This is a genomic window from Vagococcus proximus (assembly GCF_029143285.1).
In the GTDB taxonomy this organism is placed as follows: Bacteria; Bacillota; Bacilli; order Lactobacillales; family Vagococcaceae; genus Vagococcus_D; species Vagococcus_D proximus.
Window position 1 is genome coordinate 1 of record NZ_JAPDSH010000007.1, and the last position, 57,671, is coordinate 57,671.

The 57,671-nt window shown below is 35.1% G+C and carries 51 protein-coding genes and 1 other RNA gene; 41 read left to right on the forward strand and 11 right to left on the reverse strand.

Annotation, left to right across the window (positions count from 1 at the left end):
• The first annotated feature begins 66 nt into the window (after nt 1-66).
• The 4 genes from OL233_RS08945 (at nt 67) to pcp (ending at nt 3,942) form a co-directional block, all read left to right on the forward strand.
• Nucleotides 67-1,545, forward strand: coding sequence for a DEAD/DEAH box helicase (locus tag OL233_RS08945; protein ID WP_275471978.1), 1,479 nt, complete (start codon nt 67-69; stop codon nt 1,543-1,545).
• 115 nt (nt 1,546-1,660) lie between these two features.
• Nucleotides 1,661-2,347 (forward strand): DUF969 domain-containing protein, encoded by a 687-nt coding sequence (locus OL233_RS08950; RefSeq protein WP_275471979.1) that lies wholly within the window; start codon nt 1,661-1,663, stop codon nt 2,345-2,347.
• A complete protein-coding gene (locus OL233_RS08955) occupies nt 2,347-3,270 on the forward strand; it encodes a DUF979 domain-containing protein (protein ID WP_275471980.1) in 924 nt (307 codons plus the stop codon). Before OL233_RS08950 ends, OL233_RS08955 begins: the two co-directional genes overlap by 1 nt.
• Before the next feature lie 24 nt (nt 3,271-3,294).
• Entirely contained in the window at nt 3,295-3,942 is a 648-nt protein-coding gene (gene pcp / locus OL233_RS08960) for a pyroglutamyl-peptidase I (RefSeq protein WP_275471981.1), read from the forward strand.
• Nucleotides 3,943-3,970: 28 nt separating this feature from the next.
• Here pcp and OL233_RS08965 read toward each other — a convergent pair whose 3' ends face one another.
• Complete coding sequence (locus OL233_RS08965; RefSeq protein WP_275471982.1) at nt 3,971-4,315, reverse strand: helix-turn-helix domain-containing protein; 345 nt, start codon at nt 4,313-4,315, stop codon at nt 3,971-3,973.
• Between the two features lie 467 nt (nt 4,316-4,782).
• Here OL233_RS08965 and OL233_RS08970 point away from each other — a divergent pair, with 467 nt between their 5' ends.
• Nucleotides 4,783-6,120: a M20 family metallopeptidase gene (locus OL233_RS08970; protein WP_275471983.1), complete on the forward strand. Its 1,338-nt coding sequence runs from the start codon at nt 4,783-4,785 to the stop codon at nt 6,118-6,120.
• A 147-nt stretch (nt 6,121-6,267) separates the two neighbouring features.
• Complete coding sequence (locus tag OL233_RS08975; RefSeq protein ID WP_275471984.1) at nt 6,268-8,550, forward strand: glycoside hydrolase family 2 protein; 2,283 nt, start codon at nt 6,268-6,270, stop codon at nt 8,548-8,550.
• Nucleotides 8,551-8,589: 39 nt separating this feature from the next.
• On the opposite strand, the gene OL233_RS08980 is transcribed toward OL233_RS08975, so the two are convergent.
• The 4 genes from OL233_RS08980 to OL233_RS08995 all read right to left on the reverse strand — a co-directional run bounded on the left by OL233_RS08980 (nt 8,590) and on the right by OL233_RS08995 (nt 11,811).
• Complete coding sequence (locus OL233_RS08980) at nt 8,590-10,221, reverse strand: DUF3114 domain-containing protein (RefSeq protein ID WP_275471985.1); 1,632 nt, start codon at nt 10,219-10,221, stop codon at nt 8,590-8,592.
• Between the two features lie 18 nt (nt 10,222-10,239).
• Nucleotides 10,240-10,467 (reverse strand): hypothetical protein, encoded by a 228-nt coding sequence (locus OL233_RS08985; RefSeq protein WP_275471986.1) that lies wholly within the window; start codon nt 10,465-10,467, stop codon nt 10,240-10,242.
• A 97-nt stretch (nt 10,468-10,564) separates the two neighbouring features.
• Nucleotides 10,565-10,928, reverse strand: a transfer-messenger RNA (tmRNA) gene (gene ssrA, locus OL233_RS08990).
• A gap of 103 nt (nt 10,929-11,031) precedes the next feature.
• Complete coding sequence (locus tag OL233_RS08995) at nt 11,032-11,811, reverse strand: Cof-type HAD-IIB family hydrolase (protein ID WP_275471987.1); 780 nt, start codon at nt 11,809-11,811, stop codon at nt 11,032-11,034.
• Between the two features lie 194 nt (nt 11,812-12,005).
• Here OL233_RS08995 and OL233_RS09000 point away from each other — a divergent pair, with 194 nt between their 5' ends.
• The 14 genes from OL233_RS09000 to rlmD all read left to right on the forward strand — a co-directional run bounded on the left by OL233_RS09000 (nt 12,006) and on the right by rlmD (nt 29,094).
• Nucleotides 12,006-12,725: a winged helix-turn-helix domain-containing protein gene (locus tag OL233_RS09000; protein WP_275471988.1), complete on the forward strand. Its 720-nt coding sequence runs from the start codon at nt 12,006-12,008 to the stop codon at nt 12,723-12,725.
• On the forward strand, nt 12,725-14,173 hold the full coding sequence (locus tag OL233_RS09005; RefSeq protein WP_275471989.1) for an ATP-binding protein: 1,449 nt from the start codon (nt 12,725-12,727) through the stop codon (nt 14,171-14,173). The genes OL233_RS09000 and OL233_RS09005 overlap by 1 nt, the downstream gene beginning before the upstream one ends.
• A gap of 123 nt (nt 14,174-14,296) precedes the next feature.
• Complete coding sequence (locus tag OL233_RS09010) at nt 14,297-14,578, forward strand: UPF0223 family protein (RefSeq protein WP_275471990.1); 282 nt, start codon at nt 14,297-14,299, stop codon at nt 14,576-14,578.
• Between the two features lie 2 nt (nt 14,579-14,580).
• The gene (locus tag OL233_RS09015; RefSeq protein ID WP_275471991.1) at nt 14,581-15,354 is read left to right on the forward strand and encodes an inositol monophosphatase family protein; all 774 of its coding nucleotides are present in this window, start codon (nt 14,581-14,583) and stop codon (nt 15,352-15,354) included.
• A gap of 144 nt (nt 15,355-15,498) precedes the next feature.
• Nucleotides 15,499-17,334 carry a translational GTPase TypA gene (gene typA / locus OL233_RS09020; RefSeq protein WP_275471992.1) on the forward strand — a complete coding sequence of 612 codons (1,836 nt, stop codon included), beginning with the start codon at nt 15,499-15,501 and terminating at the stop codon, nt 17,332-17,334.
• 228 nt (nt 17,335-17,562) lie between these two features.
• Complete coding sequence (locus OL233_RS09025; protein ID WP_275471993.1) at nt 17,563-17,763, forward strand: cold-shock protein; 201 nt, start codon at nt 17,563-17,565, stop codon at nt 17,761-17,763.
• Between the two features lie 192 nt (nt 17,764-17,955).
• Nucleotides 17,956-20,226, forward strand: a complete 2,271-nt coding sequence (pcrA, locus tag OL233_RS09030) for a DNA helicase PcrA (protein ID WP_275471994.1) — start codon at nt 17,956-17,958, stop codon at nt 20,224-20,226.
• A gap of 20 nt (nt 20,227-20,246) precedes the next feature.
• A complete protein-coding gene (gene ligA, locus OL233_RS09035; RefSeq protein WP_275471995.1) occupies nt 20,247-22,271 on the forward strand; it encodes an NAD-dependent DNA ligase LigA in 2,025 nt (674 codons plus the stop codon).
• Entirely contained in the window at nt 22,264-23,355 is a 1,092-nt protein-coding gene (locus OL233_RS09040; protein WP_275471996.1) for a CamS family sex pheromone protein, read from the forward strand. The genes ligA and OL233_RS09040 overlap by 8 nt, the downstream gene beginning before the upstream one ends.
• A 30-nt stretch (nt 23,356-23,385) precedes the next feature.
• Nucleotides 23,386-23,691, forward strand: a complete 306-nt coding sequence (gatC, locus tag OL233_RS09045; RefSeq protein WP_275471997.1) for an Asp-tRNA(Asn)/Glu-tRNA(Gln) amidotransferase subunit GatC — start codon at nt 23,386-23,388, stop codon at nt 23,689-23,691.
• Nucleotides 23,691-25,157 (forward strand): Asp-tRNA(Asn)/Glu-tRNA(Gln) amidotransferase subunit GatA, encoded by a 1,467-nt coding sequence (gene gatA / locus OL233_RS09050; protein ID WP_275471998.1) that lies wholly within the window; start codon nt 23,691-23,693, stop codon nt 25,155-25,157. Before gatC ends, gatA begins: the two co-directional genes overlap by 1 nt.
• Nucleotides 25,157-26,587 (forward strand): Asp-tRNA(Asn)/Glu-tRNA(Gln) amidotransferase subunit GatB, encoded by a 1,431-nt coding sequence (gatB, locus tag OL233_RS09055; protein ID WP_275471999.1) that lies wholly within the window; start codon nt 25,157-25,159, stop codon nt 26,585-26,587. The genes gatA and gatB overlap by 1 nt, the downstream gene beginning before the upstream one ends.
• Nucleotides 26,588-26,615: 28 nt before the next feature.
• Nucleotides 26,616-27,635 (forward strand): diacylglycerol kinase, encoded by a 1,020-nt coding sequence (locus OL233_RS09060; RefSeq protein WP_275472000.1) that lies wholly within the window; start codon nt 26,616-26,618, stop codon nt 27,633-27,635.
• 94 nt (nt 27,636-27,729) lie between these two features.
• Complete coding sequence (gene rlmD / locus OL233_RS09065) at nt 27,730-29,094, forward strand: 23S rRNA (uracil(1939)-C(5))-methyltransferase RlmD (protein WP_275472001.1); 1,365 nt, start codon at nt 27,730-27,732, stop codon at nt 29,092-29,094.
• Between the two features lie 83 nt (nt 29,095-29,177).
• Here the strand turns inward: rlmD and OL233_RS09070 are convergent, their stop codons facing one another.
• The gene (locus OL233_RS09070) at nt 29,178-31,334 is read right to left on the reverse strand and encodes an LTA synthase family protein (protein WP_275472002.1); all 2,157 of its coding nucleotides are present in this window, start codon (nt 31,332-31,334) and stop codon (nt 29,178-29,180) included.
• A 278-nt stretch (nt 31,335-31,612) separates the two neighbouring features.
• Here OL233_RS09070 and OL233_RS09075 point away from each other — a divergent pair, with 278 nt between their 5' ends.
• The 5 genes from OL233_RS09075 (at nt 31,613) to OL233_RS09095 (ending at nt 35,518) form a co-directional block, all read left to right on the forward strand.
• A complete protein-coding gene (locus OL233_RS09075; RefSeq protein WP_275472003.1) occupies nt 31,613-32,794 on the forward strand; it encodes a class I SAM-dependent rRNA methyltransferase in 1,182 nt (393 codons plus the stop codon).
• Between the two features lie 24 nt (nt 32,795-32,818).
• Nucleotides 32,819-33,574 carry a type I 3-dehydroquinate dehydratase gene (gene aroD, locus OL233_RS09080; RefSeq protein WP_275472004.1) on the forward strand — a complete coding sequence of 252 codons (756 nt, stop codon included), beginning with the start codon at nt 32,819-32,821 and terminating at the stop codon, nt 33,572-33,574.
• A 15-nt stretch (nt 33,575-33,589) separates the two neighbouring features.
• Nucleotides 33,590-34,078: a Cys-tRNA(Pro) deacylase gene (ybaK, locus tag OL233_RS09085; protein WP_275472005.1), complete on the forward strand. Its 489-nt coding sequence runs from the start codon at nt 33,590-33,592 to the stop codon at nt 34,076-34,078.
• Between the two features lie 145 nt (nt 34,079-34,223).
• Complete coding sequence (locus OL233_RS09090; RefSeq protein WP_275472006.1) at nt 34,224-35,042, forward strand: MurR/RpiR family transcriptional regulator; 819 nt, start codon at nt 34,224-34,226, stop codon at nt 35,040-35,042.
• Nucleotides 35,043-35,071: 29 nt separating this feature from the next.
• Nucleotides 35,072-35,518 (forward strand): NanQ anomerase/TabA/YiaL family protein, encoded by a 447-nt coding sequence (locus OL233_RS09095; protein ID WP_275472007.1) that lies wholly within the window; start codon nt 35,072-35,074, stop codon nt 35,516-35,518.
• A 26-nt stretch (nt 35,519-35,544) separates the two neighbouring features.
• Here the strand turns inward: OL233_RS09095 and OL233_RS09100 are convergent, their stop codons facing one another.
• Nucleotides 35,545-36,087 (reverse strand): hypothetical protein, encoded by a 543-nt coding sequence (locus OL233_RS09100; protein WP_275472008.1) that lies wholly within the window; start codon nt 36,085-36,087, stop codon nt 35,545-35,547.
• Nucleotides 36,088-36,181: 94 nt separating this feature from the next.
• Nucleotides 36,182-37,450 carry a BaiN/RdsA family NAD(P)/FAD-dependent oxidoreductase gene (locus OL233_RS09105; protein ID WP_275472009.1) on the reverse strand — a complete coding sequence of 423 codons (1,269 nt, stop codon included), beginning with the start codon at nt 37,448-37,450 and terminating at the stop codon, nt 36,182-36,184.
• 253 nt (nt 37,451-37,703) lie between these two features.
• Here OL233_RS09105 and OL233_RS09110 point away from each other — a divergent pair, with 253 nt between their 5' ends.
• From OL233_RS09110 to OL233_RS09125, 4 genes are all read left to right on the forward strand, one after another.
• Nucleotides 37,704-39,050 (forward strand): glucose-6-phosphate isomerase, encoded by a 1,347-nt coding sequence (locus tag OL233_RS09110; protein ID WP_275472010.1) that lies wholly within the window; start codon nt 37,704-37,706, stop codon nt 39,048-39,050.
• Nucleotides 39,051-39,163: 113 nt separating this feature from the next.
• Complete coding sequence (locus OL233_RS09115) at nt 39,164-39,616, forward strand: hypothetical protein (RefSeq protein ID WP_275472011.1); 453 nt, start codon at nt 39,164-39,166, stop codon at nt 39,614-39,616.
• A 13-nt stretch (nt 39,617-39,629) separates the two neighbouring features.
• Nucleotides 39,630-39,857: a hypothetical protein gene (locus OL233_RS09120; RefSeq protein ID WP_275472012.1), complete on the forward strand. Its 228-nt coding sequence runs from the start codon at nt 39,630-39,632 to the stop codon at nt 39,855-39,857.
• On the forward strand, nt 39,844-40,788 hold the full coding sequence (locus OL233_RS09125; protein ID WP_275472013.1) for an SPFH domain-containing protein: 945 nt from the start codon (nt 39,844-39,846) through the stop codon (nt 40,786-40,788). Before OL233_RS09120 ends, OL233_RS09125 begins: the two co-directional genes overlap by 14 nt.
• 39 nt (nt 40,789-40,827) lie before the next feature.
• On the opposite strand, the gene OL233_RS09130 is transcribed toward OL233_RS09125, so the two are convergent.
• Complete coding sequence (locus OL233_RS09130) at nt 40,828-41,010, reverse strand: hypothetical protein (RefSeq protein ID WP_275472014.1); 183 nt, start codon at nt 41,008-41,010, stop codon at nt 40,828-40,830.
• 220 nt (nt 41,011-41,230) lie between these two features.
• On the opposite strand from OL233_RS09130, the gene OL233_RS09135 reads away from it, so the two are divergent.
• The 9 genes from OL233_RS09135 to gdhA all read left to right on the forward strand — a co-directional run bounded on the left by OL233_RS09135 (nt 41,231) and on the right by gdhA (nt 51,201).
• On the forward strand, nt 41,231-41,905 hold the full coding sequence (locus OL233_RS09135) for an NAD(P)H-dependent oxidoreductase (RefSeq protein ID WP_275472015.1): 675 nt from the start codon (nt 41,231-41,233) through the stop codon (nt 41,903-41,905).
• Between the two features lie 15 nt (nt 41,906-41,920).
• A complete protein-coding gene (locus OL233_RS09140) occupies nt 41,921-42,097 on the forward strand; it encodes a hypothetical protein (RefSeq protein WP_275472016.1) in 177 nt (58 codons plus the stop codon).
• A 189-nt stretch (nt 42,098-42,286) separates the two neighbouring features.
• Nucleotides 42,287-43,741: a BglG family transcription antiterminator gene (locus OL233_RS09145; protein WP_275472017.1), complete on the forward strand. Its 1,455-nt coding sequence runs from the start codon at nt 42,287-42,289 to the stop codon at nt 43,739-43,741.
• A 21-nt stretch (nt 43,742-43,762) separates the two neighbouring features.
• Entirely contained in the window at nt 43,763-45,178 is a 1,416-nt protein-coding gene (locus OL233_RS09150; protein ID WP_275472018.1) for a hypothetical protein, read from the forward strand.
• 19 nt (nt 45,179-45,197) lie between these two features.
• Entirely contained in the window at nt 45,198-46,589 is a 1,392-nt protein-coding gene (locus tag OL233_RS09155; RefSeq protein WP_275472019.1) for an aldehyde dehydrogenase family protein, read from the forward strand.
• A 15-nt stretch (nt 46,590-46,604) separates the two neighbouring features.
• Nucleotides 46,605-47,525: a phosphate acyltransferase gene (locus OL233_RS09160; RefSeq protein WP_275472020.1), complete on the forward strand. Its 921-nt coding sequence runs from the start codon at nt 46,605-46,607 to the stop codon at nt 47,523-47,525.
• Nucleotide 47,526: 1 nt separating this feature from the next.
• Entirely contained in the window at nt 47,527-48,603 is a 1,077-nt protein-coding gene (buk, locus tag OL233_RS09165; protein WP_275472021.1) for a butyrate kinase, read from the forward strand.
• 21 nt (nt 48,604-48,624) lie between these two features.
• Entirely contained in the window at nt 48,625-49,857 is a 1,233-nt protein-coding gene (locus OL233_RS09170) for an aspartate aminotransferase family protein (RefSeq protein ID WP_275472022.1), read from the forward strand.
• A gap of 3 nt (nt 49,858-49,860) precedes the next feature.
• Nucleotides 49,861-51,201, forward strand: a complete 1,341-nt coding sequence (gene gdhA / locus OL233_RS09175) for an NADP-specific glutamate dehydrogenase (RefSeq protein ID WP_275472023.1) — start codon at nt 49,861-49,863, stop codon at nt 51,199-51,201.
• A gap of 64 nt (nt 51,202-51,265) precedes the next feature.
• Here gdhA and OL233_RS09180 read toward each other — a convergent pair whose 3' ends face one another.
• Both OL233_RS09180 and OL233_RS09185 read right to left on the reverse strand, forming a co-directional pair.
• Nucleotides 51,266-51,862, reverse strand: a complete 597-nt coding sequence (locus tag OL233_RS09180) for a nitroreductase family protein (protein WP_275472024.1) — start codon at nt 51,860-51,862, stop codon at nt 51,266-51,268.
• A gap of 152 nt (nt 51,863-52,014) precedes the next feature.
• On the reverse strand, nt 52,015-52,602 hold the full coding sequence (locus OL233_RS09185; RefSeq protein WP_275472025.1) for a YdcF family protein: 588 nt from the start codon (nt 52,600-52,602) through the stop codon (nt 52,015-52,017).
• 170 nt (nt 52,603-52,772) lie between these two features.
• On the opposite strand from OL233_RS09185, the gene thmT reads away from it, so the two are divergent.
• From thmT to OL233_RS09200, 3 genes are all read left to right on the forward strand, one after another.
• Complete coding sequence (thmT, locus tag OL233_RS09190; protein ID WP_275472026.1) at nt 52,773-52,952, forward strand: 2-hydroxymuconate tautomerase; 180 nt, start codon at nt 52,773-52,775, stop codon at nt 52,950-52,952.
• A 353-nt stretch (nt 52,953-53,305) separates the two neighbouring features.
• Complete coding sequence (gene thrS / locus OL233_RS09195; RefSeq protein WP_275472027.1) at nt 53,306-55,255, forward strand: threonine--tRNA ligase; 1,950 nt, start codon at nt 53,306-53,308, stop codon at nt 55,253-55,255.
• Nucleotides 55,256-55,495: 240 nt separating this feature from the next.
• Nucleotides 55,496-57,670, forward strand: a complete 2,175-nt coding sequence (locus OL233_RS09200) for a penicillin-binding transpeptidase domain-containing protein (protein WP_275472028.1) — start codon at nt 55,496-55,498, stop codon at nt 57,668-57,670.
• Nucleotide 57,671: the final 1 nt, after the last annotated feature.

Here is a 57,671-nt window from a genome sequence, read left to right on the forward strand (position 1 = left end):
CGGTAAAGACACATTTCGATGTGTCTTTTTTGTTACTATTAAATTAAAAAGAAACAGGAGAAAATTATGAGTGAAAATGGATTTAACGAATTAAATATAAGTAGTGAATTAATAAAAGCTTTAGATTATTTAGATTATACAAAGCCAACCCAGGTCCAACAAGAGGTCTTTCCTTTCTTAAAGGCTAAGAAGAATATTGTAGTAAAATCTCAAACAGGTAGTGGTAAAACAGCTTCTTTTGCAATTCCAATGTGTGAGCAAGTAGAATGGGAAGAAAGGTTGCCACAAGTATTAATTTTGACACCGACTCGTGAATTAGCAATGCAAATTCAAACAGAGGTATTTAATATCTCACGTTTTAAACGCCTAAAGGTGGCTTCTATTTTTGGCAGAAGTCCGTTCCAAAAACAAGAGAAATTATTAAAGCAGCGTACGCATATCGTTGTAGCAACACCAGGTCGTTTACTTGATCATGTTAATCGCGGGACGATTGATTTAAGTAAGATTGAAACAGTCATTATTGATGAAGCGGATGAGATGTTAGCAATGGGATTCATTGAACAAGTTGATAAAGTATTGGCTTCAGTTTCTGAAGATATTAATATAGGTTTATTTTCTGCGACAATGCCAGCTGCTATTCAAAAGTTAGCAGATAAGTATTTACCAGATGCCTCATATATTGAAGTACAGAGTGATGATAAAGTACAGAATAGAATTGACCAATATTATTATAATGTGATGGAAGATGATAAGGTTCAACTTCTTTTAGATGTTTTAGTTGTGGATAATCCAAATACGAGTATTATTTTCTGTAACACTCGTGATGTCGTAGAAGAATTGTCGGAAGGTCTAAGTGCTCTGGGTGCTAAGCCAGTAATGTTACATGGTGGGATGGAGCAGCGTGATAGAAGTAAGGTCATAACAGAATTCAAACAAGGATATCATCGTTTTTTAGTGGCTACAGATGTAGCAGCTAGAGGGTTGGATATTTCGGATGTATCATTAGTTGTAAACTTTGATTTTCCAAACACTGTTGAAACTTATACACATCGTATTGGGAGAACAGCACGTCTGGATAAGGAAGGTAAAGCTATTACCTTTGTTAACCAATATGATGGTAAAAATTTCGATGAAATTGCTGAGTTTAATGAAGGAGCATGGAAGCAAATGGTTGCTCCTAAAGAAAGTTTAGTAGCAGATAAAATGTCTTCATTTACTGCAAAACAAGAGCGTCAACCTAAGTTGAAAAAAGTGAAAGAACTTGTGTTTAAAGAAGAGATTATGAAGTTGCATATTAATGCGGGGAAGAAGACTAAAATGCGCGCAGGGGATGTTGTCGGAGCTATTGCTAATATTGATGGTGTTTCGGCAGATGATATTGGTGTAATTGATTTACTAGATGTCTCTACGTTTGTTGAAATATTAAATGGAAAAGGTTCTCTAGTAATGAAGGCTTTAGATGAAAAAGGAATTAAGGGGCGTAAACGTCGTATCTCTAAGGCGAATGAGTCTGAATATGAACGTGAAATAAAAAAACATATGTAATAAAAAAACTTATAACCTATAGCTAAAACTTGGGTTATAAGTTTTTTTTACTTTAAATAGAGTTTAACCAGGGTATTATGTTAAAATTAAAAAATCAAGAAAAAGGAGTGATAGTGTGATTAAGTTAATAGGTATTGCTATTATTTTAATAGGTTTTCTATTGAAATTTGATACAATTGCTGTCGTATTAATTGCGGGTTTATCAACAGCTTTAGTATCAGGCATATCATTGGTAGAGTTTTTGGAGTTATTGGGGAAAGCGTTTGTGGATAATCGTCTTGTCACGATGTTTTTATTAACACTCCCTATGATTGGATTATCAGAAAGATTTGGATTAAGACAGCGTGCTGTTTATTTGATTAGTAAAATTGAAGGACTGACACCAGGTAAATTTTTAACGTTATATACATTTATTAGAGAAGTTGCCTGTGCGTTATCAATCAGAATACAAGGGCACACACAATTTATTCGTCCATTAGTCCAACCAATGGCTGAGGCTGCTGCAGAGACCAAGTATGGCCCTTTAGATGCCAAGGATAAGGATACAATCAAAGCATTATCTGCTGCGACAGATAACTACGGGAATTTCTTTGCCCAGAATACGTTTGTAGCCTCTTCAGGAGTGTTATTAATTGTAGGTACGATGGAGTCGTTAGGATATAAAATGACAGGTGTAGATATCGCGTTGAGAGCTATTCCAGTAGCCTTATTTGCTCTTATTTTTGTAGCGATTATTCATACTTTTTTTGATCGTTATTTACAGAAAAAATATGGTACATTGAAAGATAGAGGTAATAAATAATGGAACAATTCGTAAAATATTTTCTAGAGTTCTTTTATGTTGTAATTGGAATGCTATTAGCCTTAACAGCTTATAAAACATTCACCTCTAAAAATCATCCTGCCAGGTTTGGAACAAGTCTATTTTGGCTTGATTTAGGCATTTTATTTGCGTGTGGTAAGATATTCCCAGATTGGCTGAATGGCTTGTTAGTTGTATTATTAGGTATTCTTACAGGGTTAAAACAAGTTAAAATTGGTGAATTAATGGCGGTAGATGAAGAAAAATCACAAGCATCATCAGAAAAAATTGGTAGTAAAATATTTATTCCGTGTATTTCTTTAGCAGTTATTGCCGTTTTAATTACACAATTTACCCCACTTGGAGGACAAGTGGGAATTGGATTAGGAGCTGTAGGTTCTTTAATTATTGTTATTTTATTAACGAAAGCAGATGCTAAAACAATTGTTGGAGATAGTGATCGTATGATGCAACAAGTTGGGCCTACGGGGATATTGCCTCAACTTTTAGCAGCTTTGGGAATAATCTTCTCGCAAGCTGGAGTTGGTGATGTCATCGCAACAGGTATTTCTACAGTTATCCCTGAAGGTAATAAATTAGCAGGAGCAATTGCTTATGTGATGGGAATGGTTATTTTCACTATGGTTATGGGTAATGCGTTTGCAGCGTTTACGGTTATTACTGCAGGTATTGGTATTCCTTTTGTTATTTTACAAGGTGGTGATCCAATCGTTGCGAGTACGTTAGCTATGACAGCTGGTTTTTGTGGGACCCTATTGACACCAATGGCTGCTAATTTTAATACATTACCAGTGGCGATTTTAGAAATGAAAGATAACAATGGTGTTATTAAAGTGCAAGCTCCAATGGCGTTTGCTATGATGATTTTCCATATTGTCTTAATGTATTTCTGGGCATTTTAAAAAATAAGAAAAGAGGAATTAGATATGAAACTTTTAGTAACAGGCTTTGATCCATTTGGTGGAGAAAAAATTAATCCAGCATGGGAAGCAGTAAAAGAATTACCTGACACTATTTTAGATAGCGAGGTTATTAAATTAGAAATTCCGACTGTCTTTAATAAATCAGCAGAAGTTGTTAAAGAAGCCATAAATAACCACAAACCTGATGTTGTATTGAATATTGGACAAGCAGGAGGTCGTTTCGGTATTACACCTGAACGTGTAGCGATTAATATGGACGACGCTCGCATACCGGATAATGAGGGGAATCAGCCGATTGATGAAGTCATTCAAAAAAATGGTGCACCAGCTTACTTTACTCAATTACCAATTAAAGCAATGGTAGAAGGAGTTAAAGCGGCAGGTTATCCTGCAAGTGTTTCTAATACAGCCGGAACTTTTGTTTGCAACCACATTATGTACCAAGTTCAATATATGATTGCTACTGAGTTTCCAAATGTAAAGGGTGGTTTTATTCATGTGCCATACATCCATGAACAGGTTGTAACTAAAGCATCAATGCCTTCTATGAGTATTTCAGATATCTCTAAAGCATTAGAAGCAACTTTAGTGAAAATTGTTGAATTAAAAGATCAAAATGATTTGAAACTTGTTGGTGGGGCAGAGCACTAAAAAAAGAAGTAGACTAATTTAAACTAGTCTACTTCTTTTTTTCATCTAATTGGCTAACTTGATAACCAAAGAAATTTAAAACTTCATTAATTAAATGTTCTTGTTCTTCTGGGGGGCGTTTTTTTAGTTCCAGTTCGATTTTACTCGTTAACTTAGTTGAAAGTGGGTTGATTGGTTCTTCTGAGTCATTCGAAAAATAAGTGATAGGAACATTGAGGTAAGAGGCTACTTTTTCAACTTTATCAAAAGCAGGCGTTTGATTTTGCCATTTTCTGATTGTCCCACTCCCAAAACCTAATTCTTTTTCTAACTTAGAAATACTTAGACCCGGATGTTCCTCAAGAAGAAGTTTAATTTTTGAATAAATAGTCATAATGTTCATCCTTCGGTTCCTTAAAGGAAAAAAATCCTAACTTGTATTGACAATCGGAAAAAAAGGAATTATACTCGATTTGTAAGTTGGATGTCCTAATAAGGTTAGTTTTTTACTCATGTCTGTCCGGACGTAGCGAGTAGTGTATAATCTGACGGGATATTATGCTTACATAATATCATAGCGACCTGCCATTTTCAATTAGACAACTCGTGATTTTGAGCAGGTTGTTTAGGCACTTCCCTGATTACAAGAAAGCTAATTCTCTCACAAGGTCATTAAGCCAACGTGTCCTTTATAGTTAGCTTTCTTTTTTATTAAGAAGATATATGTATGAAAAATGAGGATATTGCCTTACTAATTAGCTAAAATATGTTATCCTTAAGTTACTTGGATATTAGGAAATACCTAACATTCCAAATAACAATAAGAGTAACTATTAATTGAAATAGAAAGGTGTGTAACAAATGCAAAAATTTATTACAGAGGAACACAAAGCTGGAGCGATTAGCACATTACAACGTTTAGTTAAAGTACCATCTTATTTACAAGATGCAGTACCAGGTGCGCCATTTGGACAAGATGTTTTAGATAGTTTAGTTGAAGGATTAAAAATCTTTGAAGAAGAAGGTTTTACAACATTTATCGATCCAGAAGGTTACTATGGTTATGCTGAATTAGGTGAAGGAGAAAAAACATTTGGTGTTTTATGTCATTTAGACGTTGTTCCTGCTGGAGATTTAACATTATGGAACACACCTGCATTTGAAGCTACTGTCGTTGACAATGCTTTAGTAGGTCGTGGTGTACAAGATGATAAAGGTCCTACAATTGCAGCTTTATTTGCGATTAAAGCATTAAGAGACGCAGGCGTGGAATTTGATAAAAAAATCCGTTTCATTTTTGGAACAGATGAAGAGAATTTATGGCGTTGTATGGCTAAATACCATGAAAAAGAACAAGGTGTTGATATGGGGATTGCACCAGATTCTGATTTCCCAGTTATTTATGCTGAAAAAGGCTTGCTACAAGTTATCTTAACAGGTGCTGGCGTTAAAGGGTTTGAAATGTCAGGTGGGGCAGCACTAAACGTTGTTCCAGATACTTCTATCTACCGTGGTGAAAAAATGGCTGAAGTTGCAGCTGAATTAACAAAATTAGGCTATGACTTTGAAGAAGTAGATGGCGAATTACACGTTAAAGGTAAAGCAATCCATTCTAAAGATGCTCCTGGTGGAATCAATGCTAATACTCGTTTAGCTGAAGCTATGGCAACAGTTCATGACGAAGCTGGTGTTAACTTCTTAGGAAAAGTTGTTAAAGATGACGCTAATGGTGTTAGTGCTATTGGAGAATTCAAAGATGACGCATCTGGCGCGTTAACATTTAACTGTGCGACAGTTGAAATGAATGAAAAAGAAACTAAAATCGGTATTGATATCCGTATTCCAGTTACTTTTGAAAAAGAAGAAGTTGAAGCCAAATTACAAGAAGTTGCTAAAGAAATTGGTTTTGATTACCATGAACATGATTTCTTAGCATCATTATACGTACCAAAAGATTCAGAGTTAGTCACAACATTATTAGGTGCTTACCGTGATGTTACTGGCGATATGCGTGAGCCATTAATTTCTGGTGGAGCGACATTTGCTAGAACAATGGATAACTGCGTTGCCTTTGGAGCGATGTTTGAAAATACTGTGGATACTATGCACCAAGCTAATGAAACTTGGCAATTAGATGAAATGGAAAAAACAATGGAGATTTATGCGGAAGCAATCTACCGTTTATGTGCTAAAAAATAATTAAATTAAAAACTCACTATCTTAAGATAGTGAGTTTTTTTGTTTAGTAAAATTTACTATTGGTAATAGTTTTGTAATATGATATTATAAAAGCGCATACATATTAATGAAAACGATTTTGGATAGACTATTTAAAGGAGTGTTAAGATGTTAGAGACATTGAAAATAAATCAAGAGTGGTACTTTGATGATAATTATGAAGAAGGTAAAGATTTAGTAAAAATAATGCCGTATGATGTGAAAATCGGGTTACCACATCAAAATGTTGAGATTCCTTATAATTATTTTGATGAAAAAATGTATCAAATTATAACGAGTTATAAGAAAGAACTAACTATTCCAAAAGAGTGGAAAAACCGTTCGATTTGGGTGAACTTTGAAGGTGTAATGTGTGCAGCAAAGGTGTATTTGAATGGTGAATTAGTAGGGGAACACAAAGGTGGCTATACCCCTTTTTCTTTTGAAATCACGCCTTATCTTTCAAATACAGGTAAAGATAACCTTACTGTGATAGTTGACTCTACTGAACGTGCTGATATTCCTCCATTTGGAGGGACGATTGATTATTTGACCTACGGAGGGATATATAGAGGTGTAAGTTTAACAAGTTTTGATAAAGCATGTTTAACAGAGACAGTTGTTAAAACTCCGAATTGTTTAGAGGATCAAAAAGACCTTTTAGTGACATCGACTGTTTCTGAAGTGGTAAAAACGGATCAATTATATGGTTTACGTGTGGGATTGTATAAAGATAATACTTGTTTGGCTGAATGTGAAAAGGATGTTAACGCTGGAGAGAACACTATTATTCTTGAAGAGTTAAGAGGAATAATGTTATGGGAATTGTCTAACCCTGTTTTGTATGAGGTTAGACTAGAGCTTAGCTATAATAACCAGCTACTTCATCAAGAGGTTATAAATATTGGCTTTAGAAAAGCTGAATTTAAATCAGAAGGATTTTTTCTTAATGGAGAGAGAATTCAATTAATTGGTTTAAATCGTCATGAATCATTCCCATATGTGGGGTATGCCATGCCTGATCGTGTTCAACAAAAAGATGCTGATATTTTAAAAGATGAATTAGGAATAAATATGGTTAGAACCTCCCATTACCCACAGTCAAAGGCCTTTTTAGATAGATGTGATGAAATTGGTTTGCTTGTTTTTGAAGAAATCCCAGGATGGCAGCACACCGGGGACTTAGAATGGCAAGATAGAAGCGTACAAGATGTCAGAGATATGATTGTGAGAGACCGAAATCATCCGTCTATTGTTATTTGGGGAGTACGCATTAACGAAGCTCAAGACAATCATGATTTTTACACACGGACAAATGAATTAGCTCGTTCATTAGATGATACACGTGCAACAGGTGGTGTGCGTTATTTAGAGAATAGTGAATTTCTAGAAGATGTTTATACTATGAATGATTTTATTCTTGATGGTGGTTTGCGAAAACGTATGGCAAAAGTGGTATCTAATTATGAGACCTATGATAATATCAACGAGGAAGATCTTGAATTAGCTTTACGTGAACCTAGAAAAGTAACAGGATTAGATCATGCCGTTCCTTATTTAGTAACAGAATACAATGGGCATATGTTTCCAACGAAACGATTTGATCAAGAAGAACGATTGATTGAAGTGGCAATGCGTCATGCAAAAGTTCAAAATGCTGCCTATAAAGATTCTGGAATTTCAGGAGCGTTAGGCTGGTGTGCTTTTGATTATAATACCCACGCAGATTTTGGATCTGGGGATAAAATTTGCTATCATGGTGTGATGGATATGTTTAGACTTCCAAAGTATTCAGCTGCTGCTTATCAAAGTCAGAAGGATAGAGATGATGGAATCGTAATGACTCCCATGACGCACTGGGCACGTGGTGAAAGAAGTATGGGTGGCGTGACTCCATTAGTTATTTTTACTAACTGCGATGAAGTTCGTTTTTATACAGGAGAAACCTGCGCGGGAACGTTTAAACCTGATTATGAAAATTTTGGTGCGCTTCCTCATCCGCCAATTGTTATTAATGAGTTCACTGGTAATTGGGGTGAGTATTGGTACGATGCTTATTTTGAAGGACTTGTAGACGGTGAAGTGGTCATAACAAGTCGTTATTCAGCTAGTCCAGTACCAACTGAATTGGATGTGAAGGTTGATGATATTCTTTTAGCTAGTGGAGATTGGGATGCGACAAGAGTTGTAGTGAGGGCGTTAGACCAGACTTCTCAAGTGCTACCATTCTTTATGGATCCAATTAATATAGCCGTAGAAGGTGTAGGGGGAATTATTGGACCTAATAACCTTAGTTTAATAGGTGGTGAGATTGCCTTTTGGATTAAGACTTTTGGTAATCCGGGTGAAATTAAGATTACTGTAAATTCAGCACTATTGGGATCACAGTCACATACTATAACAGTTGGATAAAAAAACGTACTAGTCTACTTTGAGGCTAGTACGTTTTTGTTATTTAGAGTAGGAATCACCAGGGTCGATTTCTTTAAAAGAATAATCTGATGTACTGGGGCTGTACCAATTTTTTTTACATTGAACTCTAATCTTATGATCAAGAACTAGAGGTGGGTTACTATCTAACCGTTCATGCTCAGCATCATTTTTACGGCCATAGTTTAGAGACTCGCTATCTAATAGTTGGCGTTCAAATTCTTCTGTAAAAGTATAAAATTTCGGATCACTTATAACATGATTACCGTTGACTTTAAGCTTGTTCCATTGACTGATGAAACAACCATTGCGGTCTAAGATAAATTCAGAATGGAAGTTAGGTGTCAGACGTTTTCTATTAGCGTACTGCAATATATAGTCACGGTAAACTTGCCCATCGGGTATTTTATTGTGAAAACGGCCACGTTCTTTAATGAGGAGTTTCCCGCCTAAACCTTCGGGTGCATCAGCATAGACATAATCCATAAGAGAGGCTTCGTCGGAAGTGTTTGGAAAATTTTCTCTGACATACTCTATATTTTGCTTATCGAAATACATCCGAAGCTGATGCAGTTTCATTGAGTCCAAATCACCATCTGGATAGGCTTCTTGTACAGTTTTAGCAACCAATTCAATAAAATAACTATGAGGAGCTAGGTTTGTATCGATAGTAAATGGTCCCTTGAGTTGAAGCATATCGAATTCATCAATTTCGGCTCCTAAATGTTGTAACAATAATTCTAATTTCTTAAATGGTGTATACGCACTATTTTTGAAAAGAACAAGATAAGTAGGTGAGCCTACTTTTTTTCGTTCATTTAATAATATATCCCATAGGTAGCTTTGTGTATCGACTGAATTAGCGGGACAGTTATTTAACAAGTATAATCTAAGTGCGTTTAAAGCAGATTGATCCCATCCGTCTTCATAAGCTAATGTGTTAAAGATAGTAGGTTCTAGTTGAGTAAAAATGAGTTGATTGGATGACTTATTGGCAAGGTTATGTATTTGAGATTTTGTCATTTGCCAATGATTCCAGTTTCTTTTTTTCTTAGCATTTTTAAGGCCGATTACCCATTCTAAATTTAAAGTTTCGCAAGAGAAAGAATGGCTGTCTGCGTTCCACGCCTCTTCTGATTGGATTGTTTCGACACCTTGTTCTAAGTACCCCATAATTGCGTCAAGTTCTGAAAAAATATCTGGGTGCGAAGTCAGTATATTATTAATTTTTTGCCATCGTGACTCTAGTCGTTTTTGACTTCTAACAGACCATTTATAAAGAAAGTTAGAAACGATAGTTTGTTTTTTGACGCTAGTTTTATTGAGTAAACGAGATAAGCGATTCAATCGTTTTCTAATAAAAAAAGCATTTAACTTCCTGATTTTTGTTTCAGAAAAAGCTTGTGGCGTCAGTTGTTCATTTGTTTCTGACAAAGTATTATAGCAGAGAATGAAGCCATCTATTAAAGGTAAGTAAACCGTAGTAAGATAATATTGACTAGATAGAAAAGTTTTATTTGAATGATGAGTCTGATCGCCTATATCTGCAAGTGAATCTCTTAATTGTTGGAGTTTAGCAACAGAACGTGAGCAGTGTTCTGCAATAGAATCAAGCTCTAACGTTGTTTTGGATTTAAATAATGAGTTAAACATAATGGTATCCTTTGATTATTATTTTGAGTGAAGTGTTTTATTTATACATTCCAAGTCGGCTTTTAATTGTGATTCAATCGTATTAATTAGGGTCGTATTTTGATCAATTAATTTTGAAAAATAAAGACGGCTTGCTAGTTGAGTTTTTTTACGATAACGAATTTTTGGAATAGTATCAGTAAAGTTGAGGAGTTCGCCAAGTTCGTTTAGCTTATTTGAAAATTTTTTAATATCCTTTTTTTTCATTATTAATCAGTCCTTTTAGTGGTAGTTAGAATTATAAGTAAAAAATAAAACCCCTCGGTTAAACCAAGGGGTCTGTCCAGTACTTCCATATTGTTCAATATGGAGGCGGCGGGAGTCGAACCCGCGTCCAAGCATATCGCCACTTCAATATCTACGTTCATAGTTTTATGTTTGAGGTTTCGCTAAGATATCTGACACAAAACAAACATGCTTCTTCGCTAGTCTGATGAACTCTTCTAACTATTGCAGACGGAAACGGTTAGCGTATCCCACTTAATTTGAGACCCTTACCCGGCACATGGGCGATACCGGAAGGATCTTCACCCGCTGTTTTTAGGCAGCTAAAGCGAAAGTGTTTTCGTTTTTAGCAGTTATATTTAACTGTTAACGTTTTAACGTAGACGTAACCTACGAAACGCAATTCAAGCGCGAACTATACCTGTCGAATCCGTAACGCCCCCTTAATAAAAAGTGGGTACGGTGTTAAAGTACAATACATAGTATACCATAGGAATTTATAAAAAAAAAGAAACAGCTCCTAAAAAGAATAGGAGCTGTAATTGTTTAAATTAAATTGAAATGTTTTAAAGCTTGAACAATTCCACCTTCAGTATTTTTAGCAGTGACATGAGTTGCTAATTCTTTTAATTCTGGGATAGCATTTCCCATAGCGATTTTATTGTCACATGCTTTAAGTAGATCAATATCATTAGGGCCGTCACCAAATCCATATGTTGGGACGCCTTCAAGATCTAGTTCGTTAATGAGAGCTTTAATACCGGTTCCTTTTGAGCCACCTTTAGAAACAACATCGATAGAATACGGTCCATTACGATAAAATGTTAACTCATCAAATTCTGCATGATATTTTTCATCATCTGTTTGTCCTAAAATAAGCAGCATATTTAAATCACGCTTCTCGTAATAAGTTCCATCGATAGCAGGTAAGTCAGAATGGATAAAAGCATACGAATTTTTAGTATTTTCACTGTGACCTGATACACGAATAGCATCTGGTGTATAGAAGCCAATTTCTTGATTTAATTCAGCTGTTTTCTCCGCTAAACGACGGCATGTTTCTTTAGGGATAATCGTGTTAGCGACTTCTTTTCCTTCGAATAAAACATATTGTCCATTCATCGTAATGAAAGAATCAATCCCAGCAGCAGCGCTAATTTCTTTAATTTCTAAATTAGTTCGACCAGTCGCGATAATGGGAATGATATTATTTTCTTTAAGTTGTGCCATAGCTTGAGCGACTTCAGGTGTTATTTTTGAATGTTGATCAAGAAGCGTACCGTCTAAATCAAAAAATGCCAAACCTTTAATATCTGTTAGTGTCATATAAAAATCTCCTTACTAAATATAATAGGTTAAGAATAACAGAAAGAAAGCGTCTTTACTATTAAAGACTATTTAGACAGTATGAAGAATATATGAATTTAGTGAAGTATATAAGAAATCATAGTTGGAAACAGTTTATAGTATCATTTTATAGTATAATTAAGAGAAGAATGTTTGGTAAAGGAGACGATAACATGAAAATTTTAATGATCGAAGATAATGAATCAGTATCAGAAATGATGCAGATGTTTTTTTTAAATGAGGAATGGGATGCAACGTTTAAAGATGATGGGAAAGAAGGGCTAGATGCGTTCTTAGAGGCCCCAGACAAATGGGATATGATTACGCTTGATTTGAACTTACCGACGATGGATGGTGTATCAGTGTGCCGTGAGATTCGTAAAGTATCAAGTACAGTTCCCATTATAATGTTAACTGCTAGAGACTCTGAAAGTGATCAAGTTATTGGATTAGAGATGGGGGCGGATGATTATGTGACTAAACCGTTTAGTCCCCTAACATTAATCGCTAGACTCAAAGCGCTACATAGACGCGCTGAACTTAAGGAGCCAGGAGCAGAATCTGAGCCAACAACACAAGCATTTGAAGTGGAAACTAAACGTTTTAAAATGAATACAAAAACAAGAGAAGTTTACTTGGATGGTGCTTTAATTTCGGGATTAACACCAAAAGAATTTGATTTATTATATACTTTAGCTAATAAACCAAGACAGGTATTTTCACGTGAACAGTTATTAGAGATGGTTTGGGATTATCAGTATTTTGGTGATGAAAGAACCGTCGATGCTCATATCAAGAAATTAAGACAAAAGATTGAAAAAGTGGGACCACAAGTGATTCAAACAGTTTGGGGCGTAGGATACAAATTTGATGATTCGGGAGTCAAAGCTTAATGAAATATCTTTTTCAACAGATGTTAGCATTTTGGGTAGTTATTTTGACAATTTTGGTTATAGTTGGTGTGTCGTTTACTCAGTTCACACGAGAAACAATGCTTAATACGACTTATAATCAGATGGAAGGCTATGCTGATGCTATTCAATATAACAGCATGAAAAAACCGGAAAACTTACTTTCTAATATTCAGTTAACTGAACGAGCTTTAAAGAATCAACAAATATTATTTATGGCCATTAATAGTGATGAAAATATTGAATACCCATACAGTGTACAGGGATCAAAACCAGCTTTTATTAGTGAAGAAAGTTGGGATGCTTTGAAAAAAGGTAGCGGTGAACCTGTAAGAGAAACGATAAAAGCGCCATTTGGTAATCAAGATGAAGAAGCTGCGGTAGTTTTAAAACCTTTATATGTAACGAATAGGCAAGAAACGAAATTTTATGGCGCCATAGCGATTCTTCAGCCTATAAAATATATTGAAAAAAGCATGGAAGATTTAATAGAGAATCTGTTTAAAGGTTTTTTAATGTCTAGTGTTATTGCTTTGATTTTTAGTTATATATTTGCAAAATTCCAAGTGAATCGAATTAACAGAATGAAAAAAGCAGCTAGACAAATTGCCGAAGGGAATTTTGATATTCATCTTGCTGCCAATGGTAAGGATGAATTAGATGAATTGGCAGTTGATTTTAATCGAATGGCAAATGCTCTTAAGGAATCAAATGAAGAAATAGAACGTCAAGAGGACCGGCGTAGGCAGTTTATGGCAGATGCAGCGCATGAGATGCGGACACCTTTAACAACTATAAATGGCTTGTTGGAAGGGATAGCGTATCAAGCTATTCCTAAAAATCAAGAAGAAAAATGTATTCAATTAATGCGTAATGAAACGACAAGATTGATTCGTTTAGTTAATGAAAACCTTGATTATGAAAAAATACGATCTAATCAAATTAGTATGGTCATCCAAAAATTCAATGCGACGGAAGCTGTGGAACAAATAATTGAACAATTAAGTTCAAAAGCAGAAGCATCTGGGAACAAACTGAGGATGAATACAACTGAGCCGATTCCAGTTATGGCCGACTATGATCGATTTGTTCAAGTTTTGGTTAATATTGTGACGAATGCTATCCAATTTACCCAAGATGGCTGTATTGATTTAACCCTAACGCGTGATAATGGTGTGACGAGTGTTGAAGTTAAAGATACAGGTATTGGGATGTCAGAGGATGAAGTTAAAAATATATGGGAACGTTATTACAAAGTAGACCCTTCTCGCAAAAATACAAAATACGGGGAGTCAGGTTTGGGCTTAGCCATTGTTCACCAATTAATTAAACTTCATAAAGGGACGATTGATGTTGAGAGTGAAAAAGGAAAAGGAACGATATTTACAATTCATTTCCCTGACTGTGAGCCAACAGAAGTTAAAAAATAGTTCAATTTAGAAGAAGCCTTCTTACTATAAAAAGTAAGGAAGGCTTCTTTTTAAACGAGTTAGCCCATGGACATTATTTTTGTTATACTAAGGTAAGAATAAAAAAACGAGGGTGATAATAAGATGGAAGAAAGTTATAGTTATCCACTAGATTTGGATTGGTCTCAGTCAGAGATGGTTGTTGTGATGGAAATGTGGCAGGTACTAGAAGACGTTTATGAAAAAGGTGTAGAGAAAGAAGCGTTTTTATCAGTGTACAAAAAATTTAAAACAGTTGTTAAAAGTATTGGTGAGGAGCGCCAATTAGGGAAAGATTTTGAGGCAGCTTCTGGGTATTCATTATATCGTACAGTGCAGGAGGCTAAGAAAACTCCTGGAACTATTTTGAAAATGAAGGGAGCGTAATTATGCAGAGTGAGCAGTTAGTCCCGTTGATTAAAGAATGGCTAGTAGAAGCAAGTCAATTAATAAAAAGACGTTTATCAGACCCTTTGATAGTAGAAGAAAAGAGTAACCGATCCGATTTGGTTACAAATGTGGATAAGGAAGTCGAAACTTTTTTTGTTACTAAAATAAAAGAGAGTTTTCCACAAGATAAAATACTAGGTGAAGAAGGTATTTGTGATAAGGTGGCTGATTTTTCTGGTCGAGTCTGGGTGATTGATCCTATTGATGGGACATTGAACTTTGTTAAACAACAAGAAAATTTTTGTACTATGCTCGCGGTCTATGAAGATGGGATCGGTCAATTAGGTTTTATATATGAAATAATGACAGACGAATTATTATGGGCAGAAAAAGGTAAAGGGGCCTATCTAAACAATAAATGTATTGACAGAGTTAAAGATAGAACATTGGCTGAAGGTATCGTTTCTATCAATACTCGCTTGTTTTTAGAAGATACATTAGGGTTACAAAGGTTTGCTCTTAATTCCTTAGCTGTTCGTATGACAGGATGTGCGGGGCTTGCTTTTAAAGAAGTTGTTAAAGGCAATTTTGTGGCATATGTCAGTCGTATCCAACCGTGGGACTATGCAGCTGCTCGTGTTATTTTTGAGGAAGTTGGGTTAGAACTTGTTAATTTAACAGGTGACTCTCTAGGTCTTGATGAAAAGGTGATAGCCATGGGGGCTACACCAGCTGTCTATGGGGAGTATGTAAAACAAGACTCTACACAATAAAAATCGAACTTTCTGAAAAGTTTTTATTGTTTTTCATGCGGTTTTATTGTTATAATGAAAAGTCGAGTTAATTTGAAATTAAACTTATGGGGTAAAACTTATGCTCCGTAGGTACGCTTTATAAATAGTGAGGAGAATGAATAAGTGAAATTAAGAGAAGATATTCGTAACGTTGCCATTATCGCCCATGTCGATCACGGTAAAACAACAGTCGTAGATGAAATGTTAAAACAATCGCAAACATTAGATGGACATACCGCTTTAGACGAGCGCGCAATGGACTCAAATGATATTGAAAAAGAACGTGGTATTACAATTTTAGCTAAAAATACAGCTATCAAATATAATGACAAACAAATCAACATCTTAGATACACCAGGACATGCCGATTTCGGTGGAGAAGTGGAACGTATCATGAAAATGGTTGATGGTGTTATCTTAGTAGTGGATGCTTACGAAGGAACAATGCCACAAACACGTTTCGTACTTAAAAAAGCGTTAGAGCAAAAATTAACACCAATCGTGTTAGTTAACAAAATTGATAAGCCTTCAGCTCGTCCTGCGGAAGTAGTTGACGAAGTATTAGAATTACTTATCGAATTAGGAGCTGACGATGATCAATTAGACTTCCCAGTTATCTATGCATCAGCATTAAACGGAACATCAAGTTTATCAGATGATCCAGCTGACCAAGAAGAAACAATGAACCCAGTGTTCGAAACGATTTTAGATCATATTCCAGCACCAGTTGATAATAGTGATGATCCATTACAATTCCAAGTATCATTACTTGATTACAATGACTACGTTGGACGTATCGGGATTGGCCGTGTATTCCGCGGAACAATCAAAGTAGGAGATAGCGTATCTCTTATGAAATTAGACGGAACGGCTAAAAACTTCCGTGTTACTAAAATCTTTGGTTTCTTCGGTTTAGACCGTGTTGAAATTGAAGAAGCTAAAGCAGGGGATTTAATCGCTGTTTCAGGTATGGAAGATATCTTCGTTGGGGAAACTGTTACACCAGTTGACCATCAAGATGCGTTACCAATCTTACACATCGATGAGCCTACTTTACAAATGACATTCTTAGTAAACAATTCTCCATTTGCTGGACGCGAAGGTAAATTCGTGACGTCTCGTAAAATTGAAGAACGTTTAGTAAGTCAATTACAAACTGACGTGTCACTTAAAGTTGAAAATACTGACTCACCAGATGCATGGACTGTATCAGGTCGTGGGGAATTACATTTATCAATTTTAATCGAAAACATGCGTCGTGAAGGTTATGAGTTACAAGTATCACGTCCAGAAGTTATCGTTAAAGAGTTTAACGGTGTGAAATGTGAACCGTTTGAACGTGTACAAATTGATACTCCAGAAGAGTATATGGGTTCAATTATCGAGTCATTAAGCCAACGTAAAGGTGAAATGCAAGATATGATCCATACTGGTAACGGCCAAATCCGTTTAATCTTCTTAGCTCCAGCTCGTGGTTTAATCGGGTACACAACTGAGTTCATGTCAATGACTCGTGGTTATGGTATCATGCACCACACATTTGACCAATACTTACCAATGATTTCAGGTGTTATCGGTGGCCGTCGTAATGGTGCGTTAGTATCTATCGACACTGGTAAAGCAACAACATACTCAATCATGAGTATCGAAGAACGCGGTACTGTCTTTGTTGAACCGACAACTGAAGTATACGAAGGTATGGTTATTGGTGAAAACTCTCGTGAGAATGATTTAACAGTTAACATTACGAAAGCTAAGCAACAAACAAACGTCCGCTCAGCAAATAAAGATCAAACTAACGTTATTAAAAAACCTAAAGAAATGTCTTTAGAAGAATCATTAGAATTCTTGAATGAAGATGAGTACTGTGAAGTAACTCCTGAGAACATTCGTTTACGTAAAAAAATCTTAAACAAAGCTGAACGTGAAAAATCTCAAAAGAAAAATAAAAAAGCATAATTTTTAAAACTCCCTAATCCTTAGGGAGTTTTTTTGTTATCTAAATAAAATGTTGAAATAAAAAGAAAGCGGTTAATTAACCGCTTGCACAAATTATTTTTGTGGAGTATAATGAAATTGTAATCGAGGTTTTTACGAAGTTATAGTAACAAAAACAACTGTGTTTTTTCTAATGTAGCCGTAAGAATGTCTTGATACAAAGAAAAGTATAAATGGAGGTTCTATTCAATGGAACAAGGTAAAGTGAAATGGTTTAACAACGAAAAAGGGTTTGGATTTATCGAAATCGACGGACATGATGATGTATTTGTACATTTCTCAGCTATTCAAGGCGACGGATTCAAATCATTAGAAGAAGGTCAAGAAGTTGAATTTTCAGTAGTTGATGGAGACAGAGGTCCTCAAGCAGCTGACGTTACTAAACTTTAAGATTTAATTCCAATCATAATTAATAAAAGCAACCTACTCTTTAGGGAGAAGGTTGCTTTTTTTGTGTCTTTGCTGGTTTTTTTAAAGAAGTTTTTCAGAAAATTTGCTATAATAGAAGAGATTGAAAAAAGACGTTTCTTGGTCGGACTGACTACTGCAAAACGTAACAACTAGTGAAGAGGTGAAGTAGGCATGACAACACGAAATAGTTTGCTAAATGGTATGAATCCTATGCAAAGTCAAGCAGTACTAAAAACAGAAGGACCCTTACTTATTATGGCTGGGGCCGGTAGTGGAAAGACACGAGTCCTAACTCACCGTATTGCTTATTTAATAACAGAGAAAAATATTAATCCTTGGAATATCCTTGCGATTACCTTTACCAATAAAGCTGCGAAAGAAATGAAAGAGCGTGTAAATGGCTTACTAGATGAGGGCGGAGAAGATGTTTGGGTATCAACATTTCACTCAATGTGCGTTCGCATGCTTCGTCGCGATATTGATTTAATTGGCTATAGTAAAAATTTTACGATAGTAGATAGTTCTGAGCAACAAACGTTGATGAAACGTATCTTGAAGGAGAAAAATCTAGATCCTAAAAATTATAATCCTCGTACAATTTTAGGTGCGATTAGTAATGCGAAAAATGAATTACAAACACCAGAAAAATATGCTGCACTTCAAGGTGGCCATATTGAGAAAATAGTAGCAGAGTGTTATGAGATGTATCAAAAAGAATTACGTCGTAATCAATGTATGGACTTTGATGATTTGATTATGTTAACAATTCGCTTATTCAATGATTCCCCGGAAACATTAGAATATTATCAACGTAAATTCCAATACATTCATGTAGATGAGTATCAAGATACCAACCATGCCCAGTATACTTTAGTTAATATGTTGGCTGCTCGTTTTAGAAATTTATGTGTTGTAGGGGATGCTGATCAAAGTATTTATGGTTGGCGTGGGGCTGATATGCAAAATATTTTAGACTTTGAAAAAGATTATGCAGATGCTGAAGTTGTTCTATTAGAGCAAAATTACCGTTCAACTAAAAATATACTAACAGCGGCTAACCATGTGATTAAAAATAATAGTCGCAGAAAAGCTAAAAAATTATGGACTGACAATAATGAAGGTCATAAAATCACGTATTATCGTGGTGAAACTGAACGCGACGAAACACAGTATATTGTTTCAATTATTCAAAAAGAAATGGCTGAACAAAATCGCAAATTTGGTGATTTTGCTGTTCTTTACCGTACGAATGCCCAGTCTCGTGTTATGGAGGAAATGTTATTAAAAGCAAATATTCCATACAAAATGGTAGGAGGACACAAGTTCTACGATCGTAAAGAAATTAAAGATGTATTAGCTTACTTAAATTTAATTGCGAATCCAAGCGATTCACTTAGCATGGGACGTATTGTCAATGAACCAAAACGTGGAATTGGGGCGACTTCTCTAGAAAAATTAAGAGGATTTGCTGATTTACACGATTGGTCATTGTTAGAAGCGGCTATCAATGTAGAACTTGCTAATATTGGTGGTAAAGCAGGCAAAGAATTAGCGGCTTTCGGTGCTATGATTCAGGATTTACAAGATATGATTCCATTCTTAACAGTGACAGAATTAGTCGAGGAAGTTTTAAAACGCAGTGGGTATGAACAAGCCTTAAAAGTTGAGAATACACTTGAGTCACAGACTCGCTTAGAAAATATTGAAGAGTTAAAATCAGTGACACAAGCTTTTGATAGAGAATACGAAGCGACAGTGGAAGAAGACGATGATCCACGTGATAAGTTAACGTCATTCTTAAATGATTTGGCATTAGTTTCTGATTTAGATTCGTTAGAGGAAGAGACCTCACAAGTGACATTGATGACACTTCATGCTGCAAAAGGGCTAGAGTTCCCAGTAGTCTTCTTATTAGGTTTGGAAGAGGGCGTATTCCCACTTTCTAGAGCTTTAATGGAAGAAAATGAATTAGAAGAGGAACGTCGTTTAGCTTATGTAGGCATTACACGGGCAGAAGAGAAGTTGTTTATCTCGAATGCACAATCTCGAACGTTATATGGTCGTACACAATATAACCGACCGTCACGATTTATTGAAGAAATCGATGGAGACCTATTAGAGTCAGTTGGGGCGGTTAATACGATGAACCGTCAACAATCAAGTTACTCAACAAGTAGTTCTCAAGCGCCTAAATTTGGTCAAACTGGGACAGCTAAACCAACGTACCAACAGCCTGTTCAGAAAAAAGTAAGTGCTAAGGTAGCATCTGGTGCAGAGTCTTCAGCTTGGAAATCTGGCGACAAAGTTTCTCATAAAAAATGGGGAACAGGAACAGTTGTTAAAGTGAGCGGTTCAGCTAAAGACATCGAGTTAGATATCGCATTCCCTAGTCAAGGGATTAAACGACTATTAGCAGCGTTTGCTCCAATTGAAAAGATTTAGAAAATAGGAGGACTGGTTACGTGGAAAAAGAACAAGATAAACTCCGAATAGATGAGCTTCAATCTCGTTTATCACAATTGGCAAAAGCCTATTATGAAGAAGACCAACCTTTAGCAGAAGATCATGAGTATGACGCATTGTATCATGAACTCGTACAATTAGAAGAAAAATATCCAGAATGGGTAGCATCTGACTCGATTACTCAGAGAGTAGGTGGGGACGTTTCAACTGGATTTACTAAAATTACACATGATTATCCAATGCTAAGTTTAGGAAATGCGTTTAATTTAGAAGATTTAAAAGCTTTTGAAGAACGTAATAAAAAGATAATAACAGGACCGATTGAGTATATGTGCGAACTTAAAATTGATGGTCTTGCGATATCGGTTAAGTACGACAACGGGAAGTTCGTTCAAGGTGCGACCCGTGGAGATGGAAAAGTAGGAGAAGACATTACAGGTAATCTGAAAATGGTACAGTCTCTGCCTAAAACATTAGATTCTAGTTTAACGATGGAAGTACGAGGTGAGTGTTATATGCCTAAATCATCTTTCGTGAAATTAAATGAGCAACGTGAATTAGATGGTAAGGAAGTATTTGCTAATCCACGTAATGCTGCAGCAGGAAGTCTAAGACAATTAGACTCTAAGGTTGTTAAAGAGCGTGAACTAAGTGCTTTTTTATATGCTTCAGCAACACCTAAAGAACTAGGTGTTACGAGCCAGTCAGCAGCCTTAGATGCGTTGGATAGTCTCGGATTTTCAACAAACCAAGAACGAAAAATTTGTTATAGTATTGAGGAAGTCTGGGACTATGTTCAGGAGTTTCAAGAAAAACGCCCGACATTAGGTTATGAGATTGATGGGATTGTTATTAAAGTAAATAATTTTGAAGACCAAGAGAAGATTGGTTATACAGTCAAAGCGCCTAAATGGGCGATTGCTTATAAATTCCCAGCAGAAGAAGCTGAAACAGTTGTAGAAGATATCGAGTGGACTTTAGGTCGAACAGGTGTGGTTACGCCGACAGCAGTGATGAGTCCTGTGCGTTTAGCGGGTACAACCGTTGCTAGAGCAAGTCTTCACAATATTGATTTGATTAAGCAACGTGATATTCGACTAGGCGACCACGTTATGATTCACAAAGCGGGAGACATTATTCCAGAAGTATCTCGAGTGGTTTTATCTAAACGTTTAGAAAGTAGTGAGCCCTATGAGGCACCAACACATTGTCCAGTGTGCGAAAGTGAACTTGTTCATTTGGATGAAGAAGTAGCCTTACGTTGTATTAATCCGATGTGTCCGGCACAAATTAAAGAAGGCTTAAGTCACTTTGTTTCAAGACAAGCCATGAATATAGATGGTCTAGGGCCTAGAGTACTGGAACAACTATATGACAAAGGCTTAGTAAAAGATGTGGCTGATTTATATAAGCTTACAGAAGAACAACTGTTAACCTTAGATAAGGTTAAAGAAAAATCGGCTCAAAAATTGCTTAAAGCGATTGAAGCAAGTAAAGAAAATTCATTAGAGAAGCTTCTTTTTGGATTAGGTATTCGTCACGTTGGGGCAAAAGCTGCTCAAATTTTAGCGGAACATTTTAAAGAAATGACGTATTTAAAAGATGCTAAAGTTGAAGATATCCAAAAAATCGATTCGTTAGGTACTATTATTGCAAATAGCGTCGTGACTTATTTTGACAATGAGGAAGTTCATCTATTATTAGATGAATTAGCAGAGCAAGGCTTAAACTTAAGGTATACGGGTGTAACAGCTGAGGATTTATCTGAAGTGGACTCTCCTTTTAAAGACAAAGTCGTCGTTTTGACTGGGACACTTACGCAGTATAAGCGAACTGAAGCGAAACAAAAGATAGAAGCCTTAGGTGGAAAAGTTACAGGGAGCGTGTCTAAAAAGACAGATATAGTTGTTGCAGGCGAAGAAGCTGGAAGTAAATTAGAAAAAGCGTTAGATCTAGGTGTAGCAGTTTGGGATGAAAATCAGATGGTAGACGCGATCGAAGGGAGCATCAGTAGTGATGAATAAAAAAATAGCAGTAGGTGCATTGGCATCAGTTTTATTACTAACAGGTTGTGGTAATTTGAATACAACCTCTAAAGCCCCAGCTCAAAAAGCGGCTGAAAAAAATGCTGTAATGACAACGGGACGCTTAGATGGAGATTATTACCAAGCTATCTTGGAAGATGGGACTTATAAGACTAGTCCTGTAAGAGGATTATCACTAAATCTACTTAATAGTCATGAAAATTCTGCTAATTTAGATAAAGGATTATTAGATTTATCTAAAGAGGACTTTGATGTTGATCGTTATCTATTTCAAGAAGGTCAATATTTGACTAGAGAAGATATTTTAAATGCAGTTGAACGAAAGTCTGACGAAAATCCAAAAGGTTTAAATCCTAAGGATGATAAAGAGCCTTATATTTTCCAACAAGTCATAGAGCAAGATTATCTGGACAAAAAAACAAAAAAAATAAAAGGTATCAGTTTAGGAATCGCTTTAAATCAAGTGGATTACAGCGGTGAAGAACCTGTCGAAATTGAGGACAAAGACATTGAAAAAGCAGGGAAAGAAGCTGCTGAAAAACTACTTGAAAAAATGCGTGATATTAAAGAAGTGGGCGATGTTCCAATTAAAATAGGGTTGTTCAAACAAGCAACTCAATATAATGTAGCCGGTGGAAGTTATTTTGCATCTGCACTTAGTGAGAAAGGGACAGACCTCTCTGATTGGAAAGAAGTAGACGAGGAGCATGTTGTACTTGGAGTGAGTTCTAAAGATGGCAATGCTGCAACCAAGGATGGGTTTGATGCTAAATTCCAAGAATTTAAATCAAATCTGGAGGACTTTTTCCCAAATAACAGTGGGGTATCTGGAGTCGCTCATTACCGTGATGGTGTGCTAAGTAAAGCGGTAATTAAGATTGAGACAAAATATTTTAATGAAACAGAATTACTCAACTATACACAGTATGTTGCACAAATGACAGGTTCAATCTTTAATGTTCCTGGAATTGTAGAAGTTCAGATTAATTCGATTGAAGGGCCACAAGGTTTTGTGAAAAAAGAAGTGGGCTCAAAAGAAGTATTTGCGCATGTGTTCAACTAAATTACACTAAGAAAAGAAAGAAGGGGTAGTATGGCAATTACAAGAGATGAAGTGAAGCACGTTGCTAAGCTTTCAAAATTAGCATTCTCAGATGAAGAATTAGATACACTAACTGATAAATTAGGAGACATTATTGAAATGGTGGAACGTTTAGGTGAGGTTGATACTGAGGGTATCCCTGTAACAACTAATGTTATTCATGATATCAATGTGATGCGTGATGATATCGCAGTAGAAGGAACAGATCGTGAATTATTAATGCGTAATGTTCCAACATCAGGAGACGGATATATAAAAGTTCCTGCTATGTTAGACAACGGGGAGGCTGGAGCATAATGACAGAGTTATATACAAAAAGTTTAAAAGAATTACAAGCCATGTTAGCTTCAAAGGAAATTACAGCGACGGATTTAACAAAAGCAACATTTGACCGTATTAAAGCAGTTGAACCTAATATTGATGCGTTTATTACATTAAACGAAGAAAAAGCCTTAGCTCAAGCTGCTAAAATTGATGAAGCGGGGGTTGAAGCAGGCAGTCTTGCTGGTATTCCAATTGGGATTAAAGATAACATTGTAACTAAAGATTTATTAACAACAGCTGCAAGTAAAATGTTATATAATTTTGATCCAATCTACGATGCAACTGTTATGGAAAAAATCTATGATGCGAATATGGTACCAGTTGGAAAACTGAACATGGATGAATTTGCTATGGGTGGAAGTACTGAAACTTCATATTTCAAGAAAACTAAAAATGCTTGGGACCAAACAAAAGTACCAGGTGGCTCTTCCGGTGGTTCAGCTGCGTCAGTAGCATCTGGTCAAGTTGTTGCTTCTCTTGGTTCAGATACAGGTGGTAGTATTCGCCAACCAGCAGCCTTCAATGGGATTGTTGGGATGAAACCGACATATGGTCGTATTTCTCGTTACGGTTTAATTGCCTTTTCATCAAGTTTAGATCAAATTGGACCAATGACTCGTACAGTTGAAGATAATGCTATCTTACTTGAAGCTATTAGCGGATGGGATAAAAAAGACAGTACAAGTGCTCAATTAGAGGTTCCTGATTTTACTAAAGGGATTAATGATGGCGTCAAAGGTATGCGTATTGCTGTTCCAAAAGAATATATGGGAGAAGGTATCGCTCCAGGTGTTCGTCAAGCCATTGATGAGGCTATTGCAAAATATAAAGAATTAGGTGCAACAGTTGAAGAAGTAAGCTTGCCGCATTCTAAATATGGAGTAGAAGTTTACTACATTATTGCGTCATCTGAAGCATCATCTAACTTACAGCGTTTTGATGGTATTCGTTATGGTTACCGTTCTGAAAATGTTAAAGACTTGGAAGATATTTATGTGAATTCTCGTTCTGAAGGATTTGGTTCAGAAGTGAAACGTCGTATTATGCTAGGAACATTCTCATTAAGTGCAGGATTCTATGATGCCTACTTCCGTAAAGCAGGACAAGTTAGAACGCTAGTTAAAAATGACTTCGATAAAGTATTTGAAGATTACGATTTAATTATTGCCCCAACAACACCGACAACGGCTTATGGTTTAGGTGAAAATATCACAGATCCAATTACAATGTATATGGGTGATATCTTAACAATTCCAGTTAACTTAGCAGGATTACCAGGTATGTCAATTCCTTGTGGTTTCTCAGATGACATGCCAGTAGGGTTACAAATTATCGGGAAAGCATTTGATGAAAGTACCATGTACCGTGCAGCTCAAGCTTTTGAGCAAGCAACAGATCATCACAAAAAATTACCAGCCATTTTAGGAGGGAGCAACTAATGAACTTTGAAACAGTCATCGGCTTGGAAGTCCATGTCGAATTAAAAACAGATTCTAAAATCTTTTCACCGACTCCCGCTCACTTTGGTGCGGAGCAAAATACAAATACTAACGTTATTGACTGGAGCTACCCAGGGGTATTACCAGTTGCGAATAAAACAGCGATTGAATATGGCATGAGAGCTGCAATGGCACTAAATTGTAACATTGCAAAAGATTCTCATTTTGACCGTAAAAACTATTTCTATCCAGATAATCCGAAAGCTTACCAAATTTCTCAAGATGATCAACCGATTGGTTATGATGGTTGGATTGAAATTGAAGTAGAAGGTAAAAAGAAAAAAATCCGTATTGAGCGTGTGCATTTAGAAGAAGATGCAGGTAAAAATATTCACGGGACTGATGGTTACTCTTATGTCGATTTAAACCGTCAAGGAACTCCTTTAATTGAGATTGTTTCAGAAGCAGATATGCGCTCTCCAGAAGAAGCGTATGCCTACTTAGATGCTATTCGTTCAATCATTCAATTCTCAGGCGTAAGTGATGTGAAATTAGAAGAAGGGTCAATGCGTTGTGATGCTAATATCTCACTTCGTCCATACGGCCAAGAAGAGTTTGGTACAAAAGCTGAGCTTAAAAACTTAAATTCATTAAACAACGTTCGTAAAGGTTTAATTTTTGAAGAAAAACGTCAAGCAAAAGTCTTAATGTCTGGTGGCGAAATTCAACAAGAAACACGTCGTTATGATGATGCATCAGGTCAAACCATTTTAATGCGTATTAAAGAAGGGGCAAGTGACTACCGTTATTTCCCAGAGCCTGATCTGCCTGTTTTAGAAATTTCTGATGAGTGGATTGAAGAAGTTCGTGCGTCATTACCAGAACTTCCTGAAGCACGTCGCGCACGTTATACTAAAGAACTAGGTTTACCTGATTACGATGCAATGGTTCTGACTTTATCTAAAGAGATGTCTGACTTCTTTGAAAGCACACTTAATGAAGGGGCAGATGCGAAACAAGCTTCTAACTGGTTAATGGGTGAGGTGTCAGCTTACTTAAACAGCGAGCATATTGAACTTCACGATACGAATTTAACACCTAATAATTTAGCAGGTATGATTAACTTGATAGCTGATGGGACAATTAGTTCTAAAATGGCTAAGAAAGTCTTTAAAGAACTAATTGAAAATGGTGGCGATGCGAAAGAAGTCGTTGTTGCTAAAGGCTTGATTCAATTATCAGATCCAGCACAATTATTACCTGTTATTAATGATATTTTATCAGCTAATGAACAATCTATTGAAGATTTTAAAAATGGTAAAGACCGTGCGGTTGGTTTCTTAGTTGGCCAAATCATGAAAGCAACAAAAGGACAAGCAAACCCTGGCGTTGTTAATAAATTATTAATGGAAGAATTAGGCAAACGTTAAAGAATATTGTCAAATGAAGGAGGCGTGAATGATGAAAGCTAGAGTGATTTATAATCCAACATCAGGAAAAGAAGTCTTGAAAAAGAACTTGCCAGATGTCCTAAACATTCTGGAATGTGCTGGCTATGAAGCCAGTGCTTTTGCCACAACTCCCGAACCAGATTCTGCAAAAAATGAAGCGGCTCGGGCCGCTTTAGCAGGGTTTGATTTGATTGTTGCCGCAGGAGGCGACGGTACGATTAATCAAGTGATTAATGGTATTGCCCCATTAGAAAATCGTCCACGCATGGCTATTTTGCCTGGTGGTACAACTAATGATTATGCTAGAGCTTTAAAAGTACCTAGAGATAATATCTTAGAAGCAGCTCGTGTCATTGCTAAAGGCCAAACAGTTCGTATGGATATTGGAATGGCAAATGATACCTACTTTATGAATATCGGTGCAGGTGGTTACTTGACAGAGTTGACGTATGAAGTGCCATCACGTTTAAAAAGTGTCTTTGGTTACTTGGCTTATCTTGTTAAGGGAGCAGAAATGCTACCTCGAGTTAAGCCAATTAATATGCGTTTAGTTTACGATGAGGGGGAATATGTTGGGCAAGCTTCAATGTTTTTCCTTGGTTTAACTAATTCAGTCGGGGGATTTGAAAAAATTGCACCAAATGCTCAGTTGGATGATGGAAAATTCTCGTTGATTATTGTTAAGACAGCTAATCTTGTAGAAATTTTACACTTAGCTGCTTTAATGATTCATGGTGGGAAGCATGTAGATGATCCACGTATTTTATATATTAAGACATCTAAACTATATACAGAAACACTTGATGAGGGTGTGGAAATGATGATTAACTTGGATGGTGAATATGGTGGAGATGCTCCAATGCAATTTGCTAATCTTCATCAACATATTGAAATGTTTGCTAATTTAGATGAGATATCAGATAATGCAGTAATAGGTCCAGTTGATGATGTTGTATCAGATGCCTTTGTCAAAGAAGTAGAGTTTTTAACAGATGAAGATATAAACGGAGATGGCCAAATTTCCTAGTCTCTGTGCTTTGAGGAATCAGTACGATGTGTGACTGATTCCTTTTTATAAGAAAGATAAGACAAAAAAATAACTAATAGAAGAGAGTATTATAATGAAAACATTACCCGTAGAAAAAAACCAGACACTTGTGGTCGAAATCATTGATTTGTCACATGAAGGTCTAGGTGTTGCAAAAGTTGATGGTTACCCATTATTTATCGAAAATACATTACCAGGGGAAGAAGCAGAAGTCTTAATTCTTAAAGCTGGTAAAAAATTCGGTTATGCTAAAGTAACAAACTTATTAAAAGAGAGCAAAGACCGTGTTTCAGATATTAATGAAACATTAATCCGTACAGGTATTGCACCATTACATCACATGACTTACGATGCACAATTAGCATTTAAAGAACAACAAGTCTCTAACGTATTTAAGCGTATTGCTAAAATGCCAGAAGTAAAAGTAGAGTCAATTATTGGAATGGATAATCCAGTGGAATACCGTAACAAAGCATCTATTCCTGTTCGTAAAGTGAATGGAGAATTAACAACAGGTTTCTTCCGTAAAAACAGCCATGATTTAGTAGCTTTAGAAGACTACTATATTCAAGATAAAAAAATTGATGAAGCAATTATTATCGTTCGTGATGTTATGGAAAAATATGGTGTAAAAGCTTATATTGAGTCTGAAAATAATGGTAATTTACGTCATATCATCGTAAAACGTGGTCATTACTCACACGAAATGATGATTGTATTAGTGACACGTACACCAAAACTTTTCAACTACGAAAAAATGGTTCAAGAAATTCACCAACAATTACCAGAAGTGGTATCAATTGTTCAAAATATTAATCCAGATGCGACTAACGTTATCTTAGGTAAAACAAACAAAACACTATTTGGTCAAAACTATATCAAAGATGAATTATTAGGAAAGACATACCGTATTTCAGCTCAATCATTCTATCAAGTTAATACCGTTCAAGCTGAAAAATTATATCAAACAGCTATCGATTTTGCAGAATTAAAAGCAACAGATACAGTTATTGATGCCTACTGTGGTATTGGAACAATCGGTCTATCACTTGCTGACAAAGTAAAAGAAGTTTATGGATTAGAAGTAAATCCAGATGCGATTTCAGATGCTAAGATCAATGCAAAATTAAATGATATTAATAACGTTAATTTTGAAGTAGGTAAAGCTGAATATGTTATGCCAGAATGGTTAGAAAAAGATATTCGTCCTGATGTTTTAATTGTTGATCCACCACGTAAAGGATTAGCATCAAGTTTTATTGAAACAGCTGTAGAAATGGCACCTAAGAAAATTGTTTACGTATCATGTAATCCAGCAAGTCTGGCACGTGATTGTGAGTTATTAGGCGCACAAGGCTATAAAGTAGAACGTGTTCAACCTGTTGATATGTTCCCACAAACACCTCATGTAGAGTGTGTTGCTTTATTAACTAAATAATACTAAAAACTATCCGCTAATTATTGACTAGCGGATAGTTTTTTATTTAAGAAGATAAAAAAAGAAGCAAACTAAGTGTTAACCTAGTTTGCTTCTTTTTCATCTTCTTTAGTATCAGCCTCAGTTGCTTCTGTTTGGAATTCTTCTGGGTGATACTCTTTATAGGATTTAGTCTCGTACAAATCAGTTGTTGATTTATTACCATTTTGGCTAAAGACACTTGTTGATTTAGATCCTTTTTTCTTCTCAATTGCTTCAACTTGTTTCAGTTGACCTTTGTAGTTGTAGTCAGTTGGAACGACTTCTTTTAGACCACTGTTATGGTAACGTAGTAAATCACCATTTGTTAGGCTATCAGAAGTGTCTAATTGTAATCGAACTTTTGCTTTTAATTCATCAATCTTAGCTTGTTGTTCCTCAGTAGGTTCAGTAATTTGTTCACCCGTGTTGTTATCATAAATTTTATCTTTTATAACGGTATATAGAGGGGTTATAAAGTTACCGTTTCTAAATGCTACTAATTGCTCATTGTCTTTAGAGAATAAGTCTTGTCCAAGCAATAAGTATTTAGAATTATCAATACCAACTAGATTTAATAAGGTAGGTAAGATATCTACTTGACCACCAAACGTTTTTTGTATACCACCATTTTCTTGTCCAGGAATGTGGAACATAAGTGGGATACGTTGTAATTGAGCATTTTCATAGGCATTCCAATCTTCTGCTGATTTACCTAAAAGTTCAGCTAAATCCGGGTTACGAGAATCAGAGATACCATAGTGGTCACCATAAAGGACAATCATAGATTTGTCATAGAGACCAGTTTTCTTTAAGTAGTTGAAGAATTCTTCAACTGATTTGTCAAGGTAGTTTGCTGTTGCAAAGTAACCATTAATTGTAGCATCTTTTGTTTGTGCTAGTGGGAAACCAGCATCATCACCTTTTAATTGTGAATAAGGATAGTGGTTTGAAACAGCAATCATCTTAGTGTAGAACGGTTGTTGTAAATGCTCTAAATATTGTACAGATTGGTTAAAGAAAGGTTTGTCATGTAACCCATATTGGAATGAGTTATTTTCATTAACATCATAGTAACTAGCATCAAAGAAGTAGTTATAACCTAAGTGTTTATATGTTTCATTACGATTCCAGAAAGTTCCTGTATTTCCGTGGAAGACAGCACTCGTATAGCCAGCTTCTTGACCTAAAATAGCTGGAGCAGCTTGGAATGTATTTTTACCACCTAGTTGTGTAAAGAGTGGTCCTTGGTTTAAACCAAAGAATGAGTTTTCAATTAAAGTTTCAGCATCACTTGTCTTACCAGATTTAACTTGATGGAAGGCATTTTCAAAGCTGAACGTTTCTTTACTGTGGAATAATTTATTTAAGAATGGTGTGACTTCATGTTCAACACCATTTTCGTCCTTCAATTTATAATCAATCATAAATTGTTGAAGACTTTCTAAATGAATATAGATAACGTTTTTACCTTTAGCAATACCAAACATATCTTTATTAGGTTCAGCACGGTGATCTTTAACGTAGTCCTCAATACTTACTACATCATTTTCACTTGCTTGTGCACGTGTTTGGTTGGCTTTGAAGGTTTGAACACCATCATAAGCTGTAAAGACGTTGATACCAAGATATTTAACAATATAGTCTCTTGAAAATGTACGTTTTAATAGTTCGGGACGACTTGCTTCAGCCATAGATAAGTTTCCTAGGAATAAGAAAACAGAGCAAGTAGTAATTGCCATTGCAAAACGAGCACGAACAGGTCGAGCATCAAGTTTAATTTTCTTAGTTGCGAGTAAAGCGATTAGGATAATTATGTCTATGAAGTAAACTAAGTCATAGATACGGAATAATTTAAATGTTGCAGCTCCAAGACCTGACGAAACTTTAGCAGCACCTAACATCGTGTTAATCGTGATAAAGTCAGTAAATTCACGGTAATAGGCAACATTCGAGAATAACAGAATGGTTGCTAAGGTATAGAGCACCAACATTGTTATGTAACTGGCTTTAGAGTTCTTTATATAAAGAGCAGCCGATAAGATAAAAATAGTTGTTGCAAATGGATTGATTAGTAAGATGAAGTACTGAAAGGCATCTTCAACACCTAAATTAAAATCAAAACTGTATGCAAAAATTGTTTTTACCCACATCAAGACAACAAGCAAGGCGAAGAAGCCAAAGCGTTTGTTTAACCAGTTAGGATAATAAGATTTTTTCAATTAAATAACTTCCTTTCGAAGAAAAATTTCATTTTAAATATATTAAGTAAGTAAAGCAGTTTAATCCTTATGCTTTACCTTCTATTTTACCAATTATACTAGTCAAATGTCAATTTGCAAGAAACGGTGTAAAAATATAGAAAATATTCATAATCTTAAGAGATACTTAGAGAATAGACGGCTTTTTCTTTTAAATAGTAGTAAATATGCTAAAATAGTAATCGTAAACAGAGTAGCATGCAAATGTGAAGAAATATATGTGAGAAATGAGAATAAATATGAAAAAAATAATGTTGAAGAATAAACATAGTAATAAAGTAAGAAATGGTTACCCATTAATTCAAAAAGAGGATTTACAAAATGTGTCAGATGCTAAGTTAGTTGGGCAGTGGGTAGAGTTTGTCTCTCCGAACAATGATTATGTTGGGACGGGTTACATTGGTGAGCAAAATAAAGGAATCGGTTGGGTAGTTTCTCATACTAAGGGTACTATCATTAATCAGGATTTTTTAGAGAAGTGTTTCCGATTGGCCGGAGAAAAACGTCACCATTTTAAAGTGAATGATCAAACCACTGCTTACCGTTTATTTAATGGTGAAGGTGATTATTTTGGTGGGATTACGATTGACATCTATAATGAGTATGCGTTGTTCTCTTGGTATAATGCGAGTATCTATAGCCATAAGAAATTATTTATTGATGCGTTTAAAGCTGTTTTCCCTGAAATCAAAGGAGCGTATCAAAAAGTTCGCTTTACTGAAAAAGGGTTAGCGGAATCTGAACATGTGTATGGATCAGAAGCCCCAGAGCCATTATTAGTGAAAGAGAATGGCGTGACGTATGCGACTTATATGAATGAAGGTATGATGACGGGTATCTTTTTAGATCAAAAAGAAGTTCGCGGTTTATTAGTAGATGGTTTGGCAACAGGTAAATCTGTTTTAAATACGTTTAGTTATACGGGGGCATTTTCAGTTGCTGCTGCAATGGGTGGCGCAAGTTCAACAGTCAGTGTCGATTTGGCAAAGAGAAGCTCACCTAAAACGAAAGAAATGTTTGAAGTGAATGGTTTAAGTTTAGATAATAATAAAATTGTTGTCATGGATGTTTTTGATTACTTTAGTTATGCAAAGCGTAAAGAGTTAGCGTTTGATATGATTATTTTGGACCCGCCCAGTTTTGCGCGTAATAAAAAGCGTACGTTTTCAGTCGCTAAAAATTATGGTGATTTAGTCGCTGAAGTTAGTGAGCTACTAACAAAAGATGGATTATTAATCGCATCGACCAATGCTGCAAATATTAGTTATGATAAATACGTCTCAATGATTGAAGAAACATTAAAAGCGAATGGAAAACGATTCAAACGATTAGATACCCACCGCTTACCACAAGATTTTGCGATTAATCCTAATTTTAAAGAAGGGAACTACCTTAAAGTTATTATTTATCAATTAAATTAGTTTATAAAAAGAGGATGGTGAAAGATGACGAGTAAGTTTCAGTTAAAAGCGTTTGCCCCTCCAAAAATATGTGTACCGTTAATGGTAAGTAAAACAAAAAAATTAATAGAATTGTGTGAACGATTAGTTTTTTACACTCCTGATTGTGTGGAGTGGCGTTTGGATTATATGACTGATTTATCAGATGAAACACTGAATCATTCGCTAATCGAAATGAAACGAATTTTACCAGTAGGGACTGCTATTCTTGCAACTTATCGAACGAAGCAAGAAGGTGGCGAAGGAGAAGCATTACCAAAGGAGTATCAAAAATTATGCGAAAGACTGATAACCAGTGGCGGAATTCATCTTATTGATATTGAGTTTAGTCAAGGTGACGACTGTGTGGCACATTTAATTGATTTAGCCAAAGAATACAATGTTATAAGTGTGTTATCGTATCATAATTTTAGTAAAACTCCCGATACAGAAACTTTAGATTATTTATTATCAAGAATGATTGCTAAGGATTCAGATGTTGTTAAGATTGCAACTATGGGAGAAAAAGCAACAGATTATCCGAGATTTTATGAGGTTATTAAGAAATGGGCTGAGGAGTATAAATCAGTACTATTTATTGCGCTTGTTATGGGTGTATTGGGTCAGCTAAGCCGACTTGAAGGTGAAAAATTTGGTAGTGTTATGACATTTGCTCGTTTAGGCGATGGGTCTGCACCGGGACAATATACTATAGAAGAAGTTAGGAGTTATTTAGATAATTCCAGCAGAGATTTAAATTAAGGAAGTGTAGAAGGTATGGCGAAAAAGAAAATTCAAAAAACAAATGCCATTAGGTTGTTAGACCAAAAGAAAATTACATATGCTGAACAAGAATTTGCTTATTCAGAAGATCATGTCGATGCTGTAACAGTAGCGCATACATTGGGTGAAGAAGAGGATGAAATTTTTAAAACATTAGTAACAGTCGGAAATAAAACAGGGCCAGTGGTAGCGGTTATTCCAGGGAATAAAGAATTAGATTTGAAACGTTTAGCGAAAGTCAGTGGTAATAAAAAAATTGAGATGTTACCACTAAAAGACTTAGAAGCAACGACAGGGTATATTCGTGGAGGCTGTTCGCCGGTGGGGATGAAGAAGCTTTATCCTACCTATTTTGATAGTTCGGCATTAGATCATGATAAGATACACGTATCAGCAGGAAGAAGAGGCTTACAAATGAGTGTTAATCCTAAAGAGTTGGGAGAACTTGTTCGTGCTAAGTTTGAAGATATTATTGTAAAATAAAGAATGCATTCCTATATATGGAATGCATTTTTCATTTCAATGAAAATGATTTTCTTGTTCCAGTTGTTGAAGTAATAGTTTTATAATGGTATCATCAAATTGAATTAAAGACTGTATTATAAAATGATAAAGTAGGTGATAGAAATTGACTATCTTTGAATTAATGCAAGCAAAGTTTCCCGAGTTTTCAGATAAAGAAAAGCAAATTGCAACTTATATTTTAGGGAATAGAGAAAGTATTAAAAATATCAATATTTCTAAATTAGCTGAAGTGACACATTCTTCACCCGCAACTATTACACGTTTTTCAAAAAAATTGATGTGTAATAATTTTGTAGATTTAAAGATTAAAGTAAATTCTTCCATGTCTCGTGACATGAAAGTAACTCAAAGTAATGATAAAGTAGATGATGTTTATAATTTTTACACTAAAGTGATTGAAAATACAAAACAAACAGCTAAAGTAGAAGAAATTCATGAAGTTGTTGAGGCAATAAAAAAAGCTGGTCGTATCTTGGTGTTTGGTGTAGGGAGCTCAGGTTTCACTGCGCAAGAACTGACACAAAGATTAGTTAGGATGGGATTGAATGCTAGTGCAATTACAGACCCCCATTTTATGATTATAAGTAGTTCTATTGTAACAGAAGATGATTTAGTAATTGGAATTTCTACATCAGGTGAAACGACTGAAGTTGTCAATGCAATTAGTTTGGCTAAAAATTCTGGAGCTAAAGTTATCAGTTTTACTAGTTTTTCATCGAGTAGTATAGCAAAGCTAAGTGATAGGAGTTTAGTTTCTTTTAGTAGTAAGTTTGTAGGAAATCAAAGATTTGTTAATTCACAGTTTGCGACAATGTACTTGATTGATGTTATTTCAACTGAATTATTAGAAAATGATAGTTTAAGTAAGAAAATGAACCGTACTATAAAAGTCATAACTAATCCAAATGATTTATCAATATAGGAATGGCGTTATGAAGAAAAGAGGTTTGTATGAGAAAATATGGGACACTTAATGATTCATCAAGTGAAGGACTAACAGAAAAGGTAAATATAGTGTTAGAATTTTTAAGAAATACTCCTGAAGAATTAACAGAATCACTAGAAGTAGCACCAGGAATCGTTCTTAATCCGATATCATTGGTGACTAAAGTTGAACAAGAGTGTTTATTTGAAGCACATGAACGCTTATATGATGTACACATTATTGTGTCAGGTGAAGAACGTATTTTAGTATCTCATAGAGAAAGCTTAAAAATAGTTACACCTTACAATCCTACCAATGATATTATGTTTTTAGAAGGTGATACTGAAAATGAATATATATTGAAAGCAGATGATTGGCTAGTTTGCTTACCAGAGGATGCTCATAAAGTAGGGATGGCACCAAATGATGAGTGTGTTCCGATAAAAAAGATAGTAGCAAAAATTACAGTATAAAAAAAGCACCCGTTTGGGCGCTTTTTTTATCTTTTTTTTGATTCGAACACTATTTTTTCTGGAAGTTCGAATTTAGTTAAATCTTCACCGTCAGATTTTAATGAATCTTGGAAATCTTCAATAGATAAGTCTAAACGACGAGAGATATCAAAAACACTGTGAAGCACATCATGGAAATACATACCATTTCCTTGCTCAAAGTAGTCTTTGAACTGGGCAGTATGAGAACCAAAACCTGTTTCAGATTCAAATTTTTTAGACTCTTCAATAAAGTCATTGAAGTGCGCTTTTGTATAGACTGTAAATTTATTATAAATAGTAATAGCTGTAGCTAAATCTTCTTGCCATTTAGAATATGGCTTTTTAGCTAACCCAGATTGAACTTCAATTAATTGAAATTGGTCGTCACGAATGTGTTGGGTCATTAACATATCTAAATTTAAATTTAAACCGGTATATGAAACATCGTCAAAGTTAAAGGCTTTTAATTCTTTTAATTCTTCTGCTAAACTTTCTGCAGTGAAATTACGATTTTCTAGTGTTTTATAAATCTTTTTTTGTTGGAACATTTAAACGCCTCCCGATATGATTTAATATAAAACTAATTATAAGTATATTATACCTTAATTGTATAATACCGACAATCACTAGATTTCAAGGAAATTAATAATTATAGTAGCTAGCGATCTCGGCAGCGTGTTTCCCAGCAACATGACCTGTAACGAATGCTGCGGTAATGTTGTAACCACCTGTATAACCATTAACATCAAGTACTTCTCCTGTAAAGAATAGACCTGCTATTTTTTTACTCTCCATGGATTTAGGTTGAACTTCTTTTAGAGAGATACCGCCACCGGTTACAAATGATTTTTCGATAGGCCATGTGCCGTTAATGCTGACGCGAAAATCTTTTACAAGTGAAATAAAGTCTAGCATGCTTTTTTCTTCCCATGATTTAATCGTCGCACTACTATCTATTGAGGCTTTTTCTAATAAGAAATCAAGATAGCGTTCAGGCAAGAATCCTTTAAGGGCATTTTTGATTGATTTTTGCTCATTGTCCAAACGACGGTTTTTAATATCAGTTAACAAATCCTCTTTATCCTTATTAGGTAAAGCATCTAAGCTTACTGTAGCAGTTGGATTTTTTTCTAGTTCGCGGTTGACGAACATGCTACAGCGTAGGGCAGCGGGACCCGATAAACCAAAGTGAGTAAAGAGTAAGTCCATTTCATGAGAGACAATAGGTTTGTTTTTTTCATTCAAGACACTTAATTTAATATCTTGTAGTGATAGACCTTGCAATGTTTTACTAGTAATGAATTTTTCTTTAGATAATAAAGGTGATTCCGTTGGGAAAAGAGGAGTCACCGTGTGACCTGTTTTTTTAGCGAAACGGTAACCGTCACCAGTTGAACCTGTATGGTCATAAGTACGGCCACCTGTTGAAACAATGACACAAGGGGCAACATGGCGTTCACCAGAGTCCAATTGAACACCAACAACACGTCCTTCGTCTGTTAAAAGACGTTTAACCGTCTCCTGTGTTAACACGTCAACACCTAAGTCTAGTGCGCGATTTAGCAAACAATCGACAATCGATTTTGATTTGTTTGTAACTGGGAACATTCTACCATGATCCTCTTCTTTTAAAGAGACACCATTTTCTTCGAAGAATGCCATCACATCATGATTGGTAAATTGAGAGAAAGCACTGTATAAAAATTTACCATTACCAGGGATATGCGCAATAATATCTTCAGGTGAGCGGTTATTCGTAACATTACAACGCCCGCCACCAGTCAAGAGTAGTTTTTTTCCGACCCGTTTATTTTTTTCTATTAATAAGGTTCTAGCACCATTTTCAGCTGCAGAGATGGCAGCCATTAAACCGCTGGTACCAGCACCGATTACAATTACATCTTTTGTCATTCTTCCTACCTCCGTATCGTTTTTAGTTTACCATGAATAGCTAGGTGTAAGAAAGCATCAATAGGAAGAAACACGTTTATTTTAGTAATTGGCTGTTTAATTGGTCTAGTTCATTTACATTTTTCAGATGTTACGGGTAACAAAATACAAAAAAACGACCAGACTTGGTAACTTTACTTGAAAAATACTGAAAAAAAACGTAAAGTAGTATGTGTTAAAGCAATTACATTATCCTTGAAGGAGGAACACAAAAATGTCACATATTAAATTTGATTATTCAAAAATGAGTTCTTTTATTGGTGAAAATGAATTAGGCTACATGCAAAGCCAAGTCTCTGCAGCTCATAAAGATTTACATGAAGGGACAGGTGCTGGAAGCGACTTTTTAGGTTGGATTGATTTACCAGTTAATTATGATAAAGATGAATTTGCTCGTATTAAAAAAGCAGCTGAAAAAATTCAATCTGATTCAGAAGTATTAGTTGTTATTGGTATAGGTGGATCTTATTTAGGAGCGAAAGCAGCTTTAGATTTCTTAAACCATTCATTCTACAATTTATTAGATGATTCAGAACGTAAAGCACCCCAAATTTTCTTCGCTGGTAACAGCATCAGCTCATCTTATTTAGCTGATTTAATTCATGTGATTGGTGACCGTGATTTCTCTGTAAACGTGATTTCAAAATCAGGGACAACAACAGAACCTGCCATTGCATTCCGTGTATTCAAAGAATTATTAGTTAAAAAATATGGTCAAGAAGAAGCGAATAAACGTATCTACGCAACAACAGATAAAGCTCGTGGTGCAGTTAAAGTAGAAGCAGATGCACAAAATTGGGAAACATTTGTTATTCCTGATGATGTTGGTGGACGTTTCTCTGTGTTAACAGCAGTAGGATTACTTCCAATTGCAGCTAGTGGAGCAGATATCGATGGTTTAATGCAAGGTGCCGCAGATGCTCGCACAGCTTACAGCAGTGATAAATTAGAGGAAAATGAAGCGTACCAATACGCAGCATTAAGAAATGTTCTTTATCGTAAAGGAAAAGTGACAGAACTTTTAATCAATTATGAGCCAAGCTTACAATACTTCTCAGAGTGGTGGAAACAATTATTCGGCGAATCTGAAGGAAAAGACCAAAAAGGAATTTACCCATCAAGCGCTAACTTCTCAACTGACTTACATTCATTAGGTCAATACATTCAAGAAGGGCGTCGTAATATCTTCGAAACAGTTATCAAAGTGGATAAAGCACGTCATAGTTTAACTATTCCAGAAATGGAACAAGATTTAGATGGTTTAGGTTACTTGCAAGGAAAAGAAATTGATTTCGTTAATACGAAAGCATTCGAAGGAACATTATTAGCACATACAGATGGCGATGTTCCAAACTTTGTTTTAACTATTCCTCAAACAGATGCTTACACATTAGGTTATTTAATGTACTTCTTTGAAATTGCAGTAGGAATTTCAGGCTACTTAAATAGCGTGAATCCGTTTGATCAACCAGGTGTTGAAGCATACAAGAAAAATATGTTTGCTTTATTAGGTAAACCAGGTTTTGAAGACTTACAAAAAGAATTAGAAGCACGTCTATAAAATAAAAGTTAAAAAACTCGCGAACTGCGGGTTTTTTTATTTTCTGTCAGTCCTAAGTATGAGAACTTGCAAGGGCTTTTATGGTAAAATAAAGAGGAAAGGCGGTGGAAAAGATGGATGAAAAAACAATGGACTTGTTTAAACAAGGAAAGTATTTTGGTGCGGTTAAAAATTATGTAGACGTGATTACAGAAGAGGCTAATAATATGCAACATGTAGCAGACCCGTTGTTCCAACAAGAGCAAGCTGAAATGTCTCATCACAGTAGTCCTAGAAATACTGGAGGACGTAATCTTAATGCAGGGATTCAGCAAAGAGGAAAAACTCACTCTATTAATCAAGGACGGACTTCTCATACTTCATTAACAGCCCATCAAAATAGTCGTATTCACCACAAAAAAACAGCAAAAAGAAAGCATCAAGAACTCAAGTCATTGCGACCACATCACCGACCGATAACGAAAGAATCAATTATTAAATTTGAACGTAATAGTTCAGTGGGATCGGTATCCTTTGCCTTACTGATGATCATAGTGCTGCTAGTTATCTTTATTTTTACGTTATAATTGAGGTGATAAGATGGGGTATCAGATGGAGCGTTTAATTGGATGTGGTTTTAAACTACCACACGACGGTATTCGTGGGAGTGTAAACTTAAAAGGAATGAATTTTGATTATCATTGTTTGGTTGGGGAGGGGCCCAAAAACCAGATGGTCGAAGTAGTAGGCTTTGAAATGAACCAGTTGTTGGTTAGACCAACAGAAACTATAAAAGAAAGAGATGTGAATTATATTGAGTATCGGTAGTATTATTTTATTAGTCGTTATTTTAGCACTAGTTGTATTTATTGTGTCAAAATCAATTATCATTGTGAAACAAGGGGAAGTAAAGGTAGTCGAAAGTTTTGGTAAGTATGTCAAAACACTTGAACCAGGCTTACATTTTTTAATTCCAATTTTATACAATGTTCATTGTCGTGTGTCATTGAAACAAACACCTTATGAAATCTCACCACAAAGCGTTATTACGAAGGATAATGTTATTGTTGAAGTAGATGAAGCACTTAAATTCCACGTAACAGATGTTCGTGCATTTGTTTATGATAATGAAGATTCAGTGATGTCTATGATTCAAGATTGCCAATCAAATTTACGTGGTATTATTGGTAAGATGGACTTGAACGAAGTGTTAAATGGAACAGAAGAAATCAATACAGCACTATACAATTCAGTAAAAGATATTACGGCAGGATATGGTTTAGCGATTGACCGTATTAATATCGGTGAGATTTCTGTTAGTGAAGAAATCATCCAATCGATGAATAAATTAATTACAGCAAGTCGTGACAAAGAATCAGCCATTACGATTGCTGAAGGTCAAAAACAATCTGTTATTTTAGAATCAGAAGCAAGAGCTTCTCAAATGGAGATTGATGCAGAAGCCCGTGCTAAACAAACGAAAATCGATGCGGCAGCTCGTGCTGAAAGAATGCGTATTGATTCGGAAGCCGAAGCAAAACGTGTTCAAATTTTAGCGGAAGCTGAAAAATTACGTGTCTTAACGGTTAACCAAGGGATTCAAGAGAGTCAAGTGGACGATAACTTATTAGCTTATTTAGGAATTGAAGCCTTCCAAAAAGTAGCTGAAAGTGATACAAACACTGTTATTATTCCAAGCAATATGACAGGTCTTGCGAATATCCCAGTAGCTAAAGAGTTATGGGATAAATCTAAATAATAAAAAACCTGCTCTAAATCAGAAGATTTAGAGCAGGTTTTATTTATTTTTTTCGATATAGTGAGTATCAACAAGTAGGGTAATGATGAAAAGAAAGAAGGATAATAAACCTATATCAGAGAAAAAAGTGCTGCCAATTAAGGAATAAAAGAGGTTGTATTCTATTATAAGTAATAGGGTTAGTATAACTATCTGTATTTGTTTCTTTTGCTTTTTAGCCATCAGTGCGCCTCCATTTTAATGACATGTAACTTATTTGATACCATGTGACTAGGGGCAGTAGGTTGACCAGACTTTAATTAAGTTAAGCATACACTCGGTTGGATAAATGTACAAGGGATGCAGGTAAAAATCATTGTAATAAGCAAGCAAAAAGGTTGGCGAGAGAATTTAACATCGTCTATACTTTAAGAGATGATACATAGGCAGAGGAGTAGTTTATATGAAAACATTAATTATTGTCGCTCATCCAGATGTCAAAGGATCAATGAGCCAGCAATTTTTCTTATCGGGATTAGAGCAAGAAAAAGAAGTAACGATACACCAAGTGTATGACAGCTATCCTGAAGGTAAGATAGACAAGGGAAAAGAAATAGAACGAGTTCTTTCACATGACCGTATTATTTTTCAGTTTCCATTATACTGGTACAGTGCTCCTAGTTTATTAAAAGAGTGGCAGGATGTTGTTTTATCAGAGATTGCGAGTAATGATAGCTATATGACTCGGGTAGCGGGAAAAGAATTTGGAATAGTGGTATCCATAGGTTCAAAAGAAACGTCGTATCAAGCAGGTGGAAGTGTTGGTCTGTCTCTAAGTGAATTGATGAAACCTTATCAAGCCATGGCTACTTATTTCGGCTTAGATTTTATGCCGATTTTTGCTAATTATCAATTCATGTATCAAACTGAACAGGCTAAAAAACAAGTATTGGTAGACTATCAGTATTATGTGACAGGTCCTAAATTAAAAACATTAGCCAGTCGTACGAAATGGTTGAGAGAGCGAGTGAGGGGGAGTCAAACATTGGATGCCAATTTATTAGCACCACTTTTAACTCAGTTAGAAGAAAATTGTGAAACAATAGAAGATTTAAATCAAACCTTAGCTGACATGTAATAGGGAGGAAGAATTTTGGCACAAGAGTGGATTGAAAAACAAGCAGTAGAATTAAAAACAACTTGTCGTGATTATAAAGAGCTTGCTCTTGTGGATGAGTTAGTGAGGCTACTGGATGAACAAGATATACGAATTGAACAACTAGAAGGTCAATTAGATGGAACGCTTTGGAGTCCTAGTAATTGGCGTTAAAATATTTAATAAAGAATCCCAAGTTATTTTTTTAACTTGGGATTCTTTTCTTTTATTAATTTGTGAAATAAACTTACGTGCTTTTTAAAATAAAATTCATATTTTTTTAATCTGTGTAAAAACAATGTACCAAAAGGAATGATAAAAGTTACTATTATGGGTTTAGAATAGATTAAGGAGGTGCAAGAGATGTTTGATAAATTGAGCTTGGAAATCTTAGAGTTGTTTTCTCGGTATGAAAATGTAACTGTGTCTGAGGCTGCAAAGTTATTGAATATAAACAGGCGAAAACTTTTATATGAGATAGAGAAAATTAATCCAGCTTTGGAAAAGATGTTTGGAATGTCAATTGAAAATGATGGTGAAAAATTTTTGTTACCTTTAAGTTTTAATGAAAAATGGAATTCACAATACTCCAATTTAAATAGCTACATTCACAAGACAGAAAGATTAGCAACCTTAACCATGTTTATATATATAAACAATTCATATATTTCAACTTATCATCTTCAGGAATTATTAGTTTTAAGTAAGAATTCTATTCTAAAAGAGATGAAAGAATTAAGAGTGAAATGTGAAGAATATGGTATTGAAATTAAGTATTCACGTGAAGAAGGTTATTTTTTCAAAGGTAAGGAATCAAGAATTAGGTTGTTTGCTGAAAAACAACTTACTTATTTATTAATAGGGTGTGATGCGGAGTGGATTTTAGAAAGGATTATTTCTTTACAGATCACGAAAAAAAAGAAGGCTATTTTTTTTGAAGAGATAAAAAATATATTCAAAACTAGAGAAGTACATCTTGTTTCAAAAAGATTACAATTTTTTTCGTGGTTGATGTATTTTATTTATTTAAGATCAAAGTCTGATGAGGATGATTTTAATATTAGCTTTGATGATAAATTATGTATGGATGTGGTAAATACAGAAATGAGAGAAGTGTCAAATATGATTTTTTATAATTATTCCACAAGAGATAGTCTATTTATAGCGACACGTATCATTGCGGCTTCTGATTATATAGAGCTGAAGAATGAACAAAGTGAATATGAGTTTGCTTATCTTACAAAGTGGGTTTTAGAAGAAGTTTCTGAGTCTATTGGATTTGACTTTTCAAGTAATACAAATATCTTTTCGACACTTTATTCACATTTAATACCGGCTTACGTTCGAATTTATTATGATATACCATTAAATATACCATTAACTGCTACTATACAATACGAGTATAAGTTTGTATTTGATCAAGTTAAAAAAGGATTAAGAGTCCTTGAAAATAAATTATCTGTTCCCATCAATGATGATGAAGTTGGATTATTTACAATTCATTTTTTGGGCTATTTAAAATCTAACAGAATGGAAGACAATCATTTTCAAGGCTTAGTAATTTGTGAAGAAGGAATAAGTAGTTTATTAATGTTGGTGAATACTTTAAGTAATATTTTTTTAAATATTGATTTCGATTATTATCCTAATCAATCAATAAGTGAAGATTATGATAGTCGGAAATATGACATGATTTTTTCGACAAGGAAATTAAAATCAAAACTTATTATTTTCGAAGTGAAGCCCGTAATGTCAGCTGTAGAGAGAAATGTATTGTGGAAAAAAGTAAAAAAAACTTTGGAAACTACTACTTATTAAAATTTGGAAGAGGTGTTTTAATTGTCAATAATGTTACCATCTGCAAAAAGAAAAAAAGATGGAGATGCACAACCAGGAATTAAGATGGGAATTTTTACTCTACGATTGCCATTCATCCATGCCCCATTTGAAGTTCCTGAGGCTATCCAAGCATTAGTAGTGTGTGTAGTAGGTGTATCTGCCGTATCTTATTTACAAGATATGTTTGGTATACCTTTTGCGGTAGCTTTGTCAATTGTTTGTGTTCATGAATTTTTAGAGCTCACCTATGTGATGTTTGGGGAGGCGACAATAGGTGGTTGGATAACACCAGCCATACCGTTGATAACAACATGGTTGCTAACATTTCAGTCAAATAGTGATCGTATGCAAGCTTTAATATCACTTCAACTTTTGTTAGGTTTATTTTTTATTTTCTTTGGTATGACAGGATTAGCAAAGAAACTAGTTGTATGGGTCCCAACTTCTATTAAGTCAGGAATATTAATTGGTGCAGGTATATCAGCCATTACAGGTAAATATGGTTTTATGTCATTAAGTGAAGGTGGAGCTGGAATATTCAAGTATCCTATCTCCTGGATAACAGGTATTGTAGTCGCAATATTTTTACTCTATTCAATTGGATTTAGTCAAATTAAATTGGCAAGTAATAATGGTTTGATTAAATTATTAGCTAAGGCAGGTTTTGTACCAGCGTTGTTCATTGCTTATATTATAGGAATATCATTTGGTGAATTACCATTACCGCATTTTGATTTAACTCAGGGGATTATTTTTAATCCATTACCGGGACTTAAGGAAGTATTTCATTCGTACAGTTTTTTTGCTTTTGGAATACCTAATATAAACATAATTGTAAGCGCTTTACCTATTGCTTTTATAACATATATTATTTCTTTCGGTAATATTGTAGTTGCAACAGAGTTAACTATTGAAGCTAGTCAATCTAGACCAGATGAATATATTGATATAAATCCAAATCGTGCCAATTTATTGGTGGGAGTTAGGAATATAATTCAAGGTCTATTTGCTCCAACAGTAGTTATGTCAGGTCCGTTATGGGCAGCTATGCAAGTGACGGCGACCCAGAGATATAAACAAGGAAAGAAAAGTATGTATTCATTATATGGAGGAGCTATATCCTTTGATTTAATAAAATTTTTAGCAGTATTGGTGTTGCCTTTAGTTGCCTTGATTACACCTATACTACCATTAGGAATGAGCTTAACCTTAATGATCCAAGCCTTTGCTTGCTTTATTATTGCCTTTGGAATGTTAGAAACATCTGTACAAAAAGGGGTGGCAGGTGCAACCGGAGCAATTATGTCAATAACTTCACCTCATCTGGGTTTGTTAGCGGGTATTATTATTTCTCTAATAGTAGAGTATAAATTTAAATCATCTCATAAGAAAGAGAATCATAAAGACTCGCATTAATTTTTGAAAGGAGAATATTATGTTAGAAAATAAAGAACCAAAATGTGTAGTTGAAAAAGAAATAGAGGGAATGATAGATAATGCAAGAATAGCACAAGTAGAATTTGAAAAATGGTCACAAGAAGATGTAGATAGAGTGGTTAAGGCTATTGGTAAGGCAGTATATGGAGAGGGAGAAAAATTGGCTCGTATGGCGATAGAGGAAACTGGTATGGGGAAATATGAAGATAAAATAAATAAAAATAAAGGTAAATCCAAAGCTGTCTGGAAACAACTTTCAGGTATAGCAAGTAGACGTATTATTAAGCGTAATCCAGAAGAAGAGTTAATAGAAGTAGCAAAACCAATAGGTGTCATTGGAGCAGTTACTCCAGTTACAAATCCATCAATGACACCGATTCATAATGCGATGATTGCTCTTAAAGGAGGAAATGCAATAATTTTTTCACCTCATCCTAAAGCAAAAAATACAGGAATAGAAACAGTGAATATTATGAGAGAAGCTTTATTTAAAGAAGGGGCTTCTAAAGACTTACTTCAAATTGTTAAAGAGCCCTCTTTGCTACATACAACAAAAGTTATGGAATTGTGTGATGCATCGATTGCGACAGGCGGTCCAGCGATGGTTAAAGCTGCCTATTCTTCTGGAAAACCTTCATTTGGTGTTGGAGCAGGTAATGTTCAGTGTGTATTGGATAGAAAAATAGATTATAGAGAAAGTATAGATAAAGTGATTGCAGGGAGAATTTATGATAATGGTATTTTATGTACTTGTGAGCAAACATTGATTTATCCACAGGAAATAAAATTAAGTTTGATTGATATTTTAAAGGAAAAGGGAGGCTATTTAATTAAAGAAGATGAGATGCCTTATTTCCGAAAACATTTATTTCCAGGAGGAAAAATAAATGTTGAATTGGTAGGTAAGTCTCCAAGCGAACTGGGTAGGATTATAGACATGACTATACCAAAAGACACTAAATTTATATTCGTCATGATTGACGAATATGGAGAAAAGGAATTGTTCACAAAAGAAAAATTGTGTCCGGTATTATCTGTAATAGGTTATGAGAGCTGGAATGATGCGCTTAATATTGCTAAAACGAATTTATTATTCGAAGGGGCGGGGCATTCTGCGGTTATTCATTCCAATAATACGGATCATATTGAAGAATTTGGAATAGTCTTACCAATTTCTCGTCTAGTTGTAAATCAACAAGGCTCTTCAGCTTTAGGAGGCAGCTTGAATAATGGCTTAAATCCTACTGCTACATTAGGTTGTGGTAGTTGGGGGAATAATAGTTTGAGTGAAAATTTATGGTGGCATCATTTAGTTAATATTAGTAGGATTTCCTATGAAATAAAAGATAAAGAAGATCTGAGTGATAAAGAAATTTGGGACTTAAAATAGAAGGGAGAAATTTAATTGATCACCAACTTTGAGTCATTTATAAGTGAATTACAAACAAATACTAATCAAGTTATTGTTGTTGCTGGGGCACACGATCCAGAAGTTTTATCAGCCGTAAAAAAAGCCGAAGAATTAGATCTGGCACAATTTATTTTAGTAGGGAATAGAGAACTAATGACTACTTATTCTAAAGATATAGACTTTGATATAAGTAAGCACAATATTTTAGATAGTGATAGTCCTTCAGAAATAGGAGAGTTGTCTGTTGGATTAGTAAGAACTGGAAGGGCATCCGTGTTAATGAAGGGGATTATTGAAACACCAATATTACTAAAAGCAGTATTGAATAAACAGAAAGGACTGAAGACAGATCAACTATTAAGCCATGTTGGGGTATTTCAAATCAATAGTTTAAACCGTCTATTGTTGATTGCAGATTCAGCGGTAAATATAGCACCAAATGTGGATGAAAAAGAAAAAATAATCATGAATACTTTAATTGTAGCAGATTCCTTAGGAATTAGAGAGCCTAAAGTTGCTCTTATTGCAGCATCAGAACATGTAAATGAAAAAATGCCCGCAACAAAAGATGCTGCAATTTTAGTTAAAAAGAATGAAGAGGTAAATTATTTTAAACCAGCAATTTTAGCAGGTCCATTAGCATTAGATAATGCTATTTCCAGTAAAGCAGCAGCTATAAAAAATATTAAGAATGCAGTAGTTGGGAATGCAGATATTTTGATTATGCCAACTATTGAAGCGGGAAATATTTTAGTGAAGTCTTTGGAGTATTTTTCAAACTCTCAGAAGGCGGGAGTTATTATGGGAGCTTCTGTTCCAATTATATTGACATCTAGAGCGAGTACTGATGATACGAAACTTTATTCTATAGCTTTAAGTTTATTGATTCAAAAAAAAGTATTGGAGATGGACTAATATGGGAAATAATTTCTTACTTATTATTAATCCAGGTTCTACAACAACAAAACTTGCTTGCTTTGTAAATGATGAGCAGATATTGTCAGAAGAAATAGAACATAGAAGCGAAGTATTGGATAAATTTACTACTATTTTTGATCAATTAGATTACCGTTTGTCTTTAATTGAAGAAAAACTCACTGATAACAATGTGGATAATTCTAAATTTACAGCTATTGTAGCTCGTGGCGGGAATATGAAACCTGTGTCAGGGGGAACATATGAAATTAATGAAGAAATGTTAAGTGATTTGAAAATAGGTGTAATGGGTCAACACGCTTCTAATCTAGGTGCTCATTTAGCAAAAAAACTTGCAGAAAAATTGGATATTCCTTGTTTTGTTGTTGATCCAGTAGTCGTAGATGAATTAGCTCCAGTAGCTAGATATTCTGGAACACCCTTGATTCAAAGAAAGTCTAAAGACCATCCTCTCAATCAAAAGGCCGTTGGGAGAATAGATGCCCATAATGAAGGGGGTACTTATGAAGAAATGAATTATATTATTGCCCATATGGGTGGCGGAATATCTGTAGCAGCACACAATCACGGAGAAATAATAGATGTAAATAATGCCTTGAATGGTGATGGACCTTTTTCACCTGAACGCGCAGGTGGATTACCTGTTACTTCAGTTATAGATTTATGCTTTTCTGGTGATTATTCAGAAAATGAATTAAGGGCAGTGCTTGTAGGAAATGGTGGACTAAAAGCATATTTAGGAACTACGGATGGTAGGGAAGTTTCTAAATTAATTAATGAGGGAGATAGTCATGCTAAGGAAGTGTACCAAGCAATGGCTTATCAAATTTCAAAAGAAATAGGTGCTATGGCTACAGTTTTGAAAGGACAAATTAATGGTATTTTATTAACAGGTGGATTAGCATTTGATGATTTATTAATAGGTTACATTTCAGAATATTGTAATTTTTTAGCTGATATCCGCATTTATCCTGGGGAGAATGAAATGGTTGCTTTAGCAGCTGGGGTTAATCGAGTTATGAACAATGAAGAAAAACTTAAAAAGTATAGCCAATAATGAAAATTAGGAGGAATAAAAATGAGAGTGTCTGATACAGGTAAGAGTGCAAAAGAAATAAAAGCATTAACAGATAAGTATATGATAGAAACATATGAACGGTTTGATTTCATTACGGATTATGTGGATGGAAACTACATGTATGACGATGAAAATAATTCGTATTTAGATTTTTATGGAGGAGTTGCTGTTAATAGTACGGGAAATCGGAATCCTAAGGTTGTAGAAGCTATAAAAAATCAAGTTGATGATGTTATTCATACATTTAATTATCCTTATACAGTCCCCCAAGCATTACTTGCTGAATTAATATGTACTACGATTGGTATGGAAAAGATTTTTTTTCAAAATTCTGGAACTGAGGCAAATGAAGCGATGATTAAATTAGCACGTAAATATGGGATTGATAATTATGGTGAGCATAAATATGAAATAATTACCGCATTGAACAGTTTTCATGGGCGGACTTACGGAGCAATGTCAGCGACAGGGCAAGAGCATAATGCAATTCAAAATGGATTTAAACCAATGGTACCAGGATTTTCTTATGGGACATTTAATGATGTAGAATCTTTTGAAAACCTAGTTACTGACAATACTATAGCAATTATGTTGGAGCCTATTCAAGGTGAAGGAGGAATTATACCAGCTACACCTGAATTTATGGAAGGGATAAAACAATTATGTGATAAGCATAATTTATTATTATTGTTTGATGAAATACAAACAGGATGGTGTAGAACAGGTGAAATAATGGCATTCCAACATTACGGTATTGTGCCCGATATTTTAACAATGGCAAAAGCAATGGGAGGCGGTATGCCTATTGGTGCAATGTGTACAACATCGAAGCTTGCAAAAGTTTTTTCGATGGGAGCACACGGTTCTACATATGGTGGGAACAGTTTAGCTTGTGCAGCTTCTTTGGCACAAATAAAAGAGCTTCTAGATGGAGAGTATGCGCAAAGAGCTAAAAATATAGGTGATTATTTAATAAAAAAATTATCAAGTTTACCAAATGTAAAAGAAGTTCGAGGAAAGGGATTAATGTTAGCGGTCGAATTTTTAGATATTGATGCGCTATCTCTGAAGAAAAAAGCGTTGAGTAAGACACTATTAACTACAGCAGTTGGTATACATACATTAAGGTTAGTTCCACCTTTGACTATAACAGAAGACGAATGTGATATAGCTAGTCAGATTTTGAACGAGAGTATTAATGAGCTATCAAGTAATAAAGAAGGAGCTGAATAGGAAATGGAATTTAATATTCAAGAATTTATGAATGGCATTATTGAAAAGAATCCAACAGAAGTAAAGTTTCACCAGGCTGTAAGGGATACACTGACGTCATTAGTGCCTATAATTAATGAAAATCCTATTTATTGTCAAGAGAAAATATTAGAGAGATTAATTGAACCAGAAAGGACTATATCGTTCAGGGTACCTTGGGTAGATGATAAAGGCGAGATACAAATTAACCGTGGTTGGCGTGTTCAATTTAGTAGCTCTATTGGTCCTTTTAAAGGTGGAATAAGGTTCGCTGAGGATGTCAACTTGGATACTATAAAATTTTTAGGTTTTGAAATGGTATTAAAAAATGGACTGACAACATTACCATTAGGGGGATCCAAGGGGGGCGCTGATTTTGACAGTAGTAATAAATCAGATGCAGAAATCATGAGATTTTGTCAATCATTTATGACAGAGTTATATCGTTATATTGGTCCCAATACTGATATTCCTGCTGGGGATTTGGGTGTTGGTTATAAAGAAATAGGATATTTATTTGGTCAATATAAAAGGTTAGCCAATGAATTTACAGGGACTATTACTGGTAAAAAGCATAATTGGGGTGGGAGTTTAATTCGTCCTGAGGCTACAGGATACGGTGTTGCATATTTTATAAAAAATATGTTAGAGAATACAGGACAGACAATTGAGAATAAACGAGTTTCTATTTCGGGATATGGAAATGTTGGGGCGCATTTGGTTGAGAAATTAGACGAATTAGGAGCGAAAGTAGTAACTGCTTCAGATCCTTACGGTTATATCTATGATAGTGAAGGTATCACGGGAGAAAAAATAGAATTTTTAAAAGAATTATGGATAGTCCATCGTTCACCTATAAAAAAATATGCTGAAAAATATAATGTCCCTTATTATGAAAATATGAAGCCTTGGAGAGAGAAAGTAGATATAGCTATTCCATCGTCAAAGGAGAATGAATTAACGTTAAGAGACTCTGAAATGTTGGTCGAAAATAGTGTTTTGTGTGTCTGTGAGGCTGCTAATATGCCTGTTACGGAAGAAGCAGTTAAATACTTAAAAGACAATCGGATTTTATTTGCTCCAGGTAAAGCTGCAAATGCTGGAGGAGTTGCTGTATCGGGATTAGAGATGTCTCAAAATGCAATGCATTGTAGTTGGAGTGCAGATGAAGTGGATGATAAGTTGAAAGAAATTATGAGTGATATTCATAAAACTTGTTTAAAATACGGGTCAGAGAAAGATGGTTGGGTAAATTATGTTGATGGAGCAAACATTGGATCATTTATAAAAGTAGCAGATTCCATTCTATCTCAAGGTGTTGTTTAATTATAGTATAAATTTCTGCAAAAATAAAAAAGCATCTCGTTAACATAACGAGATGCTTTTTTATTTAGTTAAATGTTCGGAAGCGATCAGTATCAGCCATATATTCTTTATCTCCAGCTGGGGCTTTGATTGAACCGAAAGGCATTTGTCCAGTTAAGCGCCATGAAGCAGGAATATTCCATTTTTCGGCTACTTTTTCATCAATTAGTGGATTGTAGTGTTGAATAGTTGCGCCGATTTCCTTTTCAGCTAAAGCAGTCCATACAGAATGTTGTGCCATCCCTGTAGATTGCTCAGACCAAAGTGGGAAGTTAGCAGCATAGAGTTTGAATTGATCTTGAAGAGAAGCAATAACATCAGTGTCTTCAAAGAATAAAATCGTTCCTTTACCAGCTGCGAAACTTGCTAATTTAGCTTGAGTTTGTGGAAAGTTTTCTTCTGGTGTTAATGGTTTTAATTCATTTTCAACAATAGTCCATAAAGCTTGATGAGCATTATCAAATAAAATAACAGCACGTGATGATTGTGAGTTAAAAGCAGAAGGCGTTTCTTTGATTGCATCGAAGATAATCGTTTCTAATTCAGATTCAGATAGTGACACATCATTTCCTATTGAATAGATAGAACGTCTTTTTTGTAATGATTTAATGTAGTTTGTCATGATTTATGAGCTCCTTTTAGTTGTTTTCTATTTTTGATTACATACTTAGTATAGTACCTTACAAAAAATAAGTAAAATAGTTTGCTTACGAAAAATAAGAAAAACAAAAAAGAGCTTATTAAGCTCTTTTTTTGTTCCTGTTTAAATAACTTTTACCATTCGAAAGGAATGGCGTAGCCTAATGCTAAAACTTCTCTTGCATAACTAATCGTCTTAGCCGATGGTGGTGTTGGGGCAGCTAACCCATGGCTATTTTTTATTCCTAGGCGTTTAGCCAAGAGTTTAGCACGGTAAATATGGAAGTCGTTAGAAACGACCACTGTTTTTCCAAGTTTTGTTTTATGGGAGGCATTCATCAAGTTTTCCATGGCATTAGTGGAGTCATCTTCTGCAATAATTTTTTTTGAAGGAATCCCATGATTGACTAAGTAACGAGCCATCACACGTGCTTCTGATTCGTTTTCATCACTCCCTTTACCACCTGATACGATGACGGTTGCTTTAGGATTATCTTGTAAATACTGTATTGCTGTATCTAAACGCTCTTGAAGAACAGAGCTAGGTTTTGCTGGTTTTCCTTTCACTTTAGCACCTAAAATAATCACGGTGTCTGCATTATTCGGGGCGGTTTCATCTTTACAACTTAGAATTAGAGAAAAACTAAACAGACTATAAAGCAATCCAATTAGGATAAAACTAAGTAGGCCCCATTTCCATTTTGATTTTTTTCGTGTTGGCATGTAGCGCATCACTCTCCTTTACTAGTGAAAGTATAAACAATAAAGATAAAAAAAGAATGAATATTGTTGTAAGTTTTTCTTAATAGGTCTTAACATTTAGTAAAGAAGAGATGTTTGTTTTTAAGAAATACCTTATAATAGAAATATAACTAGAAAAGGGAGCGGATAGGATGCCAATCGTAAACGTACAATTATTAGAAGGTCGCACACCAGAACAAAAGAAAGCAATGGTTAAAGAAGTAACAGATGCTATCGTTAGAACAACAGGAGCAAAAAAAGAAGCCATTAGTATTGTTATCACAGATATGAAAAAAGAGGATTATGGCATTAATGGAGAGACGCTAGCGTAAAGGGAAAAGCCTTGCCAAAATCAGTGATTCGTGGTTAAATGGAGTTATATTAATGAATAAAAGATCATTGCGAAAGACACCATTTATTGAAAACTACCTAGCAGAGAGGGAAATATTAGCTGAGAATTTCCTAGATAAGCCCAATAAGTGACCACTTTCAAGAATTTAGTCGAAACTAAGTCGGTCGTCCCGTTATCACGAATGAAGTATAGCTTTTCTTGTCTTTTAAGGGATAAGTTTATTAAATTTTAGGTGGAACCACGATAATATCGTCCTAATGTCTTGTGTATGCAAGATGTTAGGGCGTTTTTTGTTTTAGCAATGTGATTATTTAAAACTAAGGAGGAACACACATGTCAGAAATTAAAGTAACATTTCCAGATGGTGCAGTAAAAGAATTTGAGGCTGGCGTCTCTACAAAAGACGTTGCTGAAAGTATTAGTAAAAGCTTAGCTAAAAAAGCTTTAGCAGGTAAATTTAATGGGGAGTTAGTCGATTTAGTTCGTCCACTAGAAGTAGACGGTTCAATTGAGATTATCACACCAGATCACGAAGATGCTCTAGGTATCTTACGTCACTCAACAGCTCATTTAATGGCGAATGCCGTTCGTCGTTTATATCCAAACATCCATTTTGGTGTAGGACCAGCGATTGATAACGGGTTCTATTATGATACTGATAACGGAGAAGACCCAATATCAGAAGAAGATTTACCAAAAATTGAAGAAGAAATGATGAAAATCGTTAAAGAAAATAACCCAATCGTTCGTAAAGAAGTAACAAAAGTGGAAGCATTAGAGTTATTTAAAGAAGATCCATATAAAGTAGAATTAATTACAGATCTTCCAGAAGATGAGCAAATTACAGTTTATGATCAAGGTGATTTTGTTGATTTATGTCGTGGCGTACACGTTCCTTCAACAGGACGTATCCAAGTCTTTAAATTATTATCAGTGGCAGGTGCGTATTGGAGAGGTAACTCAGACAATAAAATGATGCAACGTGTTTACGGAACAGCTTTCTTTGATAAAAAAGAATTAAAAGCTTACTTACAATTCCGCGAAGAAATGAAAGAACGTGATCACCGTAAATTAGGTAAAGAATTAGGCCTATTTATGACAAATAGTGATGTTGGTGCAGGTCTACCATTCTGGTTACCAAATGGCGCGACTATCCGTCGTACGATTGACCGTTACATTACAGATAAAGAAATTAGCTTAGGCTATCAACATGTTTACACACCGATCATGGCCAATGTTGAGTTCTATAAAACATCAGGTCACTGGGATCATTACCATGAAGATATGTTCCCACCAATGGATATGGGTGATGGCGAAATGTTAGTCCTACGTCCGATGAACTGTCCACATCACATGATGGTTTATAAAAATGAAGTTCATAGCTACCGTGAATTACCAATTCGTATCGCAGAATTAGGAATGATGCACCGTTATGAGAAAAGTGGGGCATTATCAGGGTTACAACGTGTTCGTGAAATGACATTGAATGATGGTCATACATTTGTACGTCCAGACCAAATTAAAGATGAATTCAAACGTACATTAGAATTAATGGTTGCTGTATATGAAGATTTCAATATCACAGACTATAAATTCCGTTTAAGCTACCGTGACCCAGAAAATACTGAAAAATACTTTGATGATGATCAAATGTGGGAAACTGCTCAAAAAATGTTGAAAGAAGCCGTTGATGAAATGGGCTTAGAATACGTTGAAGCTGAAGGTGAAGCGGCTTTCTACGGTCCTAAACTTGACGTTCAAGTTAAGACTGCTATGGGGATTGAAGAAACACTTTCAACTATCCAATTAGACTTCTTATTACCACAACGTTTCGATTTAACATATGTAGGTGAAGATGGCGAAAATAATCACCGTCCAGTTGTTATTCACCGTGGTATCGTGTCAACAATGGAACGTTTTGTTGCTTATCTAACAGAAGTATACAAAGGCGCTTTCCCAACATGGTTAGCACCAGTTCAAGGAACAATCATTCCAGTAAGTAATGATCACCATATGGACTACGCTTTTGAAATTAAAGGTCAATTAGAAAAATTAGGATTACGTTTCGAAGTAGATGAGCGTAATGAAAAAATGGGTTATAAAATCCGTGCGTCACAAACACAAAAAATTCCTTATCAATTAGTTGTTGGGGATAAAGAAGTTGAAGCTGGAGAAGTAAATGTTCGTCGTTATGGAAGTAAAGAAACAGCTTCTATGTCATTAGAAGATTATGTTGCTTTAGTAACGAAAGAAGTTGCGAATTTCAGTCGTCCAAGAGACTAACTATAGGATGTAGAGAAAAGAGCTCCCTTTGAATAAAAGGGCTCTTTTTTTTTCACTAAAAAGACCTATTTTATTTGCTTATAGCTGTAATAAATGAGATACTTCAAGGTGGAGAAATAGCAATTATTAAAGAGTGTTAAAAGAGTGTTAAAATTTACTTTAACTTTTTGCGTGAACCTTTATTTTTTAGTAAACTATTAAGAGCAAAAGCATCAGTCTAATTCGGAAGGAACAGATAGAATGAAAGAAAAATTAACAGATAAATTCAAAACATTACAGAGAGAATATAGTTGGCTGAAATTACCACAATTTTTAACACCAGAGACATTAAAAAACAAACATGTTACGCCTAAAAAGTCACATATTCCTTTTAGGTTAAACTTTTTATTCTTTATCGTATTCGCCCTTTTTGTGACATTACTGGCACAACTTGCCTACTTACAAATTGCGAATGGTGATTTTTTTAGAACAAAAATCGAATTAGATGAAAAAACAGTCGTAAAAGGAAATGCACCTCGTGGTCAAATTTTTGATGAAAAAGGAAATGTTTTGGTAGGCAATCAATCCAAATCAGCAATTCTTTATACTAAACAAGAAGCAATGTCGACATCTAAAATGTTAGAGACCGCTCGTAAAATAACAGAGTTACTTGATATACCAGCAGAAGAATTAACAGATCGTGATAAAAAAGATTACTGGTTAGCTGATCAAGAAAATCTAAAATTAGCACAAAAACGATTAAAAAAAGAAGATTTATCCGATGCTAAAGGTGAACCGTTACCAAATAGTGTGATTTATCAAAATACGGTAGCTAAGGTTAAAGAGTCAGAAATTGATTTTAGTGAAGAAGAATTAAAGACGGCTACAATTTATAAAAAAATCAGTGGTGTTCTGGCTATGATGCCTGTTTACATTAAAAATAAAGATGTAACAACAGAAGAACTGGCCATTGCTGCAGAGCATTCAGCTGATATTCCAGGTCTTTCTACGGGTATGGATTGGTCTAGGGAATACCCAGCAGAAGATTCTATGAAAACTATCTTAGGAACGGTTTCTACTGATAAATCAGGGGTTCCAGTTGAGCAAAGTGAAAAATATTTAGGAAATGGTTATTCACGTAATGACCGTGTTGGATTAAGCTACCTTGAAAAATATTATGAACCTGTTCTTAGAGGAACGAAACCTAGTACAGAAATAACATATGAAGATAAAAAAGAAAAAACAAATCCTCATCAAAAAGTGTATGAGGGAGAAAAAGGTAAGAATTTAGTATTAACAATTGATGTTGAATTCCAAAAGCAAATTGAAAAGATTTTAGAATCAGGTTTTTCAATTTTAGAAAGCAATGGAAGAACAAAATACTCTGAGGGTATCTATGCCGTTGTAATGGAAAATAAAACAGGAGCTGTTAAGGCAATGGCCGGGATTGAACGTGATTTAGAGACAGGGAAGAAGAAAAAAGATGCTTTAGGTACGATTAATAAAGCTTTTACACCTGGTTCTATAGTGAAACCCGCTATGATTATGGGCGGCTATCGCAATAATATTATTTCTGGAAATGCTGTATATTTAGATGAGCCAATTCAATTGGATGGGGATAATGTGAAACAGTCTGTCTTTACAGGGTATGAAGGTCCTCAAAAATTAAATGTAGTCGATGCTCTTAGAAAATCTTCTAATGTTTATATGATGAAAATTGTCTTTGATATGATGGGTGAGACTTACCAACCTAATATGATTTTAGGAGACCATATGGATGTCTTTAATACGGTTAGACAAAACTTCCAAGATTTTGGTTTAGGTGCTCCAACAGGTATTGATATAGCAGGTGAAAGTTTTGGGTTATCTCCTAAAGACTTCTATCACCCAGATGGTAGTATGGTTCAAGGGCGTATGGGTAACTTACTTGATTTATCATACGGTAACTTTGATACCTATACACCGATGCAGTTGGCCCAATATGTTAGTACGATTGCTAATGATGGCGTAAAATTAGCGCCGCACATTGTATCTGGAATATATGGTAATGGTCCAGACGGTACTATTTCTGGATTAGAAGAAAAAATTCAACCTAAAGTAATGGCAACAATTGGTGATAAAAAAGATTATAAATACATCAAACAAGGGATGTATGAGGTTGTCAATACTTATGATGGTACAGGTAATGATATGGGACCAACGAAGTACGACGTATCAGGTAAGACTGGTACTGCAGAAGTTCCTCGTGATAATCCTAAAGACCCATATAATCCAATCGAGCTATACAATAGTACGATGATTGCTTATACGCCGTCAAAAGATCCGGAAGTTTCTGTTGCTGTAGTTATCCCACATATTACAGATGAAAGTGACAAATTGAATACAGCGTTAACGACTCAAATTATCAATGCTTATACAGAATTTTATGATAAGTAAA

Coding starts and splice junctions, on each gene's coding strand:
- OL233_RS08980 (WP_275471985.1), bottom strand. CDS start 10,221: ATGTTTAACTCATTATTTAAATCCAAAACAACGTTAGAGCTTGATTCT.
- thmT (WP_275472026.1), top strand. CDS start 52,773: ATGCCAATCGTAAACGTACAATTATTAGAAGGTCGCACACCAGAACAA.
- OL233_RS09100 (WP_275472008.1), bottom strand. CDS start 36,087: ATGTTCCAACAAAAAAAGATTTATAAAACACTAGAAAATCGTAATTTC.
- OL233_RS09075 (WP_275472003.1), top strand. CDS start 31,613: ATGAAAAAAATAATGTTGAAGAATAAACATAGTAATAAAGTAAGAAAT.
- ybaK (WP_275472005.1), top strand. CDS start 33,590: ATGGCGAAAAAGAAAATTCAAAAAACAAATGCCATTAGGTTGTTAGAC.
- OL233_RS09000 (WP_275471988.1), top strand. CDS start 12,006: ATGAAAATTTTAATGATCGAAGATAATGAATCAGTATCAGAAATGATG.
- gatB (WP_275471999.1), top strand. CDS start 25,157: ATGAACTTTGAAACAGTCATCGGCTTGGAAGTCCATGTCGAATTAAAA.
- OL233_RS09105 (WP_275472009.1), bottom strand. CDS start 37,450: ATGACAAAAGATGTAATTGTAATCGGTGCTGGTACCAGCGGTTTAATG.
- OL233_RS09120 (WP_275472012.1), top strand. CDS start 39,630: ATGGGGTATCAGATGGAGCGTTTAATTGGATGTGGTTTTAAACTACCA.
- OL233_RS09010 (WP_275471990.1), top strand. CDS start 14,297: ATGGAAGAAAGTTATAGTTATCCACTAGATTTGGATTGGTCTCAGTCA.
- OL233_RS09005 (WP_275471989.1), top strand. CDS start 12,725: ATGAAATATCTTTTTCAACAGATGTTAGCATTTTGGGTAGTTATTTTG.
- OL233_RS09025 (WP_275471993.1), top strand. CDS start 17,563: ATGGAACAAGGTAAAGTGAAATGGTTTAACAACGAAAAAGGGTTTGGA.
- OL233_RS09135 (WP_275472015.1), top strand. CDS start 41,231: ATGAAAACATTAATTATTGTCGCTCATCCAGATGTCAAAGGATCAATG.
- OL233_RS09170 (WP_275472022.1), top strand. CDS start 48,625: ATGAGAGTGTCTGATACAGGTAAGAGTGCAAAAGAAATAAAAGCATTA.
- aroD (WP_275472004.1), top strand. CDS start 32,819: ATGACGAGTAAGTTTCAGTTAAAAGCGTTTGCCCCTCCAAAAATATGT.
- OL233_RS09200 (WP_275472028.1), top strand. CDS start 55,496: ATGAAAGAAAAATTAACAGATAAATTCAAAACATTACAGAGAGAATAT.
- buk (WP_275472021.1), top strand. CDS start 47,527: ATGGGAAATAATTTCTTACTTATTATTAATCCAGGTTCTACAACAACA.
- gatC (WP_275471997.1), top strand. CDS start 23,386: ATGGCAATTACAAGAGATGAAGTGAAGCACGTTGCTAAGCTTTCAAAA.
- OL233_RS09130 (WP_275472014.1), bottom strand. CDS start 41,010: ATGGCTAAAAAGCAAAAGAAACAAATACAGATAGTTATACTAACCCTA.
- thrS (WP_275472027.1), top strand. CDS start 53,306: ATGTCAGAAATTAAAGTAACATTTCCAGATGGTGCAGTAAAAGAATTT.
- OL233_RS09060 (WP_275472000.1), top strand. CDS start 26,616: ATGATGAAAGCTAGAGTGATTTATAATCCAACATCAGGAAAAGAAGTC.
- OL233_RS09095 (WP_275472007.1), top strand. CDS start 35,072: ATGAGAAAATATGGGACACTTAATGATTCATCAAGTGAAGGACTAACA.
- OL233_RS09185 (WP_275472025.1), bottom strand. CDS start 52,602: ATGCCAACACGAAAAAAATCAAAATGGAAATGGGGCCTACTTAGTTTT.
- rlmD (WP_275472001.1), top strand. CDS start 27,730: ATGAAAACATTACCCGTAGAAAAAAACCAGACACTTGTGGTCGAAATC.
- OL233_RS08970 (WP_275471983.1), top strand. CDS start 4,783: ATGCAAAAATTTATTACAGAGGAACACAAAGCTGGAGCGATTAGCACA.
- OL233_RS08965 (WP_275471982.1), bottom strand. CDS start 4,315: ATGACTATTTATTCAAAAATTAAACTTCTTCTTGAGGAACATCCGGGT.
- OL233_RS09015 (WP_275471991.1), top strand. CDS start 14,581: ATGCAGAGTGAGCAGTTAGTCCCGTTGATTAAAGAATGGCTAGTAGAA.
- OL233_RS08975 (WP_275471984.1), top strand. CDS start 6,268: ATGTTAGAGACATTGAAAATAAATCAAGAGTGGTACTTTGATGATAAT.
- OL233_RS09145 (WP_275472017.1), top strand. CDS start 42,287: ATGTTTGATAAATTGAGCTTGGAAATCTTAGAGTTGTTTTCTCGGTAT.
- OL233_RS08945 (WP_275471978.1), top strand. CDS start 67: ATGAGTGAAAATGGATTTAACGAATTAAATATAAGTAGTGAATTAATA.
- OL233_RS09110 (WP_275472010.1), top strand. CDS start 37,704: ATGTCACATATTAAATTTGATTATTCAAAAATGAGTTCTTTTATTGGT.
- pcp (WP_275471981.1), top strand. CDS start 3,295: ATGAAACTTTTAGTAACAGGCTTTGATCCATTTGGTGGAGAAAAAATT.
- gatA (WP_275471998.1), top strand. CDS start 23,691: ATGACAGAGTTATATACAAAAAGTTTAAAAGAATTACAAGCCATGTTA.
- OL233_RS09180 (WP_275472024.1), bottom strand. CDS start 51,862: ATGACAAACTACATTAAATCATTACAAAAAAGACGTTCTATCTATTCA.
- OL233_RS08985 (WP_275471986.1), bottom strand. CDS start 10,467: ATGAAAAAAAAGGATATTAAAAAATTTTCAAATAAGCTAAACGAACTT.
- pcrA (WP_275471994.1), top strand. CDS start 17,956: ATGACAACACGAAATAGTTTGCTAAATGGTATGAATCCTATGCAAAGT.
- OL233_RS08995 (WP_275471987.1), bottom strand. CDS start 11,811: ATGACACTAACAGATATTAAAGGTTTGGCATTTTTTGATTTAGACGGT.
- OL233_RS09155 (WP_275472019.1), top strand. CDS start 45,198: ATGTTAGAAAATAAAGAACCAAAATGTGTAGTTGAAAAAGAAATAGAG.
- OL233_RS09115 (WP_275472011.1), top strand. CDS start 39,164: ATGGATGAAAAAACAATGGACTTGTTTAAACAAGGAAAGTATTTTGGT.
- gdhA (WP_275472023.1), top strand. CDS start 49,861: ATGGAATTTAATATTCAAGAATTTATGAATGGCATTATTGAAAAGAAT.
- OL233_RS08955 (WP_275471980.1), top strand. CDS start 2,347: ATGGAACAATTCGTAAAATATTTTCTAGAGTTCTTTTATGTTGTAATT.
- OL233_RS09040 (WP_275471996.1), top strand. CDS start 22,264: ATGAATAAAAAAATAGCAGTAGGTGCATTGGCATCAGTTTTATTACTA.